The following is a 57,671-nucleotide window of genomic DNA, read 5'->3' as shown; positions in this document are numbered from 1 at the left end:
CGCGTCCTCGACCTCGTCCAGCGCGGCCAGCACGTCGGGGGTGTCGAGCGGGGCGACGACGTCGGCCTCGCCGTCCCGCAGCGCGTCGACCGCGTCGAGCGGGTGCAGGTCGCTGCGGACCACCACGGTGTCGAACGCCGCCGGGCGCGGGCCGGTGTACTCGTCGTTGCGGACGAGCTCGACGCGGCCGTCGGGCACCACGTCGCTGATCTTGTACGGACCGGTCGTCACGGCGCGCGACGGGTCGTCGGCGAGCAGGGTCGCGTCGAACGACGTGCGCCACGCGGCCGACACCGACCGCAGCGCGACGGGGTCGGCCGACGTGATGGCCGTCGTCACCGCGGCCGCAGCCTCCGCGGGGTCGTCGATGTCGAGCGCGGCGGCACCGACGACGTGCGCGGGCACGCCGACGTCCAGGGCCGTCTGCCAGTCGGCGACGGGAGAGGCGTACGTGAGCGTGACGGTCGCACCGTCGACCACGGGTACTTGCTCGACGTGCACGAGCGCGGGCGACGTCGCCGCGAACGCGACCCCGGCGTCGAGCGCGTCCCTGTTCGTGATCTCACCCTCGTCGTCGAGCTCGGGGACCACGGTGTCGAGCTGACCGCTGCGGGCCGCCCACTCCAGCAGCAGGTCCGCGGGCGTGACGGCCGTGCCGTCGGACCACGTCGCGTCCTCGCCGATCGTGTAGCGCACAGTCAGCGGCGCGTCCGACACCTTCTCGATCGTGCCGAACGCGGGGTCGGGCACGGCCGTGCCGTCCTCGTCGAGCGCCACGAACCCCGCCTGCGCGAGGCTCCGGACGAGCGTGCTGCCCGGGCTGCGCCCCTCCACGGTGCCCCCGTTGAGGGAGAGGAACGGTGCGCTCACCGCCACCACGACGGTGCCGGCGCGCTCCGGGTCGGGCTCGGGTCCGGTGCATGCCGTGAGCGTGAGGACCAGTCCCCCGACCGCCGCGACCGCGGTCGCCCCCTGCCTGAACGCCCTGCGCACCGCGCCTCCCGATCGTCGCGCCGGCCGGCGTGCTCGCCGGCCGGACAAAGGTTCCGGGCGGCCATGACCGGCCCCCGACCTCGGGGTATATCGGTCATCGCCGCCCGGAACTGAACTCTGCCGGACGAATCGGGTGCAGCGCCCGTGCCACGCGGGCACGGGCGGGACGATCAGCCGCCGGGCCGCTGCTTCGCGCGCACGTCGTAGTCCTTGACCTGCTCCTCGGCCGCGTCGCTCTCGGCGACGGCGTCCTGGTGCCCGATCTCGGAGTCACGCGCCGCGAGCTCCGCGGCCGCCTCCTCGAGCAGACGGTCGCGCACCTCGCGGCGCAGCTTCTGCTCCGCGGGGTTCGGCACCGGCACCGCGGCGAGCAGGCGCTTGGTGTAGTCCTGCTGCGGGTTGCGCAGGATCGTGTCGCGCTCCCCCACCTCGACGAGCTTGCCCTTGTTCATCACCGCGATGCGCGACGACAGGATCTCGACGACCGCCAGGTCGTGGCTGATGAACAGGCACGCGAAGCCGTACTCACGCTGCAGCTCCTGGAACAGGTCCAGGACGCGCGCCTGCACCGACACGTCGAGCGCGGACGTCGGCTCGTCGGCGATGAGCAGCTTCGGGCTCAGCGCGAGCGCACGGGCGATGCCGACACGCTGACGCTGACCGCCGGACAGCTCGTGCGGGTACCGGTTGCGCATGCCGCGCGGCAGGTGCACCTGGTCGAGCAGGTCCTCGACGCGCCGGCTCAGCTCGGCTCCCTGCGCGATCTTGTGCAGCTTGAGCGGCTCGCCGATGGACTCGCCGATCGGCAGGCGCGGATTCAGCGACGAGCCTGGGTCCTGGAACACGATCGACACGTCCTGGCGGACTGCGCGCAGGGCCTTCGGCCGGATTCCGGCAAGCTCGACGCCGTTGACGCTCAGCGATCCGCCGGCCACCGGCAGCAGACCGACGGCCGCACGACCGACGGTCGTCTTGCCCGAGCCGGACTCGCCGACGAGCCCGACGACCTCGCCGCGTGCGATCGTCAGGTCGACCCCGTCGATGGCCCGGAACGCCGGCACGCGGCCGCGCGACGGGTACTCGATGATCAGGTCCTTCGCGACGAGCGCGTCGCCCGTACCGGTGCTGGTCGCCGGCGCTGTCACCGGGGCCGTAGTGGCGGCCGGACGGTCCGCGACGACGGGCGCGTCCGTGACGGCCGCGCCGTCCGCCGGTGCGTCCTGCTCGACCTGCGACCCCAGGTGGGGCACGGCCTCGAGCAGCTGGATCGTGTACGGGTGCTTCGGGCGGTTGAAGATCTCGTCGGCCGAGCCGTGCTCGACGACCTTGCCGTTCTTCATCACCATGACGCGGTCGGCCAGGTCGGCGACCACGCCCATGTCGTGCGTGATGAGGACGATGCCGGAGTCGATGCGCGTGCGCAGGTCGCGCATGAGCTTGAGGATCTCGGCCTGCACCGTGACGTCGAGGGCCGTGGTCGGCTCGTCGGCGATGAGCAGCTTGGGGTCGCACGCGAGCGCCTGCGCGATCATCGCGCGCTGCCGCTGACCGCCCGAGAGCTGGTGCGGGTACTTGTCGACCGCCGCCTCCGGGTTGGGCAGGTCGACGAGCCGCAGCAGCTGGATCGCGCGGGCGCGCGCCTCCTTCGGGCCGATGTCGAAGTGCACGCGGAGCGTCTCGATGATCTGGAACCCGACCGTGTACACGGGGTTCAGGGCGGTCATCGGCTCCTGGAAGATGACCGCGACCTCCTTGCCGCGCACCGAGCTGAGCTGCTTGTGGGTCAGACCCAGCAGCTCGCGGCCGCCGAGCTTCGCCGAGCCGGCCGACCGGCCGTTGGGCGGGAGGAGCCCGATCAGCGACATCGACGACTGCGTCTTGCCCGAGCCGGACTCACCGACGATCGCGAGGACCTCGCCGGGACGCACGTCGTACGTCACGTCGATCGCGGCGGGGTACCAGGCGCCGTCGACGAAGAACTCGACCGTCAGGTCGCGCACCTCGAGGATGGGGGCCTTCGTCTGCGGGTCGGCGCCTGCCGGCTCCAGGGTCTGCGTGCTCACGGCTGAGGGGTTCCTTCCGTCCGTGCCGGGGTCCTGGCCCCGGGAGCGGGTCGTCCGTCCTGGTCTGCGACGATGGCCGCATGTCGTCGGACGTCGTGGTGTTCCGGCCGGGTTTCGGCCGCGGGCTGTCGGTGGTGGTGTGGGTCGGCTGCGCGTTCGTCGCGGTCAGCGGCCTGGCGCGCTCGCCCGGGACCACCTGGCAGTGGCTCCCGCTGCTCGCGCTCGCCGCGCTGCTCGTGTGGGGCGCCTACTGGAACCCGGCGGTGATCGTGACGCCCGCGGGCGTCGAGCTGCGCAACGTGCTGCGCACCGTCGAGCTGCCCTGGCCGACCATCCAGCTCGTGGACGTGAAGTACGCGCTCACGCTCGAGACCGCGTGGGGCGCGTACTCCGCGTGGGCCGCACCGGCCCCGAGCCGCACGCGTGCACGCACGGCCGGGCCCGACGACATGGCGCACCTGCCCCCGAGCACCTACGGCTCCGGCGGGACGGTGCGCCCCGGCGACCTCATGTCCTCGGACTCCGGGCAGGCCGCCGCGCTCGTCCGCTCCCGCTGGGAGCAGGTCCGCGACGCCGGCCTGCTGGACGACCCGCGCCTCGAGCGCAGCCGCCCGGTGGTCCGCGTGCACGTGGCCTTCATCGCGACCGCGGTGTTCCTCGCCGCACTGTCCGTGCTGACGCTCGCGCTCTGAGGCGTCGGGGCGACGCCCTGAGCAGCCGCTCATGGGATCAGGCCTTCGCCGACGCGGCCGCACGAGCCGCGGCGTGCTCACGACGGCGGTCGGCACGCGCGAGCGCCCGACGGGTCGGGATGCGCCGCTGCCGCGGGTCGAACGCGTCTCGCAGACCGTCACCGATGAAGTTGATCGTCAGCGCGATCGTCACGATGAACAGGCCCGGCCACCAGAACAGCCACGGACGCGTCGCGAAGGCGGTCTGGTACTCGCTGATGAGCTGGCCCAGCGAGACCTCGGGGCTCGTGATGCCGAAGCCGAGGTAGCTGAGCGCGGTCTCCAGCAGGATGGCGGCGGCCATGAGCAGCGTCGCGTTGACGATGATCACGCCGATCGCGTTCGGCAGGATGTGCTTGAACATGATGCGGCCGTTGCTGGCTCCCGCGACGCGCGCGGCGTCGACGAACTCCCGCTCGCGCAGCGACAGGAACTCGCCACGCACGAGCCGCGCCATGCCGGTCCACGAGATGACCGCCAGCGCGAACGCGAGCGCCCACGGGCTCGCCCCGCCGACCCACTTGCCGAGGATCGCGCCGATCATGATCACGGGGATCGTGATGAACATGTCGGTCACGCGCATGAGCACGTTGTCGGTGCGGCCGCGGAAGAAGCCGGCCGTCGAGCCCACGATGATGCCGATGAGCGTCGAGACGATGCCGAGCACGAACATGACCGTGAGCGACTGCTGCGTGCCGCGCATGACGACCGCGAAGCCGTCCTTGCCGATGTTGTCCTGGCCGAACGGGTGCTCACCGAACGTGAAGCCGCCGTCGTGGAACCCCATGGTCGGGGCGCCGCCCGCGTTGGTGATCGGGTTGAGCTCCTTGTAGCCGTACTTCCACCAGCCGGGGATGGGACCCCAGCCGATCGACGTCGTCACGAGGAGGATGACGAAGAGCAGCACGAACGCCGAGACCATGGCACCGCGGTGCCGGAGGAACCGCCGCATGACGATGCGGCCCTGCGAGAGTCCCTCGACCTCCTTGAGCTCGATGGCGTTCTCGTTCTGCTCCACGGCCTCGGCCGGGTCGTGGTGCGCCTCGGCGGGCTGGAGAGGGGGCTGGAGCGTCATGCGTTCACCCTGATCCGGGGGTCGAGGGCCGCGTACACGAAGTCCACGACGATGTTGGCGATGACGAGCAGCGCGGCCGTCACGATGAAGTACCCCATGACCACGTTCGCGTCCGCCGTCTGCAGACCCTTGATGAACATGGTGCCCATGCCGCTCCACGCGAAGATCCGCTCGGTGATGATCGCGCCACCGAACAGGGCCGCGATGTCGAGGGGCACGACGGTCGCGAGCGGGATGAGGGAGTTGCGGAACCCGTGGCGGACCGTGACGACGCGCTCGGGCAGGCCCTTGGCGCGCGCGGTCCGGATGTAGTCGTGGTTCATGACCTCGAGCAGGCTGGCCCGCGAGTACCGCGTGTAGGCCGCGAACGAGATGAGGATGAGCGCGATCGTCGGCAGCAGCAGGTGCGTGAACTTGTCGAGCACCTCGACCCAGAAGTCGCCCTGCAGGCCCGGCGTCTGCGACCCGATGGTCGCGATCGGACGGCCGTTGATGCGGGTCGAGTTCGAGTACGTGTACCAGACGGCCATGACGCGGTCGACGAAGATCAGCACGCCGACGCCGACCGCGGTGATCGCCGCCGCCCGGGCCGAGACGATGCGGTCCGGCCCGCCGAACAGGTAGCCGATGAGGATGCCGGAGCCGACCGCCACGACGGCGAGCCCGATGATGAGCGGCCAGCTCGCGTTCACGAACGCGTACTGCAGCGGGTAGTAGAGCGCGACGCCGAGGGCGACCGTGGTGAGCGCCGAGTACAGCGCACGCCGGTTCTTCAGGCCCGCACCGAGCGCGACGACGGCGTAGGCGATGCCGACGCCGATCGCGCCGATGACCACGGGGCCGAGGCTCGGGTCGAGCAGCCAGCCGGTCTCGGAGATGAACACGAGCACGGCGGCCGTCGCCGCCCCGGCGACGCCGAACGTGATGAGCCGCCTTCGCAGCGGTCCGCCGATGATCGCCGACCAGACGACGCCGGCGATCAGTGCGAGGAGCACGGTCGTCCCGGTCTTCACCACGGGGTCGGCGAGGAAGTCGTTGAAGCCGATGGCGCCCCACTGCTTGAGCAGCACGGCGACCCAGAAGCTGGGGAGCGAGTAGAGGACGAACGAGCCGAACGTCACCGAGTAGTCGAACCCGGTGTACTGCCGCAGCGCGGACACGATGCCGACGACCACGCCGAGGCCGATCGCCAGGAACGTCGCCGAGGCGACGAGCTGCACCGTCGAGTAGACCGCGCCCTGCAGCATCGAGGTGACCTGGGCGCCCGTGACCCAGCTGGTGCCCAGGTCGCAGTTCCCGACGACGCAGCCGGCGGCGCCGCGCAGCCACTGCAGCCAGCGCAGGGCCGGCGGGGTGTCGAGGTTGAGCGCCGCGATGCGGGCCTCGATCAGCTGCTGCTTGTTCGGCGCGGTGCTCGTGCGCAGGTCCTCGAGCGGGTCGATCGCGTACGCCAGCAGCATGTACACGATGAACGTCGCGCCGACGAGGACGATGAGCGACGACAGGAACCGGCGACCGAGGAACGTCGCCATGGGGGCGCCGCGGCGCTGTCGTCTGACCGGAGCGGGAGCGACGTCCGACGCGGATCGCGCGTCGGTCTCGGCTGCTGCGCTGCCGGAGGTGGTGGTGGTGGCCATCAGGGGGTCCTTGACCTGGAGACGGGGCTCGTGCCGACGAATTCTACGCGCGCGAGGTGGGCACGCCGGTCGGCACCCGTCGCGGCGGGTTTTCCGGAGCCACGCCAGCGGGGGCACCACGGTCGGGTTGACCGCCGTGGTGCCCCCGCTGAGCGTGGGTGTCACACGGTGTGGATCAGAGCGTCAGCTCTCGGCGGGGGCCGGCGTCTCCGTCGGGCCCTCGAGGGTGTCGTCCGCGCTGATCTCCCAGTCCCAGTAGTTCCAGAAGATGGTCGGCGACAGCGCGATCGTCGACACGCCCTTCAGAACGTCGCGGTGGGCGACGACACCGGGGAACTGGAAGATGTTGACACCGAACGCGTCATCGTTCATCTGCTTCTCGATGTTGATGATGAGCTCGGTCTCCTTGTCCGCGTCCGTGTTGGTCGACATGTCCTTGTACCAGCCGTCGACCTTCTCGTTGGAGTACCCACCGAAGTTGTTCAGACCGTCGGTGATGTAGTTCGCCTCGGAGTTCAGGGCGTACGTGTTGGTCGACTGCCAGCCGAACAGCGACGCGTCGTAGGTGCCGTTGCCGAGCTTGGAGCCCCAGGCGTCGTCACCGTTGTCGAGCACGTTGAAGCCCGCCTGCGCGGCCGAGGCCGAGATCAGCTGGAACTCGTTGGCACGACGGACGTTCGACTTGCCGTACAGGAAGCGGACGTCGACCGGGGTCGTGACACCGGCCTGCGCGAGGAGCGCCTTGGCACCGTCGATGTCGACGTTCGTCCACGCGTCGGAGCCGTTGGCCTTGATGACCTCGTCGTAGTTCGCGGCACCCGGGACGACGGTGAACGAGTCACGCGTCTTGGCGTCCGGGTTGAGCGGCTTGATGAGCTTGTCGATGATCTCCTGGCGCGGGATCGTCTTGAGGAACGCCTGGCGGACCAGCTTGGCCTTCTCGGCGTCGCCGCCGTAGGTGGCCGGGTCGAACGGACCGCCGTTGTTGAAGGTCAGGTCGACGTGCTCGAACGTGCCCTCGTCGCCCGTCGTGTACGAGACGCCCTGGATGCCGTCGAGCGTCTTGAGGACGTCCACCGAGGACTGCGGCGCGATGAGGTCGACCTCACCGTTCTGCAGGGCGGTGACGGACGCGAGCGGGTCCTCCGTGTAGCGGATGGTGACCGACTCGACCTTGGGCTTCGGGCCCCAGCTGTAGTCCTTGTTGGCGGACAGCGTCAGGTACTGGTTCTCGACGTAGTCCGTGATGACGTACGCGCCGTAGGAGAGGTACTTCTCCTTCTCGGCGGGGAGCTTGGTGAAGTTGAAGTCGTTGTTGAAGGACTTCGAGAGCTTCGCCAGAGCCGCCTTGTCGTCGTTCTTGAACGCGTCCTCGACGGCCTTCTTGCCCTCCTTCGGGTCGTCGATGCCGAGCGCGAGCTTGGCCAGCGCGTGGGCGGCGATCGGCGACGCCTGGAAGGAGACCTCCCAGTCGGAGCGGGGCTCGGTGTAGCTCAGCGTGACGGAACGGCCGTCGTCACCGATCTCCGGGAAGTCGGTGATGAGGTTCATGGCCGGCGACGAGCCGTCGAAGTACACCGCGGCGGCGTCCTTCGCGTCGATCGAGCCGTCGTCGCCGTACTCGACGTCGTCACCGGTGACGGTGTCGAACTGGTCGTTCTGCGAGCCCCAGTAGAGGATCAGGTCCGCGGCGTCGACGGCCGTGCCGTCGGACCACTTGACGCCCTCGTTGATCGTGTACTTGACCTTGAACGGGTCCTCGCTGACGACCTCGTACTTGCCGAAGTCCTCGTTCTTCGCGAGCTTCAGGTCGCCGTCGTAGTAGTTGAAGAACGAGTTCATCAGGTACAGAACGTTCGCGTTCGTCGTCGCGTTGCCGTTCGACGTGAGGTTGTTGGTCGAGCGGAAGGGCTCGTTCCAACCGACGTTGACCGCGGTGTCTTCCTCGATGGTGGAGCCCGCCGGACCGGAGCATGCGCCCAGCACGAGCGCGCCGGCCGCGACCACCGCGGCGGCGGCGCTGATTCGCCTGATCTTCAATGTTCCTCCTGGGAAGGGGTGGACGGTGCCTCCGGTCCGGCTACAGCACTGCTCGCCGGTATGTCACGTAGATACACGTCCGCCGTGAGTTGCGCACACGCTAGTCAAGCAGGGTCGGACATATCGGGCACGGTGACCCCGAACGGCGGATCGTTACCTGATTGATACTGGCCGGTACCGTCCAACATGCGAGACACGGTCCTGCGGAAACATCCCGGAAACGTGCCGGATCTGGCCTCCGAGCAGGCAGATCGGACATCTCGACCCTCCGCGCACCCCCTATGTGCTATGCACGGCACCTTTGTGTCTGCTATGGGCGCCCGTCAGCGCCGCGGACCGGCACCCGCGGCCGTGCCGCACACTCGTGGGCGTGGACATCACCGCCGCCCTGCGCCGAGCGGGCCGCACCCGCTGGTTCGCGCGCCTCGGCCGCGCCGTCTCCCGGCTCGACCGGCGCATCCAGAAGGCCACCGCCGGGCGGTGGAGCGTGCTCGGCCGGCCCACGCTCCCCCACCTCATCCTCACGACCACCGGCCGGCGCTCCGGCGAGCCGCGCGACGCCGCGCTCCTGTACGCGCGCGACGGCGAGCGCTGGGTCGTGATCGGCTCGAACTGGGGTCAGCAGCACCACCCCGCCTGGACCGGCAACCTGCTCGCCGAGCCCCGCGCCGCCGTCACCGTCGGCGGTCGGCGCACCGACGTGGTCGCACACCTCGCCGAGGGCGACGAGCGCGCGCGGCTCCTGGACTCGCTGCGCTCGATCTGGCCCGGGTACGACGACTACGACGCACGCACCGTCCGCGAGCTCCGGGTGTTCGTCCTCACGCCCGTCGCCTAGTGCGGTCTCAGGTCCTGCGGCGGCGGGCAGCGACGAGCGCTCCCAGGCCGAGCGCGACGAGCGCCCCGGCGAGCAGGAGCGCCGGCGCCGTCTCCGCACCCGTCGCGGACAGCACCAGGCCGCCGGCCGCCGTCGGCGCACCGGGGTCGTCGGGGCCCGCGGGAGGCGCCGTCGGATCGGGCGTCGGCCCGGGCGTCGGCGGGACGGGCGGCACCGCGACGTTCGTCACCGTGCACTCGACGTCCCGCTCGCCCTCGACGAGCAACAGGTCGCCGAGCACGGTCGCGCCCGTGCAGGCCCACCCTTCTGACCGGTACCCCGCCGGCCCGCCCGACTCCGCGAGCGCGTACGTGCCCGGCACGACGAACGCCCGCGTGACGGCCACCGAGCCGCTGGCACCGCTGACCGGGCCGGTGTCACCGAGGGCGGTGAGCGTCCAGTCCTCCGGAGCGGCAGTGCCGCCCTCGACGGCCTTGGTCAGCGTGAGCGTCGAGCCGACCCACCGGTTGACGGCCGTGCAGGTCACCTCCTCGTTCGCCACGACGGCCACCCGGTCGCCGGCCGTGACCGGATGCCCCTCTCCGCAGTCCCACCGCTCGCGGACGTACCCCCGCTCGGCGACCGCCGTCTGCGCGATCTCGTGCAGCTCGACGGACCCCGGCCCGACGACCCCGACGACGCCGCCGCGGCCCGAGACGCCGCCGAAGCCGCCGATCGGCGGCGAGCCGACGAGCGTCCAGTCGGTCGCGACCGACGGTCCGCCGAGCACCTGCTTGGTCAGCCGGAGCTGCGCACCCGTCCACCGGTTCGTCGCCGTGCACGTCACGTCGTCGCCGAGGTCGAGCGTCACGCCACCGCCGACCACCGGCACCGGGGCGCCGATGTCGTCGACGCACGTCCACCCGTCGAGCGCGTAGCGGGGCAGGCCGATCTCGAGCAGCGAGTACGTGCCCGCCCGCACCGGAACGTCCGTGACCGCCGGGCCGCCCGTGGTCCCCACGAGAAGGTCCGGGCCGACGCCGAGCAGCACGAACGCACCCGGCGCCGCCTCGCCGCCGCCGGAGTTGTCGACGACCTTGCGCAGCGTGAGGCGCGGCGCGACCGCCGTGTTCACGACCGTGCACGTGACGTCGTCCGTCCACGGCGAGCCGTCGAGGTTCGTCGCGGGGATCGTCACGGAGTCGCCCACCACCGGCGTGGTGCCCGGGCCGCTGACGCACACCCACGCCGACGCGTCGTAGTCGGGCGTCGAGGCCGGCGACTCGCTGAGCGCGTACGTGCCGGGCGGGACGGCCACGAGCGTGACGGCGTCGGTGCCGGTGACCCCGCTGACCTGCACCGGCCCGTCCGCGGTGAGCTGCCAGGACGTGGGGCCGAGCGTGCCGCCCGCGGTGCTGTCGACGACCTTGCGCAGCGTGAGGTGCGGCTCGGTCGCGGTGTTCGTCACGGTGCACACGACGTCGTCGCCCGTGCCGACGCTCACGACCGCGCCCGCGACGGGTGCGGCGCCGCAGTCCCACGGCGAGGCCGTGAACCCGGCGACCTGCTCCTCCGTCAGCGTGTAGTCGCCCGCGGGGACCGGGATGCGCGTCACCGCGGCCTCGCCCGTGCGGCCGGTGCGCGTGACGCCGTCCGGACCGGTGGCGGACAGGTCCCAGGCGCTCGGGTCGGTCGAGCTGCCGACGACCTCCTTGACGAGCGTCAGGTAGCCGCCGGTCCACGTGTTGGTGACCGTGCACGTCACGTCCGCGGGCGTGGAGATCGTCACGACGTCGTCGACCGCCACGACGCCGTCGCACGTCCAGGGGCCTGCGGCATACCCGGGTACCGGGTCCTCGCCCAGCGACCACGTCTGCCCCGTGGCGACCCGCACGTGCGTGACGAGGGGCGAGCCCGACGGACCGGCCATGACCACGCCCTGGTCGCTCACCGCCCGCAGGAAGAAGTCGCCGGGGGCCGCCGTGCCGCCGCCGGTGTTGTCGACCTGCTTGACGAGCGTGAGGCTCGCCGTCTCGATCGTGTTGACGATCGTGCAGGTGATGTCGGCGCCGGCCGCGACCGTCACCGAGGCGGGTCCGTCGCCGCCTGACGTGCACGACCAGGGGGACGCCGAGTAGTTCGTCGGACCCTGCTCCGCGAGCGCGTACGTGCCGGCGGGGACCGCCACGTGCGTCACCTCCGGGCTGCCCGTGGCACCCGCGACCGTCCCGCCGGCGCCCGTCGCGCTCAGCGTCCACGCCTGCGGCACGACCGAGCCGCCGAGCGCGACCTTGACGAGCGTGAGGTAGCCGCCCGTGTAGGTGTTCGTCACGCGGCACGTGACGTCGCCGTCGCTGTCGGCGAGGGTGAGCGTCGCGCCCGTGACGGTTCCCGCCGTACAGCTCCACGCACCCGCGCTGTACGCGCTCGACGCCGGCGCCGACAGCGGCAGCTCGCTGAGCGCGTACGTGCCCGACGGCACCGGCACCTGCGTCACCGTCGGCGAGCCCGACGGGCCCTGCACGGTCTGCGGTCCGGCCGCCGTCAGCTGGAAGTCCGCAGGGGTCGCCGGGCCGCCCGCGACGTCCTTGACGAGCGTCAGCAGGTGCGGCGTGGCCACCTCGCGGGTGTTCGTGATCGTGCAGACGACGTCCTGGCCCAGCGCCACGACGACCGACGAGCCCGACACCTGCTGACCGCCCGTGCACACCCAGTCGCTCGGGGTGTAGCCGTTCGGACCGCTCGACTCGGACAGCTGGTACTGACCGATCCGCACGGCGACGCGCACACCGTCGGTGCCCTTGACGTTCGTCGGGCCGTTCGCGAACAGGTTCCACGCGGTCGGGCTCGACGGGCCGCCCACCACGACCTTCCGCAGCGTGAGGAAGGCCTGCTGCGCGTCGTTGCGGACCGTGCACGTGACGTTGCCGCCCGCGGGGACCGTGATGGTCGGCGTCGGCGTCGTGAACGTGCCCGCACCTCCGCAGTCCCAGCTCACGAACGCGTAGCCGGGCACGCCGTCGGACTCGCTGATCGTGTAGTCGCCGGCCGGCACCTCGAGCGACTGCACGCCGTTCAGCCCGTTGCCGGAGAACGTGTAGGTGGGGTCCTCGGTGTTGACGGCGTGCATCGTCCACAGCTCGCGACGGCCCTCGCTCGCGCCCGTGTCGAGGTTCTCGATCCGCTTGAACAACGAGAGCCGGCCGGTGACCGACGGGTCGACCTGCGCGGCGACGGGCGGCGCACCTGCCGCGAGCAGCGCCAGAGCGGTCAGCGCGATCGCGAGCGTCCGCGGTCGAGGCAGCATCGCGACCCCCCAGTGCGAGCGGCGTCGCCCCGCCGGGACCGGCCGGCGACCCACCGCCATTCGACGACGACGCCGGCGCCGGCCGCAACCGCTGGGCGGCCCGGCCGTCAGGCGGCCCGGGCCACGTCGCGACGAGGTGCGCCCCCTGGCGTGCGGGTCGACCATGACGGCAGGGGCAGGGAAGCACGACGTCGAGCCAGGAGCGCACCCCCCGCCTCGCGTCGTCGCAAGGGGGCATCATGAACGGGCTCGTGCTGAGAAGTGCCATCGTCGCCGGCCTCGGCGGACTCCTCTTCGGGTTCGACACCGCCGTCATCTCCGGGACGACCGAGGACCTGGAACGGGTCTACGACATCGGCGGGTTCATGCTCGGGTTCACCGTGGCGACCGCCCTCATCGGCACCATCGTGGGTGCCCTCGCTGCCAGCAGGCCCGCCGACAGGTACGGCCGCCGCAAGGTGCTGTTCCTCATCGGCATCCTGTACTTCGTCGGCGCGCTCGGCAGCGGCCTCGCGACGGACCTGTGGGTCTTCATGCTGTTCCGGTTCCTCGGCGGAATCGGCGTCGGCGTCGCGTCCGTCGTCGCTCCGATCTACACCGCCGAGATCGCCCCGCCGAGGTACCGCGGCCGGCTCGTGGGGCTCGTGCAGTTCAACATCGTGCTCGGGATCCTGCTCGCCTACCTGTCGAACTTCATCATCGAGAACACGCTGTCCCAGGACATCGCGTGGCGGTGGATGTTCATGGTCATGGCGTTCCCGGCCGTCCTCTTCTTCCTGCTCCTGTTCACCGTCCCCGAGACGCCGCGCTGGCTGTTCTCGGTGGGGCGGCGCGACGAGGCCGTCTCCGTCGTCAACCGCACGACCGGCTCGCCCGAGGACGCCCGGTTCGAGATCGGCGAGATCGAGGAGGCGCTCGCGAAGCTGCACGGCGCGAAGCGCGTCCCGTTCTTCGTCGGCCAGAACCGGCGGGTCATCCTGCTGGCCTTCGCGATCGCCGCGTTCAACCAGCTCTCCGGCATCAACGCGATCCTCTACTACGCGCCCGACATCTTCCGGATGGCAGGCGCGGGCGACAACGCGGCCTCCCTGCAGAGCGTCGTCGTCGGGCTCGTGAACCTCGTCGCCACCATGGCCGCGCTCACCGTGATCGACCGCATCGGACGCCGCCGGCTCATGTTCGTCGGGTCCATCGGGTACCTCGTCAGCCTCGGCGCGCTCGCGATCGTGTTCTTCGCGTTCGACGGCGAGTTCTCCGGGTTCTCCAGCGTGCTCGTGCTCGCCGGGCTCGTCGTGTTCATCGCGTCCCACGCCTTCGGGCAGGGGTCGGTGATCTGGGTGTTCATCTCCGAGATCTTCCCCAACCGCATCCGCGCCCGCGGGCAGTCCCTCGGCTCGCTGACCCACTGGGTGTTCGCTGCCGCCGTGTCGTGGACGTTCCCCGGGATCGCGTCCGCGCTGGGCGGAGGGACCGCGTTCGCGCTGTTCTTCGTCTGCATGGTCGGGCAGCTGCTGTGGGTCATCTTCGTGATGCCCGAGACGAAGGGCGTGCCGCTCGAGGAGATGGAGAAGAACCTGGGGATCGAGCTCAGCGAGGAGGACATCGCCGGCGCCGGGTCAGGCCCGCGGGGGCACTGACCTGCGTCAGTACTCGCCCTTGATCACGAAGAACGACCCGCGGATCGTCCCGGCGAGCTTCGACTTCTGGCGCGCGAACTTGAACCGGTCGGCGAGCTCGGCCGGGACGTCCATGCCGTCGGACAGCTTGAACCCGACGGCCCTCTTCCCGCCGTCGTCGAGCGTCCAGAGCACGTTGATCGCCAGGCCCGACTCGTAGAACACGTACGTCCAGCGGATGCCGTCGACCTCGAACTGCGTCGCTTCCAGGGGGCGCGAGGCGATGACGAGGTCGCGCTCCTCCTGCAGGATGCGGTGCACGTACGCGACGTCGTCCTGCGCCTGCGACGCCGGCTCGACCGTGAAGACGTGGTCGTACTTGTTCTTGAAGTAGCGGGCCTCGTTCGCCCGCAGGCCGGCGAGGGCCTCGGCGACCGGGGACGACTCCAGGCCCTCGGTGGAGACGTTCTCGAAATCTACGACGTACGCCACGTGCTCTCCTTCGGTCGGTTCACCTGGTCAGCGATTGAACCGCGTTCCGCACGGACCAGCGAGATCCCACGCCCGCGAGCCGGCGTGGTCCACGCCTTCGTTGCCCCGCGCTCCGGGCGGTGGGAATCTGCGTTCATGCCGGACCCGGGGCCAGCGCGGCGCAGCGGCCTCTACCTGTCGGTGCTGGAAGGCATCGGCCCTGCTGGCCGAACCCAGCGGGCACGGGACGTCGTCGCGGGGGTCACCCTCGCCGCCCTGGCGATCCCCGAGGTCATGGGGTACACCCGGATCTCGGGCACCCCCGTGGTGAGCGGGCTCTACACGATCCTCCTGCCCGCCGTCGCGTTCGCGCTCCTGGGATCCTCACGGCACCTCGTCGTGGGTGGCGACTCGGCGACCGCGGCGATGCTGTACGCCGGAATCGCGTCCCTCGGGATCGCGGAGCTGGCGCCCGGCAGCGACGAGTGGCTGGCGCTCGCGGGCATCGCCGCCCTGATCACCGGGGGTCTGCTGCTGCTCGCCCGCGTGGCTCGGCTCGGATTCGTGGCCGAGTTCATCTCCAGGACCGTGCTCGTCGGCTTCCTCACGGGCGTCGGCATCCAGGTGGCCCTCTCGCAGCTGCCGGGCATGCTCGGCGTGCCGTCCCCCGACGTCGCACCCGACCGGGCGAGCGGCACCGTCATCGCCTTCTGGAGGACGCTCGACGAGCTCAGCCAGGTGCAGGCGGCCACCCTCGCGGTCGCGGTCGCGGTGATCCTGGTCCTCGTGGTCTTCGAGCGGTGGGTCACGCGGGTGCCCGGCGGGCTCGTCGCCGTCGTCGGGGCCATCGTGGCGAGCTGGGCGCTCGACCTCGGCTCTCGGGGCGTCGCCGTGCTGGGACCGGTGCCCGGCGGCTTCCCGCCGCTCGGTCTCCCGTCGGGCGTCGGGTGGGACGAGGCGAGGGCGCTGTTCCCCGTGTGCGGGTCGATGCTGCTCGTCATCCTCGCGCAGAGCGCCGCTACCTCACGGGCCTACGCCGTCCGCTACCGCGAGAGGTTCGACGAGAACACCGACCTCGTCGGCCTCGGCATCGCGAACATCGCCGCAGCGTTCAGCAGCGCGTTCGTGGTCAACGGGAGCCCCACGAAGACGGAGATGGCGGACGCTGCCAAGGGCCGCAGCCAGATCGCGATGCTCGCGATGGCCGCCACGACCGCGGTCGTGCTGCTCTTCCTGACCGAGCCCCTGCAGTACCTCCCCGACGCCGCCCTCTCGGCGGTCGTGTTCGTGATCGGCCTCAAGCTCGTGGACGTCCGCGGCATGCGCGCGATCGCGCGGGTGCGCCGCGGCGAGTTCTACCTCGCCGCCGCGACAGCCGCCGTCGTCGTCGGTGTCGGTGTCGAGCAGGGCATCGTGGTGGCGATCGTGCTGTCGCTGCTCATGCACGTCCGGCGCCACTACATGCCGCACGACCTGGTGCTGACGCTCGACGGCGGCGGGCGGCCCCGCGCCGTGCCCGCCACCCCCGGCGTGGTCAGCGCTCCCGGCCTCGTCGTCTACCGCTTCGGCGTCGGCCTGTTCTACGCCAACGCGAGCCGGTTCACCGAGGAGGTCCTCGGCCTCGTCGAGACCGCCGAGCCTCCCCGCTGGTTCGTGCTGCTCGCCGAGGCGATCGACGACGTCGATTACACCGGTGGGAAGACGCTGCTCGAGGTCGCCGACCAGCTCGCGGGACGGGGCGTCGTGCTCGCCGTGGCCGAGGCCGGCGACGCCGTCGTCCGGGAGCTCGAGCAGTTCGGCGTGGTGGCCGCCATCGGGCGCCAGCACCTGTACCCGACCCTCGACGACGCGCTCACCGCGTTCCGGGCCGACGAGACCGGACGGACGGCGAGCTGACCGCTGCCGCGCGGCGGGCGGGGCCTGGGACGTATGTCCGGGGTGTGGCCCGGATCACGCTGCGAGCATCGGCGTGCAAAGTCCAGACCACATCTGATTCACGGGAGCCTCCGGTGGAGAAGAGACTTGGTGTGGTGTCGATCATCGTGGATCGGTCGGTCGCCCCCGTCGAGAACGTCAATGACCTGCTCACGCAGTTCGGCGACGGAATCATCGGTCGGCTCGGACTTCCCCATCCGGCACGCGGTGTCAACGTCATCACCGTCGTCGTCGACACCTCCGTCGAGCGCGTGTCCGCGCTCACGGGCAAGTTGGGCAACCTCCCCGGGGTCCAGGTGCGGTCTCTCATGGCCAAGACCGTCCCAGGAGGCCCCGTTGCCCCTCCGCCAGACAGCTGAGCTGCGCGCACTCGAGCCGACGCCCGTCCCCTCGGTCCGGTCGCGGTGCGCGGACCTCATCGACACGCTGGCCGACGGCTGCCGCCTCGGACGCGACGGTCTCGTCACCCTGATCACGTCCGCGACGGCGGCGGACCAGGAGCACGCGCGCCGCCGCGCGGTCGCCGTCGCGCACGAGCACTTCGGGAACCGGGTGTTCGTCCGCGGCCTGATCGAGTTCTCCAACCACTGCCGCCAGGACTGCCTGTACTGCGGCATCCGCAAGGGCAATCGCGCGGTCGAGCGCTACCGGCTCGACGCCGAGCAGATCCTCCGCTGCTGCGCGCAGGGCTACTCCCTCGGCTACCGCACGTTCGTGCTGCAGAGCGGCGAGGACGCCTGGTACACGACGGACGTCGTCGTCGACATCGTGTCCCGGATCCGCGCGGCGTACCCGGACTGCGCGATCACCCTGTCGATCGGTGAGCGTGGCCGCGAGGCCTACCAGCGGTTCCTCGACGCCGGGGCGGACCGGTTCCTGCTCCGCCACGAGACCGCGACGGCCGACCACTACGCGCAGCTGCACCCGCCGAGCCAGCAGCTCGCCACCCGGCTGCGATGCCTGGCCGACCTCAAGGAGATCGGGTTCCAGACGGGTGCCGGCTTCATGGTCGGCTCGCCGTTCCAGACGCCCGAGCACCTCGCCGCGGACCTGGCGCTGCTCGCCGAGCTCCGCCCCCACATGGTCGGCATCGGGCCGTTCCTCCCCCACCGGAGCACGCCGTTCGGCGACCGGTCGGCCGGGTCGGTCGACCTCACGCTGTTCCTGCTGAGCCTCGTCCGGCTCATGCTCCCGACCGTCCTGCTGCCCTCGACGACCGCACTGGGGACCGCCCGCCCGGGGGCCCGCGAGCAGGGCATTCAGGCGGGCGCGAACGTCCTGATGCTCAACCTGAGCCCGCAGGACCAACGTGCCAAGTACCTGCTGTACGACGGCAAGTCAGTGTCCGGAGAGGTGGCCGAGATGACGCACGCGGTCCAGCGCTCGCTCGAGCGGATCGGCTACACGATGGTCGTCGACCGCGGCGACCACCCGGAGGTGGCACGGTGAGCCTGCTCGACACGCCGCGGGCGAACCGCCTGCACATCGGCATCTACGGCAAGCGCAACGTCGGCAAGTCGTCGCTGGTCAACGCGATCACGGGTCAGTCGATCTCCGTGGTCTCCGACGTCGCCGGCACGACGACCGACCCGGTGTACAAGGCGATGGAGCTGCACCCCGTCGGACCGGTCGTGTTCATCGACACCGCGGGCCTCGACGACACCGGCGACCTGGGTGGTCTGCGCGTCGGCAAGACGCGCGAGGCCGCGCAGAAGACGGACCTCGCGATCGTCGTGTTCGCCGACGAGCCCGACGTCGAGGCCGAGTGGGTCGCCGACCTCGGCCGGCGCGGCGTCCCCGTGGTGGCCGTGGTCAACAAGGCCGACGAGCTCGCCGACCCCGACGCCGTGCGCACGGCGGTCAAGGAGCGGTTGCGCCTCGACGCGGTGCTCGTCAGTGCGCGCACCGGGCACAACGTCGACGCGGTCCGCGAGGCGATCGTGGCCGCGCTGCCCGACGACGAGCCGGCGAGCATCACCGGCGCCCTCGCGCAGCCGGGCGACCTCGTCCTGCTCGTCATGCCCCAGGACATCCAGGCGCCCAAGGGCCGGCTGATCCTGCCCCAGGTCCAGACGCTGCGCGACCTGCTGGACAAGAAGTGCCTGGTGATGAGCTGCACGACCGACAAGCTCGCCGAGACGCTCGCGGCGCTGGCCCGCCCGCCGAAGCTCATCATCACCGACTCGCAGGTCTTCCCGATCGTGCACGCGGCGAAGCCCGCCGAGAGCCTCCTCACGTCGTTCTCGGTCCTGTTCGCGAGCTACAAGGGCGACATCAGGGCCTTCGTCGACGGCGCGCGCGGGATCGACGCGCTGACCCCGACGTCGCGCGTCCTCATCGCCGAGTCGTGCACGCATGCGCCTCTCGAGGAGGACATCGGCCGGGTCAAGATCCCGGCGCTGCTGCGCAAGCGGTTCGGGCAGACGCTCCACGTCGACATGCTCAGCGGTCCCGGCCTGCTGGAGGACCTCGGCTCGTACGACCTGGTCATCCACTGCGGCGGCTGCATGTTCAACCGCAGGCACGTGCTCTCGCGCATCGACGAGGCGCGCGAGCAGGGCGTTCCCATCACGAACTACGGGATCACCATCGCGCACCTGTCCGGGATCCTGGACTCGATCGCGCTGCCGGACCCGCGATGACGCAGACCGCCGATGCGGCGCCTGCGCCCGTCGGGGCGCCCCCACCGGAGGCCCACGACGTCGCCGCACCCACGTCGGGCCGCGCGCTTCGGCGGCCGGTTGCCCGGACCGTCGTCCGGGCGCTGGTCAGGGCGCTGGTCGGGGCGCGGTACGGCGTCGTGGTCACGGTCGCGGTCGTGGGGCTGTGGTGGCTGGTCTGCGCGCTGCGGCTGCGCAGTGCCTACGTCCTGCCGTCGCCCGGCCGGGTGTGGTCGAGCGCGGTGGCGATGACGGCATCCGGCGAGCTCGCCGAGCACGTCCTCGCCAGCGTCGGCCGCGTGCTGGCCGGGTTCGCGATCGCGTTCACCGTGGCGTCCGCCGTGGGGGTCCTGGCCCTGCTGCGGCCCCGGATGTACGCCTACCTGAGCCCGGCCCTCAACTTCCTCAGGAACGTGCCGCCGCTCGCCCTCATCCCGCTGCTGATCCTGTGGTTCGGGATCGGCGAGACCCCCAAGCTCGTCGTCATCGTCCTCACCGCCTTCGTCCCCATGTCCATGAGCATCACCAAGGGCCTGCGATCGTGCGGCCAGGAGCTGCTCGACGTCGGCACGTCGCTCCACTTCTCCCGGGGCCGCACCTTCGCGCTCATCGAGCTGCCGCACGCCCTGCCGGACGTGCTCGTCGGCATGCGCATCAGCCTGGGCTACGCCTGGCGAGCACTGGTCGGTGCGGAGATGTTCGCGGCCGCCTCCGGCCTCGGCTACCTCATCGTCGACGCCGGGCACATGTCACGCGCCGACAGGGTCATCGTCGGCGTCGTCGCGATCGGCCTCGTCGGCGTCGCGGCCGACCGGCTCTTCGCGCTCGTCGTGCGACGCACGCTCCGCTGGGGGATCGATGACAGCTGGCGCTGAGATCGCGAACCTGCACAAGAGCTACGGGTTGCGGGGCCGCGCCGTCCCCGTCCTGACCGGCCTGGACTTCGTCCAGCGCGACGGGATCACGGTCGTGCTCGGCCCCAGCGGGTGCGGCAAGACCACGCTGCTGCGGATCGTCGCCGGGATGGAGGCGCCCGACGACGGCGTCGTTCGCGTCCGCGGCGACGGCAGGACCGGGATGGTGTTCCAGGAGCCCCGCCTCATGCCGTGGCTCAGCGCTGCGCAGAACGTGGCCTTCGGCCAACGGCGACGTCGCTGCGAGAGTGCGGGGCTCCTGGCCCTCGTGGGGCTGGCGGGCTTCGAGGACGCCCTGCCCCACCAGCTCTCGGGCGGCATGCGGCACCGGGTCGCGCTCGCCCGGGCGCTCGCGAACGGCCCGTCGCTCGTCCTGGCGGACGAGCCGTTCGCCGCGCTCGACCAGGACACCCGCGAGGACATGCAGGACCTGCTGCTCGACGTGCAGCGCACGACCGGCATGAACGTGCTGCTCGTGACGCACAGCCTCGACGAGGCCCTCTACCTGGGCGATCGCATCGTCGTCCTCGACGGCGGCCGTATCGCGGCCGACCACTCGTCGCCCCGGAACGCGGGGCCCCGCACACGCGAGCCGGACCGCAGGCTCGCAGAACTCATCCGCGCCACGCTGCAGAGGAAGCACTCATGACGAAGAAGACGCCGAAGCTCGCCGTCGCGCTCGCGCTCGCCGGCGCCTTGCTGGCGGGCTGCAGCGCGGCCGGCCCCGACCGGGCGTCCGGCACCGACCCTGTGGCTCCGAGCGCCGCGGCCACGAGCGCCGCGCCGGAGATCGACAAGGTGGCCGTGACCTACGTGACGGCGCCGCTCAACGTGCCGTCGATCGTCGAGCGGAAGGCGGGCATCTTCGCCGACGCGTTCTCGGCCTCCGGGATCGACGTGACCTACTCGGAGCTCACGACCGGCCCCGAGCAGACCGCCGCGCTCGCGTCCGGTGACATCCAGTTCCTCTTCGGCGTCGGTGCGACGTCCGTCATCCTGGCGGCCGCGAACGGCGCCGACATCGCCGTCGTCGACACCTACAGCCGCTCACCCGAGGCCTTCCAGCTCGTCGCCGGGCCGAACGGTCCGACGTCCCCGGCGGAGCTCAAGGGCAAGACCGTGGCCGGCCCGAAGGGCACGATCCTGCACCAGCTGTTGCTGGCCTACCTCGCCAGCGGCGGTCTCACGGCGGAGGACGTCACCTTCGTCGACATGCCGATCCCGGACGCTCATGCCGCGCTCGCCGGCGGCAGCGTCGACGCCGCGCTCCTGGCCGGCCCCGCCGCGTACCAGGCGGTCGCCGAGGGCAACCGGACCGTGACCGACGGGACCGGGCTCGTCGGCGCGACGATCGTCGTCGCGACCAGCCGGACGTTCGCCACCGAGCACCCCACCGTCGTCAGCGCGTTCGTCGCGGCGCACCACGCCGTGCTCGACTACATGGCGGAGCGCCCGGACGACGCGCTGGCGATGGCGGCCGACGAGACAGGCCTGAGCCTGGGCGCGGTCCGCGGGATGTTCCAGCAGTACGACTTCAGCCCGACAGTGACCGCCGCGGACGTCGCCTCCCTGAAGGCCACGGAGGAGTTCATGCTGGCGAACGGGATGATCGAGCACCGTGTCGACATCCCCGGCCTCATCCTCGCCGAGGGGTAGCGGGAGCGGCGCGCCGCTCGACGTGATGTCCTGGCCGGCACGGCGGAGGTCAGACGTTGAAGCGGAACTCCACCACGTCGCCGTCGGCCATCACGTAGTCCTTGCCCTCGATCCGGGCCTTCCCGGCGGCACGCGCGGCAGCGACGGACCCGGCGGCGACGAGGTCGTCGAACGAGATGACCTCGGCCTTGATGAACCCCTTCTGGAAGTCCGTGTGGATCACGCCGGCGGCCTGCGGGGCCGTCCAGCCCTGGTGGATCGTCCAGGCGCGGGCCTCCTTGGGGCCGGCCGTGAGGTACGACTGCAGGCCGAGCGTGTGGAACCCGACGCGGGCGAGCTGGTCGAGACCCGCCTCCTCCTGGCCGTTCTCCGCGAGCATCTCCTTCGCCTCGTCGGGCTCGAGCTCGACGAGCTCGGACTCGAACTTGGCGTCGAGGAAGATCGCGTCGGCGGGGGCGACGAGCGCGCGCAGCTCGTCCTGCATCGCGGTGTCGGCGAGGCCGGCGTCGTCGGTGTTGAAGACGTAGATGAAGGGCTTGCTCGTCATGAGCTGGAGCTGGTCGACGTACTCGGGGTCGAGACCCGCCGCGGCAGCGCCGGCGAACAGCGTCTGGCCCTTCTCGAGGACGGCCTGGGCGCCCTGCGCCGCGGCGAGCAGCGCCGGGTCGGCCTTCTTGCCCTTGACCTCCTTCTCGAGACGCGGCACCGCCTTCTCGAGGGTCTGCAGGTCGGCGAGGATCAGCTCGGTCGAGATGATCTCGATGTCGTCCTTCGGGTTCACGGCGCCCGAGACGTGCACGACGTCCGGGTCGGCGAACGCGCGCGTGACCTGGCAGATCGCGTCGGCCTCACGAATGTTCGCGAGGAACTTGTTGCCGAGGCCCTCACCCTCGCTCGCGCCCTTGACGATGCCCGCGATGTCCACGAACGACACGGTCGCGGGCAGGATCCGCTCCGAACCGAACAGGTCGGCGAGCACCTGCAGGCGCGGGTCGGGCAGCGGGACGACGCCGACGTTGGGCTCGATCGTCGCGAACGGATAGTTCGCCGCGAGGACCTGCGCACGGGTCAGGGCGTTGAAGAGGGTGGACTTGCCGACGTTGGGCAGGCCGACGATGCCGATGGTGAGAGCCACGGGCGGAAAGTCTACGGCGAGCCCGGGGCCGGCCGAGCGCGAGGTCCCTACGGGAACGAGACGAGGCGGCTGAGCAGGCGGGTCTGGTTGCGCTCCAGGGCACGGCCGCCGATCCGCAGACCCTGCGCGAGGACCGTCGCGCCGAGCCCGAGCCCGACGAGCACGGTGAGCCAGCCGAGCAGCGCCGACCCCTGCCGCACCGCGACCACGGCGAGCACGATCGTCGGCAGCGTGAGACCGAACGTGACGCCCCACCCCGCGAGCTGCGACGTCATCGCCGCCGTGGACCCGCCCTGGCGGGACCCGAACGGGTTCTCCCCGACCTTCTGCACGGGCATGACGACGAGTGCCGAGGCGACGCTCGCGACGCCGAGTGACGTGAGGAACGCCCCGAGGGACAGCCCGAGCACGGTCGGCAGGTCGGCACCGTGCCCGGTCGCGACCGTCGGCACGACCGCGAACACGAGCACCGCCGGGAGACCGAGCAGCGACACCGCGAGCACCCGGCCGAGCCGGTCGGTCCACCCGCGCAGCGGTGCGGCGACGTGCGTCCAGAAGGCCGTGCCGTCGAACGAGACGTCCTGCGAGATGCTCCAGCCCAGGAAGAACGCGGTGATCGGCCCGACGAACAGCAGCAGCTGGCTGTCGGGGGCGACGACCCACAGGATGAGCGGGAACACCGGGATGAACACGATCGACATCGCGTAGCGCGGGTCGCGGACCCAGTACGTGAGGCAGCGGGCGGTGACCGCGCCGAGCGGTGTCGCGGGGAGCCGGCCGAACCAGCCCAGCCCGCGCGCCCTCGTCGACGCCTCCTCGTGCGGCGGGTTCACCGCGGCGTGCGCGAGCGCCTTGTCCCAGACAGCCGCGAGGACCAGCACCGTGGCGAGCGCGACGGCGAGCCGCGCGAGCGCCCCGAGCGGGTCGCCGTCGGTGACCGCCGCCGGGACCGCCCAGGCGGCGCCCAGCGGCGTCCAGCCGAGCACGAGCACCGCGCGGTCGAGCGCACCCGGCCCGACGTCGATCCGGTGCGCCTGACTCAGCAGCGGGCCGAGCAGGATGAACGGCAGCACGACGAGCGCCGCGAGGACCTCCCGGAACCGCCGCTTGGCGAGCAGGGCGGACATCAGCGTCGTGGTCGTGCGGCTCGCGACGATGCACGTGAGCACACCGACGACCGAGCCGACGACACCGGCGACGAGCGCGAGCGGGTCACGCCACCAGACGGCGCCCATGGCGAGCGCCACCACCGCGGTCACCGCTCCGGGCACGCCGACCAGGGCGCCGATCGCGAGGCCCGTCACGAGGGCGCGCCGCGGGATGGGGAACAGCACGAACCTGGCCGGGTCCACGGTCGCGTCGACGCCGAACGCGATCAGCGGCACGAGCGCCCACGCGAGCACCAGCGCGGACCCGAGCAGCACGGTGATCGTCGGCAGCAGGTCCGGGCGGGTCGCGCTCGCGGTGACGAGCCCCGCGACCCCCAGCACGAGCACGACGAGCCCGTAGAGCGCCGCGACGACGAGCCCCACGATCTGCCACGCGCTGCGCCGCAGGCCGTTGCGCAGCAGCGTCAGCTTCAGTCGGACGAGGTGCGCAACCACGCGAGCCCCTCCCCGCCGACGCGTCCGCCGACGAGCTCGACGAACCGGTCCTCCAGGCTGACGTCGCCGCGCACCTCGTCGACCGTGCCCGCCGCGAGCACGTGCCCGCCCGCGATCACGGCGACGTGGTCGCACATGCGCTGGACCAGGTCCATGACGTGCGACGACACGATCACGGTGCCGCCGCTCGCGACGTACGACGCGAGGATGTCCCGGATGTTCGCCGCGGACACGGGGTCGACCGCCTCGAACGGCTCGTCGAGCACCAGCAGACGCGGGGCGTGCACGAGCGCGCACGCGAGCGCGACCTTCTTCGTCATGCCCGCCGAGTAGTCGACGACGAGCGTCTTCGCGTCCGCCGCGAGGTCGAGCGCGCCGAGCAGGTCGGCCGTGCGGGCCGCGGTCGTGTCGCGGTCCAGGCCGTGCAGCAGGCCCGCGTACGTGATGAGCTGCGCACCCGTGAGCCGGTCGAACAGCTTCACACCGTCGGGGAGCACGCCGAGGGTGGCCTTGACGCCGACGGGGTCCGCCCACAGGTCGCGGCCGTGCACCAGGACCGTGCCGAAGTCGGGCTGCAGCAGCCCGGTCGCCATCGACAGCGTCGTCGTCTTCCCCGCGCCGTTCGGCCCGACGAGCCCGTAGAACGACCCGGCCGGCACCGACAGGTCGATGCCGGCGACCGCGATCTTCTGGCCGAACCGCCGCCACAGCCCCTGCAGCAGCAGGGCGGGCGGCGCCGTGACGGGCGCTGTGGAGGGGGCGTCCTCGGGCGGCATCCGGCCAGCATAGGACCCGCCCCGTGCCTGGTCAGGCCCCCGTCCGGGTGCGCCGGCCGGGCGGCTGTCGGTGGTGCCTGAGAGGGTGCGGGCCATGGACACAGGGATGCTGGTCGGCCTCGCGCTCGGCCTCGTCGTGGGCGGTGTCGTCGCGTGGCTCCTCGCGTCGTCGCGGTCCGCGGCAGGGGTCGCCGACCGGCTGCGCGCCGCCGAGGTGGACGCCGCGCGCGCCCGTGCGGCGCTCGACGCCGAGCGGGCGGCGACCGCCGAGCGGCTCGACGCCGCGCGGGCCGACTCCGAGCGGCTCGCGGAGCAGTTCCGGGCCCTGGCCGCAGACGCGCTCGCGACGAGCACCGACCAGTTCCTCGCCCTCGCGCACCAGCGGTTCGCCGCCGACCACCAGACGCAGGTCGGCGAGCTCGCGCAGCGCGAGCAGGCCGTACGGGCGATGGTCGAGCCCCTCGCGCGCACCCTCGAGCACGTCCGGGCCGAGCTGTCGACCGCCGAGAAGGCACGCGCCGAGGGCCACGCCGCGCTCGGTGAGCAGGTGCGGGCGATGCGCGCCGCGTCCGACCAGCTCCGCGGCGAGACGTCGCAGCTCGTCACCGCGCTGCGGTCCTCGCAGGTGCGCGGGCGGTGGGGCGAGGTCCAGCTCCGGCGCGTTGTCGAGGCCGCGGGCATGCTCGCGCACGTCGACTTCGTGGAGCAGGAGCAGGTGCGCACCGACGACGGCCTCCTGCGGCCCGACATGGTCGTGCGCCTGGCGGGCGGCAAGCAGATCGTGGTCGACTCCAAGGTCGCGTTCCTCGGGTTCCTCGACGCGGTGCAGACGACCGACGAGGCCGTGCGGGCCGACCGGCTCGCCGCGCACGCCCGGCACGTCCGCAAGCACGTCGACGACCTCGCGGCGAAGCGCTACTGGGACCAGTTCGCGCCCGCGCCCGAGCTCGTCGTGATGTTCGTGCCTGCCGAGTCGTTCCTGCACGCCGCCGCCGAGCAGGACCCGGGGCTCATCGAGTACGCGTTCGAGCACAACGTCGTGATCGCGACACCCGTGACGCTGCTGACCCTGCTGCGCACGGTCGCCTACGCCTGGCGGCAGGACGCCCTCGCCGACAACGCCCAGGCCGTCCTCTCGCTCGGCAAGGAGCTGCACGGCCGGCTCGCGACCATGGGAGCGCACCTCGCCCGCCTCGGCCGCGCGATCGACTCCGCCGCGGGGGCCTACAACCAGACGGTGTCGTCGCTCGAGACCCGCGTGCTCGTGAGCGCCCGGCGGTTCGCGACGCTCGACGTGGTCGACGGCGACCTGCCGACGCCCGCGCCCGTGAACCCGCAGCTGTCCGTCGTGACGGCGCCCGAGCTGGTCGCGTCGGCCGAGGAGCAGGTCGTCACGCTCGACCGCGCGATGCTGGACCGTGACACGCTCGACCGGCTCGCGCTCGGTCCCGAGGGGGCGGACCGCGACGAGCAGTCGCTCCGCGACGCCGTCCGACCGGCCACGACCGACGAGGGCGGCGCGACCGCGACGACAGCCTGAACGCCGCCAGGCGGGCTGGACGGCCGACGGCCCGAACGCCGCCACGTGGGCTGGACGTCCGACGGCCTGAACGCCGTCAGGCGGGCTGGACGTCCAGGGACCGGCGGCCCTCGCGACGCGGCGTGGTCGCCGGGTTGCCGGCGGCCTTGAGGTCGGCGCGGAGCTCGCGGGGCAGCGAGAACATGAGGTCCTCGGTCGCGGTACGCACCTCCTCGACCTGGCCGAACCCGTGCCCGGCGAGCGCGTCGAGCACGTCACGGACGAGGATCTCCGGCACGGACGCCCCGGACGTGACGCCGACGGTCGTCGCGCCGACGAGCCACGCCGGGTCGATCTCCTGGGCGGTGTCGATCCGGTACGACGAGCGCGCACCGGCCTCGAGCGCCACCTCGACGAGCCGCACCGAGTTCGACGAGTTCGCCGAGCCGACGGTGATGACCACGTCGCACTCGGGCGCGAGCTTCTTCACGGCGACCTGCCGGTTCTGCGTCGCGTAGCAGATGTCGTCGCTCGGCGGGTCCTGCAGGTGCGGGAACTTCTGGCGCAGGCGGCGGACCGTCTCCATGGTCTCGTCGACCGACAGCGTGGTCTGCGAGATCCACACGACACGCTCGGGGTCGCGGACCTCGATGTGCTCGACGGCGTCGGGCGAGTTCACGACCTGGATGTGATCCGGCGCCTCACCCTGCGTGCCCTCGACCTCCTCGTGGCCGTCGTGGCCGATGAGCAGGATGTCGAAGTCGTCGGCCGCGAACCGCACGGCCTCCTTGTGCACCTTGGTGACGAGCGGGCAGGTCGCGTCGATCGTCTGCAGCGACCGGGCCGCGGCCGCGGCGTGGACGGCAGGCGAGACTCCGTGCGCGGAGAACACGACGCGGGCACCCTCGGGGACCTCGTCCGTGTCGTCGACGAACACGGCGCCGCGGGCGGCGAGCGTCTCCACGACGAACTTGTTGTGCACGATCTCCTTGCGGACGTACACCGGCGCGCCGTAGTGCTCGAGCGCCTTCTCGACGGCCACGACGGCGCGGTCGACGCCCGCGCAGTAGCCGCGGGGCGCCGCGAGCAGCACGCGCTTGGCGCGGTCGGGGGTGGCGGTCGCGGCAGCGGCGGCGCGGGGCTCGCCGGCTGCGTCGGTCGGCGCGACGGGCGCGCCGGTGTTCGAGGACGTCACGTCGTGAGTCTACGGTCGCCGCAGCCCGCGACCCGGCCCGTGCCCCCGGCGGGCGGTGCACCTGCACGCGTCCTGCACGCGGAGCACACGGCCGCACGCTGTCGGTGTCATGGGGCAGGCTTGGCCGGGTGAGCATCGAACCCGCCGCTGCGTCGGACCGGCTGGACCGTCCGGACACGCCCGACGGCACCGTGCGGGCGTCCGCGGGGCCGCTGCCGCTCAAGGCGGGCGACACCACCCCCGAGCGCCCCTGGCCGGTGCGCCATCTCGCGCCGAAGATCGCGGACTACATCGCCCGGATGCCCCCGGTGTGGGTCGAGGGTCAGGTGCTCAACCTCAAGCGCTGGAACACCCTGTACTTCCTCACGCTGCGGGACACCGACCTCGACATGTCGCTGTCGGTGACCGCCCCGGCGCGGGCGATCGCGCCGATCGCGGACCGGCTGGCCGACGGCTCGCACCTCGTGGTCCACGCCCGGCCGCAGTTCCACGCGAAGAAGGGCGACCTGACGTTCGCGGCGGACGACCTTCGGCTCGTCGGTCTCGGCGAGCTGCTGGCCCGGATCGAGCACCTCAAGGGTGTGCTCGGCGCGGAGGGCCTGTTCGACGCCGACCGCAAGCGTCCGCTGCCGTTCCTGCCCGCGGTCGTCGGGCTCGTGTGCGCGCAGCAGGGCGACGCCGAGCACGACGTCGTCTCCAACGCGCGCGCCCGCTGGCCCGCGGTGCAGTTCGAGATCCGCCGGGTCACCGTGCAGGGCCCGCGCGCGGTGCCCGAGGTGCGCGCCGCGATCGCCGAGCTCGACGCGGACCCGCGCGTCGAGGTCATCGTCGTCGCGCGCGGCGGCGGCTCGTTCGAGGACCTGCTGCCGTTCAGCAACGAGACGTTGGTCCGCGCGGCCGCCGCGTGCCGGACACCGCTGGTGAGCGCGATCGGGCACCATCTCGACTCGCCCCTGCTCGACCTGGTCGCGGACCTGCGCGCCTCGACGCCGACCGACGCCGCGAAGCGCATCGTGCCGGACGTCTCCGAGGAGCGTGCCCGGCTCGTGCAGGCACGCACGCGCGCCCGCGCCGCGATCACGCACCGGCTCACGCGTGAGCAGGCGGGGCTGGACCACTGGCGCAGCCGGCCCGCGCTCGCCCAGCCGGCGACGCTGGTCGACGCGCACGAGACGCGGCTGCACACGCTGCGGGACACCGCCCGGCGCGCGCTGCACACCGGGCTCGTCCACGGCTTCGCGGAGATCGCCGGTCTGCGGGCGCAGGTCCGGGCGCTGTCGCCCGCGGCGACGCTCGAGCGTGGGTACGCGGTCGTGCAGCGCACCGACGGGCACGTGGTCCGCGACCCCGCGGACGTGGAGTCGGGCGACGCGCTGCGGATCCGGGTCGCGGCCGGCGAGCTCGCCGCGACCGTCGCCGGGGAGCCGACGGACTGAGCCAGACGGCGTCACCGGGACCGGTCGGCCGACTCCGACCTGCGAACCGCACCCGCCGGTCGCTCGCGCCGCCGGCCGTTCGCGCCCGCCGGCCCGCTGCCGCCCGTGGGGCGGACCGGTGCGACCGTGTCGTCGGCGGCTGGTTGACTGGCCCTGTGCCGAAGACGACGACGGACCCCCGATCCGCCCCCGCACCCGACGACGCAGCCGCCGGCTCGGTCCACGCGGACGTGAGCGGCCTGACGTACGAGCAGGCGCGCGACGAGCTCGTGACCGTCGTCAGCCGTCTGGAGGCGGGCGCGGAGTCGCTCGAGGACTCGCTCGCCCTGTGGGAGCGCGGCGAGGCCCTCGCGGCCCGCTGCCAGGAGTGGCTCGACGGTGCTCGGGAGCGTCTCGCGGCCGTGCGTGAGCCCGCCGGCGGGTCGGCGCGAGGAGTCAGCCAGGCGGGCGTGCAGGACGAGGAGGAGACCCGATGAGCACGGACGGACGCGCACTGGTCGTCGGCGAGGCCCTCATCGACGTCGTCGAACGGTTCGACGGCTCGCGCGGCGAGCACCCGGGTGGCAGCCCGGCCAACGTGGCGCTCGGCCTCGGTCGGCTCGGCCGGCACGCGGACCTCCTGACGTGGCTCGGCAACGACGTCGAGGGCGACACGATCCGCCGCCACCTGGAGGCGTCGGGCGTGCACGTGCTCACGGGCAACCGGTCGGCCGCGCGGACACCGACGGCCACGGCCCACGTCGACGCAGCGGGTGTCGCGACCTACGAGTTCGACCTCGAGTGGGACCTGCCGGACTCGTGGGACGAGGACCCGGGCGACCCGCTGGTCGTGCACACGGGCTCGATCGCCGCCGTCCTGCAGCCCGGCGGTGCCGCGGTCGCCCGCACGCTCGCCCGGTACCGGGAGACGTCGACGATCACGTACGACCCGAACCTGCGGCCCGCGCTCATGGGGTCGCCGGAGCACGCTCTCCCCCACGTCGACGCGCTCGTGCGGCTGGCGGACGTCGTCAAGGTCAGCGACGAGGACCTGGCGTGGCTGCACCCGGGCGTCGCGCCCGCCGAGATCGCCGAGCAGTGGAGCCGGTCAGGCCCGTCGCTCGTCGTCGTCACGCACGGCGGCGAGGGGGCGTTCGCGAGCACGGCCGCCGGGGCGCGGCTCCACGTGCCGGCGCCGGCGGTGACGGTCGCGGACACGGTCGGGGCGGGCGACTCGTTCATGGGCGGCCTGATCGACGGGCTGTGGAGCGCGGGCCTGCTCGGCGGCGACCGTCGTGGGGCGCTCGCGGACATCGACGCGGCCACGGTCGAGGCGGTCCTGGCCCGGTGCGTGCGCATCGCGGCGATCACGGTGTCGCGCCCGGGCGCGAACCCGCCGACGTCGGCCGAGCTCGACGCCTGACGCGGGGAGCACCGCTCAGGCGCTCGCCGACGCCGCCTCCCGCTTCTTGGCCCGCTCGATGGACGCCTTGCGGTCCTTCTCGTTCTGCGCGTCGATCTCGCGCGCCGCGTCGGCGTCGTAGGTGAGGTTCTCGCCGGACTCGGGGTCGAACACGAGCATCTTGGCCGGGTCGAACCACAGGGGTGCGTCGTCGCCGTCGCGCACCCGGGAGTCGGACGCGAGCGCGACGACGAGCTGGGTGCGCAGACCTTCGCCGTCGAGGTCGCGGTCGAGCTCCTCGAGCTTGCCGGCGACCTCGGGCCGCGTCTCGAACGGCACGTACGCGTACAGGTCGGAGCCGAGCCACTCGGTGACGTCGACGGAGGCGGTGAACGGGACGCCACCGGCACGACCCTGCTGCTGGATGACGGCGTGGTCCTCGAAGTGCTCGGGCCGGATGCCGACGATGACGAGCGTGCGGTCACCGAGCCGCCGGCGCAGGTCGTCGGTGAGCGGCACCTCGGCGAACGGCAGCTTCATGACGTCGCCCTGCACCTCGCCGGGCACGAAGTTCATGGGCGGCGAGCCGATGAACCCGGCCACGAACAGGTTGACCGGGTGCTCGTAGAGGGCGCGCGGCGACGCGACCTGCTGCAGGTCGCCCTTGCGGAGCACCGCGACACGGTCGCCGAGCGTCATGGCCTCGGTCTGGTCGTGCGTGACGTACACGGTCGTGGTGCCGAGCCGGCGCTGCATGCGGCTGATCTCGGTGCGCATCTGGCCGCGCAGCTTGGCGTCGAGGTTCGACAGCGGCTCGTCGAACAGGAACGCGTCGGCCTCACGGACGATCGCGCGGCCCATCGCGACGCGCTGCCGCTGCCCGCCGGACAGGTTCGCGGGCTTGCGCTGCAGGTGGTCCTGCAGCTCGAGCGTCTCCGCCGCGTACGTCACCTTCCGGCGGATCTCGTCCTCGCTGTACTTGCCCTTCTGGAGCCGCAGCGGGAACGCGATGTTCTCGAACACGGTGAGGTGCGGGTACAGGGCGTAGTTCTGGAACACCATCGCGAGCTTGCGGTCGCGCGGGGCGCGCTCGTTGACGCGCTTGCCGGCGATCTGCAGCTCGCCGTCGGTGATGTCCTCCAGGCCGACGATCATCCGCAGCAACGTCGACTTCCCGCACCCTGACGGTCCGACGAGGATGACGAACTCGCCGTCGGCGATGTCGAGGCTCACGCCCTTCACCGCGAGGAACCCGTCCGGGTACCTCTTGACGATGTCGGTCAGCGTGATCGCAGCCATGGATCCTCCTTCGGGGTCAGCCCTTGACGGCGCCCTGCGTCAGGCCGGAGACGATCTGCCGCTGGAACAGCAGCACCAGGATCACGACGGGGATCGTGACGATGACCGCCGCGGCGGAGATGGCACCCGTGGGCTCCTCGAACTGCGAGGCGCCGGTGAAGAACGCCAACGCGGCGGGCACCGGGCGCGCGCGGCTCGTCGAGGTGAGCGAGATGCCGTAGACGAAGTCGTTCCAGGCGATGAAGAACGCGATGAGCGCCGTGGTGAACACGCCGGGGGCCGCGAGCGGGACGATCGCCTTGCGGAACGCCTGCCAGGTGGTGGCGCCGTCGACCTGCGCGGCCTGCTCGAGCTCCCACGGGATCTGCCGGAAGAACGCCGCGAGGGTCCAGATGGAGATCGGCAGCGTGAGCGACAGGTACGGAATGATCAGGCCGAGCCACGTGTCGTACAGGCCGATCTGCCGCCACAGGTTGAACAGCGGCGTGACGATGGAGATGACGGGGAAGATCGAGACCCCGAGCGCGGTGGTGAGGATGAGCCGCTTGCCACGGAAGTCGAGCCGGGCGATCGCGTACGCGGCGAGCGTCGCGAGGACGACGGCGATGGCGGTCGCGATGAGCGAGATGCCGATCGAGTTGCGCAGCGACGGGACGAACAGGTCCCGCGCGGACCCGTCGGGCCCGAGGATCTGCGTGTAGTTGTCCCACGTCCAGTGCACCGGCAGGAACGTGCCGAGGTTGAGCTCGCCGGGCAGCTTGAACGACGTCGCGAAGATCGACGCCACCGGGAACAGCGTGTACGTGAAGACGACGATGACGATGACGGCCCAGCCGATCTTGAGCCGGGTGGACATGCCGCGCATCAGCTCTCCCCCCTCGCACCGGCCAGGTCGACCTTGAAGAGCTTGATCGCGATGAAGCAGATCCCGATGACGCAGAGGAACAGCAGCACGGAGATGGCGGAACCGAGGCCGATCTCGAGGCGCCCGATGGACGTGCGGTAGGCCAGCAGGGACAGGACCGTGGTGCCGTTCGCGCCGTTGGTCATGATGAAGACGTTGTCGAAGATGCGGAACGCGTCGAGCGCCCGGAACAGGACGGCGACCATGATCGCGGCCTTCATGTTCGGCAGGGTCACCCGCCGCAGGCGCTGGCCCCACGTCGCGCCGTCGACCTCGGCCGCCTCGTCGAGCTCACCCGGCACCTGCGCGAGGCCGGCGAGCAGCAGCAGCGAGATGAACGGCGTGGTCTTCCAGATCTCGGACGCCATGATGACGAACAGGCTCGTGCCCTGGTGCGCGAACCAGTTGAGGTCCTGCGAGATGCCGGGCACCCAGTCGAACCAGCTGTTCACGAAGCCCGACGTGATGTCGAACATGTAGAACCACGCGAACGCCGAGACGACCGTGATGATCCCGTACGGCACGAGGATCACGGTGCGGAGCACGCCGCGCAGGCTCTTGATGGCCCGGTGCATGAGCAGCGCGAGGATGAACCCGAGCACGACCTCGACGAGCACGGTGACGACCGTGATGAACAGCGTCACGCCGAGCGCCTGCCAGAACACCGGGTCGGTGAGCACGACCACGTAGTTGTTGAGCCCGATGAACGCCTTGTCGTCCGGCGCGGTGAGCCGGTAGCGGTACAGCGAGTCGAAGAAGGCCTGCAGGATCGGGTAGACCGTCACGGCCAGCATGACGACGAACGCCGGTCCGGCGAGCCACCACCCGAGCCGCCGTTCGGCCTTGGTCCGGTCGCTCAGCACGACCTTGGTCTTGGGCTCCTTCGCGACGTCCTTCGCGATGGGAGCCGTCTGCGCCGTCATGACGCCTCCCCCCTCACAGCAGCGCCTCGCCGTGCAGCACGGCGGTGATGAAGTCGGTGGACCGTTGCGGCGTCGTGTCCGGGTTGACGGACGACGGCGGGTGCCACGTCTCCTGCAGGCCCGTCGACACCTCGTTGTAGTACGGCGTCTGCGGGCGGGGCGCAGCCTGCTCGAGCGACTGCCGGATGACGTCGGCCATCGGGAACGCCTTGTGCACGGCCGGGTCGTTGTACGACTCCGTGTTGGACGGCGGGTTGCCGTTCGCGACGAAGTAGTACGCCTGGTTCTCCGGCGTGACGATGCACTGCGCGGCGTCGAACGCGAGGTCCGTGTGCTTGCTGAACGCGCCGATCCCGAGGTTGATCCCGCCGTAGGGCGGTGCCGACGGCTGCGCGGCGTCCGTCTGCGGGTACAGGGCCCACCCGAAGTCGTCGACCAGCGACTGCGGGAGCGTGCCCTGCTCGACGGACGCGTTCGTGGCGGACCAGACGAACGGCCAGTTCACCATGAACGAGCCCTTGTCCCCCTGGAACACGGTGAGCGAGACGCCCTCGTCCTCGGTCGGCAGCGACGGCCCCGCGATGTTCTCGCGGCCGATGGTCCCGATGATGTCGGCGGCGGCCTTGCCGGCCGGGGTGTCGAGGCCGAGCTTGAGCTCGTCCGCCGGCGCCTGGGGGTTCTCGAGGATCTGCCCGCCGGCGCCCTCGATGAGCGCGTTGATCCAGACGGTGAGCGACTCGGCCTTCGCGCCCTGCACGCTGAGGAACTTGTCCTGGGACTTGGCCGCGTCCATGATCTGCTGCCACGTCACGGGCCCAGCGGCGGGGTCGATACCGGCGGCCTGTGCGACGGACTTGCGGTACCAGAGCAGCTGGGTGTTCGCCCAGAACGGGACGGTGACGAGCTTGCCGTTCCACGTCGCGCCCGCGAGCGCACCGGCCACGACGTTCTGCGAGACCTTGGCGGCGACGTCGTCGGGGATCGGCGCGAGGAATCCGGGCTCGGACAGCTCGGGGATGAACGGCGGGTCGAGGCTCATGATGTCGATCGACGAGTCGCTGGCCGCGAGCCGACGGGCGAGCTGCTCGCGCTGCGACGCGGCGTCGCGCGGCAGGATCGACACCTCGATGCTGTAGGCGCCGCCCGACTGGTCGGTGCAGCGCTTGGCGATCTCCGCCTGGCCGCCGTCGTCGGGGTTGATGAACCACGTGAGCACCGGCGGGCCCGACTCCGCCGAGCACGCGGCGAGCGGCAGCAGCGCGGCCAGCGCCGTGCCCAGTGCCAGAGCTCTCGTCCGCCGTCGCACCGTCTCCCCCAATGCGCGAGACACCCTCGTCCGCAGGTGCCGTCCGATTCGGACGTATCACCTGGTCCCTGGGTACACCCGTCCAGGAACGCGCGCCACCCCAGCAACCGCCCGGAACGTGGTCCGGCCTGCACGGACGGCGTGTCGGGTGCGACCATGGCCGACGTGCCGAACACCCTGACTCCCGCCCAAGCCTGGTCCGCCCTCCGGGAAGGGAACGACCGGTTCGTCCGCGGCGAGATGCAGCATCCGTCCCAGGGCGTCGACCGGCGCGCCGAGCTGTCGGCCGGGCAGGCCCCGTTCGCGGTGCTGTTCGGCTGCTCGGACTCCCGCGTCGCCGCCGAGATCATCTTCGACCAGGGCCTGGGCGACCTGTTCGTCGTCCGGACCGCCGGTCACGTGCTCGACACGACGGTGATCGGGTCGATCGAGTACGGCGTCGAGGTCCTGGGTGCGCCACTCGTCGTGGTGCTCGGCCACGACTCGTGCGGCGCGGTCGCCGCCGCGACGGCCGCGCTCAACCACGGCGACCTGCCCCGTGGGTTCGTGCGGGCCGTCGTCGACCGGGTCATCCCGAGCATCGTCAACCTGGCGGGCGGCGCGACCGAGCCCGTCGACCCGGCCGAGCTGGGGCACGAGCACGTCAAGCACACCGTGCGGATGCTGCAGGGCTACTCGGTGTCGCTCGCCGAGGCCGTCGCCGAGGGGCGCTGCGCGATCATCGGCCTGGAGTACACGCTGGCCGACGGCAAGGTGCACCTGTCGGAGACCATCGGCGACCTGTGACGCCCGCGCGGCTGCGCGTCACCGGCTGCTCCGGGGCGGGCACGTCGACGCTCGCCCACGCGGCGGAGGCAGGGCGGCCTCAGAGCCAGGAGTCCTCCGGCCCCGGCCGGGCACCCGGCTCGTCGTCGTGCGCGGTGGCCCGCTCGCGCCAGTACTGCGACCCGTCCTGCCGCCGGCCGACGAGCCCGGCCTCCACGAGGTCGCGCCGCAGCCGCACCGGGTCCGGGCTGACGGTGGTGAGCCGCTCGGTGAGGTCCGACTCCGACGCGGCCTCCCCCGGCGCGATCAGCCGCGACGCGAGGTGCTCGAGCACGAGCAGCCGGTCGTCCTGACGTCGCGGGGTGCGGACCAGCCGGCCGTGCTCGAGGAACCGCTCGGCGGGGCAGGCGTCGGTCGGTGTGACGTCGTCCATACCGCCATCGTGACGCGTGGGAACGGTCCACGCCGTGCGGCAGGATGAACGCATGACTTCTGACACCGTCCCGGGGGCGACGCAGCCCGACGTGACCGCGGCCGACGCGACCCAGTACCGCATCGAGCACGACACCATGGGCGAGGTCCGCGTCCCGGTGGACGCCCTGTACCGGGCGCAGACGCAGCGGGCCGTCGAGAACTTCCCGATCTCGGGCACGCGCCTCGAGCGCAGCCACATCGAGGCGCTCGCCCGCATCAAGAAGGCCGCCGCCCGCGCGAACGCGGAGCTGGGCGTGCTCGACGCGGACGTCGCGGATGCGATCGTCGCGGCCGCCGACGAGGTCGCCGGGGGCGCGCACGACGGCGACTTCCCGATCGACGTCTACCAGACGGGGTCGGGCACGAGCTCGAACATGAACACGAACGAGGTCGTCGCGACGCTCGCGTCCCGCCGGCTCGGCCGCGACGTGCACCCGAACGACCACGTCAACGCCTCGCAGTCGTCGAACGACGTGTTCCCGACGTCGGTGCACGTGGCCGCGACGGCCGGTGTCGTGCGCGACCTGGTGCCGGCCCTGGAGCACCTCGCCGAGGCGCTCGAGGTCAAGGCCGACGCGTGGAAGACCGTCGTGAAGTCGGGCCGCACGCACCTCATGGACGCGACGCCCGTGACGCTCGGCCAGGAGTTCGGCGGGTACGCGGCCGCGATCCGGTACGGCGTCGAGCGCCTGCAGGCCGCGCTGCCCCGTGCCGCCGAGGTGCCGCTGGGCGGCACGGCCGTCGGCACCGGCATCAACACCCCCGCCGGGTTCCCGCAGCGCGTCATCGCGCTGCTCGTCGAGGACACGGGCCTGCCGCTGACCGAGGCGCGCGACCACTTCGAGGCGCAGAGCTCGCGCGACGGGCTCGTGGAGCTGTCGGGTGCGCTGCGCACGATCGCGGTGAGCCTGACCAAGATCTGCAACGACCTGCGCTGGATGGGCTCGGGTCCCAACACCGGTCTCGGCGAGATCGCGATCCCCGACCTGCAGCCCGGGTCGTCGATCATGCCCGGCAAGGTCAACCCGGTGATCCCCGAGGCGGTGCTCATGGTGGCCGCACGGGTCGTCGGCAACGACGCGACCGTCGCCTGGGCCGGTGCGTCGGGCAGCTTCGAGCTGAACGTGCAGATCCCCGTGATCGCCGCGGGCGTGCTGGAGTCCGTGCGGCTGCTCGCCAACGCGAGCCGGCTGCTCGCCGACAAGACCGTCGCCGGTCTCGTCGCGAACGAGGACCGCGCGCGGGCGTTCGCCGAGTCGTCGCCGTCGATCGTCACGCCCCTCAACCGGGTCATCGGGTACGAGGCCGCCGCGAAGATCGCCAAGCACGCCGTCAAGCAGGGCGTCACGATCCGGCAGGCCGTCGTCGACCTCGGCTACGTGGAGCGCGGCGAGGTCACCGAGGAGCAGCTCGACGCGGCCCTGGACGTGCTGAGCATGACGCGACCGCCGCAGGCCTGACGCGCGCAGGAAGGCCCGGCGACCCCGAGGGGTTGCCGGGCCTTCGTCGTCCCGGGGCGACGTACCAGGAGCCGTGTCAGTGGCCGACGGCCGCCGCGGCCTGCTCCGGGGTCGGTGCCCCCTGGTGGTGCGGCTTGACGCCCTTCATCGCGAGCGCGGACACCAGGCCGATCGCCAGGACGGCCACGGTGAGCAGCAGCGTCTGGCTCACGGCGGTCGACAGCCCGGTGTGCACGGCGTCGAGCGCGGCCTGCTGGATCTGCGCCGCGACGTCGGCCGGGACGCCCTCGGGCGTCGGGAACCCGCCCGCGCCACCGCCCGCGAGCGCGCCCTGGTCGACGTGCGCGAACGCGTCGAGGAACGGCTGGCGCGCCTGCTCGGGCAGCTGCGTCGCGGCGTCCTGCGCGGCGTTCGGGATCTCGATGCCGAGCCGTGAGGTGAGGATCGCGACGATCGCGGCCGAGCCGATGACGCCGCCGATCTGCCGGTTGGTGTTGAACGCGCCCGCGCCCGCACCCGCGTTGCGGTGGTCGAGCCCGGACGTCGCCAGGTTGGCGAGCGGCGAGAACAGGCAGCCGGTGCCGATGCCGAAGAAGCACATCGTGACGACGAGCTTCCAGACCTCGACGTCGGGGGTCGCGAGCACGGACAGCATCCAGACGACCCCGACGAGGATCGCGAAGCCGAGCGCGACGATCCACTTGCCCGGGACGCGGTCGGACGCGCGGCCCGCGAACGGCGCGACGACGCCGGACAGGAGCGAGCCGCCGAGCCCGACGAGCGCCGACTGCAGCGGGGTCATGCCCAGGGCGACCTGCAGGAAGATCGTGAACGGGAAGAAGATGCCGGTCATCGCGAACGTCACGGCCGCACCGGCGACGTTGGACAGCGAGAAGTTGCGGCTGTGGAACAGGCGCAGCGGCATGAGCGCGTCGTCCCCGCGGTGCCGCTGCCACAGCACGAACGCCACCAGGACCAGCAGTCCTGCCGCGATGACGCCCCACACGGTGATCGGGCCGCGGATGGTGCCCCAGTCGTACGTCGAGCCCTCCTGCAGCCCGAAGACGAACAGGAACATGCCGACGACCGAGAGGGCCACGCCGAGGCCGTCGAACGAGCGGTTCGCCGTCGGCAGCTTCGGGAGGTTGCGCAGCGCGAACACGAGCGCGACGACGCCGACGGGGATGTTGACGTAGAAGATCCACTCCCAGCCGATCGGCACGAGGATGCCGCCGAGCACCGGGCCGGTGATCGTCGCGACACCGGCGACGGCGCCCCACAGGCCCATCGCCGCGCCGCGCTTCTGCGGCGGGAAGACGCGCGTGATCATCGACATGGTCTGCGGCGTCATGAGCGCACCGCCGACGCCCTGCACGGCGCGCGCGACGATGAGCAGCTCGACCGTGCCGGACAGGCCGCACCACAGCGACGCGAGCGTGAAGATCACGAGGCCCGCGATGAAGACCGGCCGGGGCCCGAACTTGTCACCCATGCGCCCCGTGACGAGGAGCAGCACGGCGAACGTGAGCAGGTACGCGCTGTTGACCCAGCCGACCGCCGTGACGTCCGCGTCGAGGTCCTTCATGAGCGTGGGGACGGCGACGTTCACGATCGTGGTGTCGAGCATGATCATGAAGAAGCCGAGGCACAGCGGGGGCAGGACGCTCCACGGGCTGCGCCCGTGCAGGTCGACGAGCGCCCGTGGCTGCTCGGTGGTGGTCATGGGTCCTCCGGGGACGAAGCGGTGCGATGGGGATGTGAGATGCCGGTCAGGACAGGGCAGGCTCGGACGGGCAGACGCCGGCCGACTGCTGGGCGCGGTGCCGGGCCGCGCGGCGGGCCTCGACGAACTCGGCCGGGATGGGCTCGTCCCACGACAGCGTGCCGTCGCGGAGCTCGGTGAGCACGCGCTCGAGCCAGGTGACCTCGACGCGCATGACGTCGAGGTCGTGCTCGACGTCGAGCAGGTAGCGCCGGGGCAAACCCTCGGCGCGGATGGTCTCGTACGCCGAGCCGAGGTCCGTCAGGCGGGCTCGTTCGCGGTCGAGGCGGCGCTGGAGCTGCTGCTCGACGACGTCCCGCGGCAGGTCGGTCGCCTCGGCGAGGCCGACGGAGAACAGCGGGTACGCGGGGTGGTCGTCGCCGAGGAAGCTCGTGAGCCGGCGGGCGAACGCCGTCCGGCCCTGGTCGGTGAGGCGGTAGGTGGTGCGCTCGGGCCGGTTGCCGCTGCGGTCGGTGCCGACCACCTCGACGAGCCCCTCGCGCTCGAGGCGTTCGACCCCGTGGTAGACGGCGCCGAGCGTGATGCGGACGAGCCTCTCCTCGCCGCGCTCCACGAGGGTCTGGTGCAGCTGGTACGGGTGCATGGGCTGCTCGTGCAGGGTCGCCAGCAGCAGCACGGCGACCGCCGACAGCTCACCCATGGCCACGATCCACACCTCCGGTCTGATTATTCCGGCTGGAATATACGCCCCGGGCAGTCCGCCTGTCGAGACCGGTCCGTCCGGCGATAACGGTTTCGTCTCGCTCTGCGGCCCATCTGCGGAATCGCTCCCACACCACCTGGACGCTCACCTAGCATCGCCAGAGCCGCCACTCGCCGGTCGCACCCCCGGACACCTCCGGCCCGCCAGGCCGACCGTCCACCGGGCACGCCTGCGCTCGCCCGCGGCGCCCGACGACGACGCCGAGGAGACCCTGTGGGCTGGACGCTGCGCCTGCTGCGCCACCGCGCCGCCGCACAGAGCACGCTGCTCGTCGCCGTGCTCGCCGTCGCCGTCGTCGGCGCGACGCTGCTCGGGACGTTCGCGCTGCTCCTGCACGCGAGCGAGCACCGGGCGCTCGACGCCGCGCTCGACCAGACGCCGCCGTCCCGTACGTCGGTGGACGTCGCGCTCCACCTCGACGGCGAGGACCCGCGCACCGCGGTGGCCACCGCCGACGGGTTCCTGGACGACCTCCTGGGCGACGTCCCCGCGCAGCGGGACCGCTGGCTGGCGTCCCCGGTCTACCGGCTGCCCGGGCTCGCGAACCCCGCCCCGATGGCGTACCTCGCGTCCGGGCCGGAGGTCCCCGCGCACGCCGACCTCGTCGCCGGGCGGTGGCCCGACCGGGCGACGGACGCCGACGGCCGTGTCGAGGTGTCCGTCCCCCAGGTGGCCGCCCAGGCCTACGGGTGGTCGGTCGGGAGCGTGATCCGCCTCGGCGGCACCACCGCGGAGACGCCGCCGACCGTGGTCGTCGTCGGCGTGCACACGCTCACCGGCCCCGCGAGCCTCTGGTACCGCGACACGCTGCAGGGAGCGGAGCACGACCCCAGCTACCCCGTGCCGGGCAGCTTCGGGTCGGTCCGCACCGACGCCTGGGGACCGATGGTCGTGGTCCCCGACGTGCTCCTCGAGCCGCGCGGCCTCGGCAGCGCGCACGTCGTCGCGACACCGCACCTGAGCGACGCACCCGCCGGGGCGCTCGCCGGCCTGCGCACACGGCTCGTCGACGCCAGGCCGGCCCTCATCGAGGCCATGGGCAGCACCGTCACCGGGACGCGCTTCTCGAGCCTGCTCGACGCGACCGTCGACACCGCCGCGGGCGGCCTCGCCGTGACGCGCATCAGCCTCGTGATCGTCGGCCTCATGCTCGTCGTGCTCGCCGTCACCGTCCTGCTGCTCGCGGCCCGGCTCCTCGCCGAGCGCCGCGCGGCCGAGCAGACGCTCATGGCGTCCCGTGGCGCGTCCGGCCGGCAGATCCTGCGCCTGGCCGTGCTCGAGGCCGCCGGGGTCGCGCTCGTCACCGCCCTGGTCGCGCCGTGGCTCGCGGGCGCCGTGTACCAGGTCGTCACCCGCAGCGACGTCCTGCGCCGGGCGGGTCTGCACGACGACCTCGGTCACCCAGCCGTCCTGTGGGTCACGTGCGCCGTCGCGTCGGTGCTGCTCGCCGGGGTCCTGGTCGCTCCGCTGCTGCGGCGCCGCGGCAGCGTCGTCGACGCCGAGCAGCAGCTCGTCCGGCAGGACCGGCGCGGCACGCTCGCCCGGTCGGGGGCCGACGTCGCCGTCGTGGTGCTGGCCGGGCTCGGCGTGTGGCAGCTGCGCAGCTATCGCTCGCCCGTCCTGACCAGCACGGACCCCGAGCAGCTCGGCCGGGTCGACGTCGTGCTCGTCACCGCCCCCGCCCTGCTGCTGCTGGCGGGCGCCCTGCTCGCGCTGCGGCTGCTGCCCGTCCTTGCCGCGCTCGGGGAGCGCATCGCGGCGCACAGCCGCTCGCTCGTCGCGCCGCTCGCCGCGTGGGAGGTGGGCCGCCGGCCGAGCCGGGCCGCCGGCGCGGTCCTGCTGCTCACGCTCGCCGTCGCGGTCGGCTCGTTCTCGCAGGCGTTCCTCGCCACCTGGCGCACGTCGCAGCACGACCAGGCCGACCTGGTGGTCGGCACCGACGTGCGGCTCGAGCACCTCGACGGCGCCCCGTACCAGCAGGCCGCCGCGGTGACCGCCCTCGCCGACGTCGGTGCGGTCTCGCCCGTCCTCGAACGCTCGGTCGACCTGGGCTCCACCGACGACCGCGACTCGACCACCCACACCGTCGGGCTGCTGGCGGTCGACACCACGCACGCGGCGGACGTGCTGCGCGGCCGGGCGACACCGGACTGGCAGACGCTCGTGGCACCTCTCGTCCCCGAGGCGCCCGTCACCGGGATCGCGCTGCCGGGCACCGTCGCCTCGATCGACGTCCGGCTGCGGACCGACGCATTCCCGGCGTCCGTCGCCGGGTCGCTGCGGATGACGCTCGTGCTGCAGGACGCGCACGGCACGCGGACGCCGATCGAGCTGCGACCCGTCGACGTCCAAGGCGCCGACAAGGTCGCTACCGTGACGCTGCCCGAGCCGGCGGCGGGGCTGCAGCTCGTCGCGGTCGTGTCCGCCTTCGCGCCCGGGGAGTCGGAGGACTCGGGGTCCGGACCGGTGCCCGACTCCCCGACGGGCCGCGTCATCGTCACGCTGTCCGACCTGCACGTGCACCCGGCGCCGGTCGGCGGCTCCGACGACGAGCCCGCCCCGGTCGCCGTCCCGCTGACGGGCGGCCCGACCTGGGCCGGCCGGGCCGTCTCCGACGCGCAGTTCTCCCCGGCCACCACGCGCGTGCAGGAGTCCGCCGACGGCCTGAAGGTCTCGACGTCCGCCGACGTGCTGCAGCTGATGTTCGGCCAGGTCGCGTTCACCGTCGCGACCTTCGACCAGGACCGTCCCGTCCCGGTGCTGGCCACGGACACGCTGCTGAACGCGCTCGGCATCGCGGTCGGCGACGAGCTCACCCTCGACCTCGACGGCGGTACGGTCCACGCCCGCATCGAGCGGGAGGTGCCGTACCTGCCCGGGCAGCCCACCGGCGAGGGTCTGCTCGCCGACCGCGACACCCTCACACGCGCGGCGATCCTCGCCTCGCAGCCCGCGCCGCTGCTCGACGGCTGGTGGCTCGAGGCGCCCGACGAGCGGGTGGCTTCGGTCGTCGACGCCGCGACCGAGCAGGACCTCGGCGAGGCGTCGAGCCGGGTGGCCGCCAGGACGCTCGCGACCGAGGGACCGCTGCGCGTCGGCGTCCAGGCCGCGCTCGCGATCGTGACCGCGGCCGCCGTGGCGCTCGCGGTCGCCGGGTTCGCCATGAGCGCGACGGTGTCGGTGCGTACCCGCCGGCTCGAGCTCGCCCGTCTGCAGGCGCTCGGCGCCTCCCGGTCCGGCCTCGTGCGCGCGGTGCTCCTCGAGCACGGCATCCTCGGGGTGCTGGGCCTGGTGGCGGGGCTCGCGCTCGGCGCCTTGCTCGCCACCGTCGTCGGACCCCTCGTGACCGTCTCGGCCGCCGGGGCTCGGCCCGTGCCCTCGGTCGTCGTCGTGTGGCCGTGGCCCACCCAGCTGGCGCTCGTGGCCGTGCTCCTCGTGCTCGCCGGGACCGCGGTCGCCGTCACCACGTCGGCGCTGCTGCGTCGCGCGTCCGGCGCCCTTCTGCGTCTGGGAGACGAACGATGACCTCCACCGTCGGCCGCTCGCCCGCACCCGCGGCGTCCACCCGAGGCCGCGGCGCACGCCTGGGCACCTCCGTGCGCGCGACCGGTGGGGCGGCGTTCCTCGTCGCGCGGCGCCGCGCCCGCCAGGACGCCGGTCTGCTCGCCCTGGCCGCCGCGCTCCTCGCGGTCACGGTGCTGTTCTCGCTCGCCGTCCCGCGCCTCACGTCGAACGCGGCCGACGACGGGGTCCGCGAGGCCGTCGCGCTCGCCGGGCCTGCGGCCGACCTCACGGCCGAGCTGGGCCCCGTCGCCCGGAGCGCCGACGGTCGCCAGGACGACGCCGCACAGCTCGAGGCCAACGCCGCGTCCGACATGCGGCTGCGGCTGCCGGCGCCCCTGCGAGCGCGCACCGAGGCACCCGTGACGTCGGTGGCGACCCGGCTCACCGTCACCGAGATCGGCGCCGGTCGCTACGGCGCACGCCTGGTGCACGTGGGCACGACCGGCGGCGCGGGCGAGGCCGACCTGGTGACCTGGCTCTCCGGGGCTGCGCCGGACGCTCCGCCTGCCGGTGTCACGGGCGTGCTCGAGGTCGGCGTCTCCGAACCAGTCGCCACGCGGACCGGACTCGCGGTCGGGGACCGTTTCGAGGTGGCCGGCGCGACGAGCGGCGGCGTGCAGGCCGTGGTCACCGGCGTGTTCGCCCCGGTCGACCCGGGCGCGCCGGTGTGGGACGGCCAGGACGACGTCCTCGGGCCGCTGCCCGTCACGCCCTCCTCGCCGCTGGACGCCCGGGTCGGGTTCCTGGTGACCGACGAGTCGCTGCCCGACCTGCTGCTCGGCGTCTCCGTCCGCCGCCTCACGACGACCTACCGGTTCCCGGTGGTCGCCGACCGGTTCGACGCCCCGTCCACCCACGCCGTCGAGACGGCGCTGGCCCGCCTGTCCGCCGCGCCCGGCATGCTCACCGGCAGCGACGGCCGGACCCCGACCTTCCGCAGCACGCTCGAACCGGTGCTGCACGCGGTCGACGGCCGCCTCGCCGCGTCGCGCGCCCAGGTGTCGCTCCTGCTCGTCGGCCTCGCCACCGCCGGGGGGCTCGCGCTCGTGCTCGCCGCGCGGCTGCTCGTCCTGCGCCGCGAGCCGTTGTTGCTCGCCGAGCGCGCGCGGGGTGCGTCGGTCGCGTCGGTCGCGGTCCGGGCGCTCGCCGAGAGCGTGCCGCTCACCGCGGTCGCCGCCGCGGTCGGCGTCTCGGCTGCGCAGGCCCTCGTGCCCCAGGGCCGCGGCTCGTGGGCCGTCGCGACGCTCGTGGTGCTCGCTGCCGCACTCGCTCCCGCCGTCTGGTCCGCCCTGCTCGTGTCGCGCGCGTGGACCGGCAAGCGGCTCCCCGCGAACCGGGCGGACCGCGAGCGGCTCCTCGGCCGACGCCGCGCGCGCCGCGTCGTCGTCGAGCTCGCGCTCGTGGCCGTCGCCGCGGCCGCCCTGGTGTCCGTGCGCGGCCGCGGCCTCACACAGGCACGCACGGGCGACGTCGACCCGCTGCTCGCCGCGACCCCGGTGCTGCTCGCGGCGGCTGCCACGGTCGTCGCCGTGCGGCTCCTGCCTCCGCTGCTGCGCGGGATGTCACGGGCGGCCGCCCATCGTCGCGGCCTGGTGCCCGTCGTCGCGACCGCGCGCGCGGCACGCACCGCCGGGACCGCGGTGCCGCTGCTCACGCTCACGGTGTCGCTCGCGCTCGTGGTGTTCTGCGCGACGACGGCGGTGACCGTCCGCGGCGGCCAGTCGCTCGCGGCGGACGTCACGGTCGGCGCGCAGGTCCGGCTGGACGGCCCGCTCACGCCCGCGGACGTCCACGCGCTGCGCGCTGCACCCGGCGTGACGGCCGTGGCCGGCGCGGTCGAGCTGGGCCGTCGCACCCTCGGCGAGGACGCCGCGCTGTCCGTCCGGCTCGTCGCGGTCGACGCCGCGGACCTCGCCCGGGCCCGCGCCGCGCACGGGCTGCCGGTCCCGGACGGCCTGGCGACGCTCGGCGAGGGCGACGTCGTGCGCGTGCTCGCGACACCCCGCGCCGCCGCGGTCGCGTCGATGGTGACGGCGCAGGTCCGGGTCGTGGACCAGACCGTGCCGATCGACGTGGTCGGCACCATCGACCAGTTCCCGACCGTGCCCGGCGCGCTGCGCCCGACGGACGACGGCACGCCCGCCGCCGAACCCGTCGACCCGGACGAGGACCTCACCGTCCTCGCGGACTGGAGCCGCCTCGCGGCCACGTCGAGCGAGCCCCTGTCCGTCCAGACGATCTGGGTGGACGGCCCGGGAGCGGCGGCCGCCGTGCACGCCGCCGGCTACGACGTCACGACGGGGGTGACCGTCACCGAGCTGGACCGCTGGCTCACCGAGTGGCGCAGCTCGCCGTTCAACGCCGGGCTGCTCGCGCTGCTCGTCGCGACCGGCCTGGCACTGGCCGGGTACGCGGTCGTCGCGCTCGTGCTCACGGTCGTGGGGACGGCGCGGGAGCGCGCACGGACGGTCTCGGCGCTGCGCACGCAGGGCCTCGACGCCCGGACCGCGCGCGCCCTGACGTTCGGCGAGCTGGCGCCGCTGGCGGTGGCCGCCGTGGTCGCGGGGAGCGTCATCGGCGTCGGCGTGCCCTGGCTGCTGACCGGGGCGCTCGGGCTCGACGCGCTCGCGGGTGCGCCGGGTGCGGCACGGCTCCGGGTCGACTGGCTGCCGGTCGCGGGAGCCGCGCTCGTGGTGCTCGTCGCGCTCGTCGTGGCAGTGCTCGTGGAGTCGGCGGTGCGGCGCCGGGACCGGCTGGGTGAGGTGCTGAGGGTGGGCGAACGATGACGGGGAGGACGCGATGACCGTGACGGAGAGCCTCGGTGCGCTGGAGGAGCGGGCGCGCCGGCAGACGGGCACGTTCGGCGACGGTGCGCTGATCGTGTGCGACTCGCTCGTGCGGATCTACCAGTCGGAGGGCGTCGAGGTGCAGGCCCTGCAGGGCCTGGACCTGCTCGTGCAGTCCGGCGAGCTCGTCGCGATCGTCGGCGCGTCCGGGTCCGGCAAGTCGACGCTGCTCGCGGTGCTGTCCGGCCTTGACGTCCCGACGGCCGGCCGCGTGCGCGTGGGGCCGTGGGACCTCATGTCGATGACCGCGAAGCAGCGGGTCGACTACCGGCGCTCGATGGTCGGCTTCGTCTGGCAGCAGACGGCCCGCAACATCGTGCCGTACCTGACGTCGACCGAGAACGTGGCCTTCCCGATGGCGCTCGCGGGCATGAAGCGCCGCGCACGGGAGAAGCGCGCGGCCGACCTGCTCGACGTGCTCGGCGTCGGGTACTGCGCCGACCGGCGGCCCGCGCAGATGTCCGGCGGCGAGCAGCAGCGCGTCGCGATCGCCGTGGCGCTCGCCAACTCCCCCGAGGTGCTGTTCGCGGACGAGCCGACCGGCGAGCTCGACACCGCGACGTCGCACGACGTGCTCGAGGGCCTGCGCACCGTCAACCGCGAGCTCGGCACCACGGTCGTCGTCGTGACGCACGACGCGGGCGTCAGCGAGCACGTGCAGCGCACCGTGGCCATCCGCGACGGCCGCACGAGCTCCGAGGTGCTGCGCCGCACGCACACCGCGGAGGACGGGACGCAGAGCGTGGTCGCCGAGGAGTATGCGGTGCTCGACCGCGCCGGCCGCGTGCAGCTGCCGCGCGAGTACCGGCAGACGCTGGACCTCGTGGGACGGGTGCGGCTCGCGCTGGAGTCGTCGCACGTGTCCGTCTGGCCGGACCGCCCGATGCCGCAGCGTCCGCCCTCCGGCCACGGCGAGCACGGTCCGCACGGGCGCGCGCACGGCGAGCCCCCGACGCGCACCGGCCGGCACGCCGCGGTCCCCGCACCCACCACGGCGCCCACTACGACGCCTGGCACGACGTCCAGCACCACCGACGAGGAGGCGCCCCGATGACGAGCCCCACGACGGCCCCCGTGGTCACCGCGACCGCAGCGGGTGACGCGCTCGTCCGGGTCGAGCACGTGACCCGCACGTACGGCTCGGGCGCGACCGCCGTCCACGCGCTGCGCGACGTGTCGTTCACGATCGCCCCCGGCGAGCTCGTCGCGCTGGTCGGCCGGTCCGGGTCCGGCAAGACGACCCTCCTCAACGCGATCGGCGGCCTCGACAAGCCGGACGAGGGCCGGGTCGTCGTCGACGGGCGCGAGGTCTCCTCGCTCGACGAGCGCGGGCTCGTGGAGCTGCGGCGCGACGTCGTGTCGTTCGTGTTCCAGACGTTCGGCCTGGTCCCGGTGCTGTCGGCGGCCGAGAACGTCGGCGTCCCGCTCCGGCTCCGCCGCCTCCCGACGGCCGACCGTGAGGCCCGTGTCGCCCTGCTGCTCGACCTCGTCGGGCTCGGCGACCACGCGCAGCAGCGACCCGGCGAGATGTCGGGCGGTCAGCAGCAGCGCGTCGCGATCGCCCGCGCGCTCGCCAACTCACCCCGCCTGCTGGTCGCGGACGAGCCGACGGGCCAGCTCGACACCGAGACCGGCACCGCGGTCATGGCGCTGCTGCGTGCGGTCGTCGAGGCGGAGGGCATGACGGCGATCGTCTCGACGCACGACCCGCTCATGCTCGCGCTCGCGGACCGCGTGATCCGGCTCGCGGACGGTCAGCTGGTCGAGGCCTGAGACGTCGCTGCCTCGGACGTCGCACGCCTCAGACGTCGCACGCCTGAGACGACGCAGGGCCCCCGCGCCGAGACGCGAGGGCCCTGCGAGCGCGGCGGGAGTCAGACCTCGATGCCCTCCAGCAGCTCGGTGACGAGCGCGGCGACGGGCGACCGCTCCGACCGCGTGAGCGTCACGTGCGCGAACAGCGGGTGCCCCTTGAGCGCCTCGATGACCGCCGCGACGCCGTCGTGCCGGCCGACGCGCAGGTTGTCGCGCTGCGCGACGTCGTGCGTGAGGACCACGCGCGACGACTGCCCGATGCGGGACAGCACGGTGAGCAGCACGTTGCGCTCGAGCGACTGAGCCTCGTCGACGATGACGAACGCGTCGTGCAGCGACCGCCCACGGATGTGCGTGAGCGGGAGCACCTCGAGGATGTCCCGGTCGAGCACCTCCTCGACGACCTCCTTGCTGACGAGCGCGCCGAGCGTGTCGAACACGGCCTGCGCCCAGGGGTTCATCTTCTCGGCCTCGCTGCCAGGCAGGTAGCCGAGGTCCTGGCCGCCGACCGCGTACAGCGGCCGGAACACCATGACCTTGCGGTGCTGCCGCCGCTCGAGCACGGCCTCCAGCCCGGCGCACAGCGCGAGCGCCGACTTGCCGGTGCCGGCGCGGCCGCCGAGCGACACGATCCCGACCTCCTCGTCGAGCAGCAGGTCGATCGCGATCCGCTGCTCGGCGCTGCGGCCGTGCACGCCGAACACGTCCTGGTCGCCCCGCACGAGCTGGATGTGCTTGTCGGCCGTGACCCGGCCCAGCGCGGACCCGCGCGGGCTGTGCAGCACGAGGCCCGTGTGGCACGGCAGGTCGGTCGGGTCGCCCGCGCCGCCCGCCAACTGGTACCCGGGGTCGACGTCCGCGAGCGCGATCGACTCGTGCTCCCACAGGTCCGACATCTGCTGCTCGGTGAGGTCGAGCGCGTCCATCCCGGTCCACCCGGAGTCGACCGCGAGCTCGGCACGGTACTCCTCGGCCCGCAGGCCCACCGCGGACGCCTTGACGCGCATCGGCAGGTCCTTGGACACGACGGTGACGTCGCGCCCCTCGGCCGCGAGGTTCGCCGCGACGGCCAGGATGCGGGTGTCGTTGTCGCCGAGGCGGAAGCCCGCCGGCAGCACGGACGGGTCGGTGTGGTTGAGCTCGACGCGCAGGGTCCCGCCCAGGTCGCCGATCGGGAGCGCCGCGTCGAGGCGTCCGTGCTTGAGGCGCAGGTCGTCGAGCATCCGCAGGGCGGACCGCGCGAAGTACCCGAGCTCGGCGTGGTGCCGCTTGCCCTCGAGCTCGGTGATCACGACGACGGGCAGGACCACGTCGTGCTCGGCGAACCGCAGGATGGCCTTGGGGTCGGACAGGAGCACGGACGTGTCGAGGACGTAGGTGATGCGTCCGTCGGCGGTGCTGGGGTCGTCGCTGGGGACGGCGTCCGTGACGTGCTGTGCCTTGCTGACCACGGCAGGCTCCCTCCGGCGCTAGCTGCGCCGTTCAGGGCGCCTCACGTCGGCAGTCCGCGCAGGCGGGCCGGGGGATCCGACGATCGGCGACGGGACGGGGGCGGTCGGCCCCTCCGGTGCGAAGGGCCGGGTCCGGCCCTCCTCCCGGAGCGGATGCTCCATGGGCTGGCCTCCCGGGGACGGCGGTCGCCGTCCTCTAGGCGGAACGTAACCCCGGCCTCCGACATGCCCGCGCAGACACGCGCACTCGTCACGGGACGTTCACCTGGGTGATGCGGCAGGGTCGCCCGGCCGCTCGGCGTGTCGTCGGCGAGTCGGGCCCGGGCCGTCTCAGCGACCGAGACGACGCTCGCGCGCGGCGTACGCGCGGCACGCGCGCAGGAAGTCGACGCGCCGGAAGTCGGGCCAGTACGCCTCGCAGAAGTAGAACTCGGAGTGCGCGCTCTGCCACAGCAGGAACCCGCCGAGCCGCTGCTCGCCGGAGGTGCGGATCACGAGGTCGGGGTCGGGCTGGCCCTTGGTGTAGAGCCGCTCGGCGATGTGCTCCATGTCGAACGCCTCGGCGAGCTCGTCGAGGTCGGTGCCGGCCTCGGCGTGCTCCCGCAGGAACGACCGGACGGCGTCGGCGATCTCGCGGCGGCCGCCGTACCCGACGGCGACGTTGACGTGCAGCCCGACGACGTCCCGGGTCGCCTCCTGCGCGTCCCGCAGCGCGGCCGACGTGTGCTCCGGCAGCAGCTCGAGCGCGCCCATGGGCTGCAGGCGCCAGCGCCGGGTGGCGGCGAGCGAACGGACGGCCGACTCGATGATCGCGAGCAGCGGGTCGAGCTCCTCGGGGGCGCGCTCCAGGTTGTCAGTGGACAGCATCCACAGCGTGACGACCTCGACGCCGATGTCCTCGCTCCACTCGAGCAGGTCGGCGATCTTGTCGGCGCCGCGCTGGTGGCCGGTCGCGGTGGACTCGCCGATGCTGCGGGCCCACCGGCGGTTGCCGTCGAGGATGACCCCGACGTGGCGGGGCACCCGGTCCGCCGGGAGCGAGGCCGCCAGACGGCGCTCGTACAGCCCGTAGAGCGGGTGGGGCAGACGCACGCAGCGCTCCTCGTGACGTTCGGGGCGAGGTCCGGGAGGGGTCGGACGAGGTTCACCGTACCGGCCGTCACAGGACGCCGTGGGCGGGTCGGGAGGTTCGTCCCCCTCCCGCGCGGCACCGCCGTCGTCCGGCGAGCATCGTCACGCGCGGGCGGTCGACACCCAGGTTACGGTGCCGTAACCTACGGTTTCGTAAGTTACGCCCCTCCGACGAGACGAGCCCCTCTGTGACCGCCTCCTCCGCGCCCCGCCCGGCGTCGCCGTCCGGATCCTCGTCGCTGCGCGAGGATGTCACCGTGAGCGTCTCGCGAGCCGTCGAGCAGGTGGCCGAGTCCGTCAAGCCCCGGCTGCGGGGCTGGATCCACGCGGGCGTCGCGCCGCTGGTCCTCGCGGCGTCGGTCGTGCTCGTCGTGCTCTCTCCCACGCCCGCCGCCAAGTGGTCGACCGCGGTGTTCGGGCTCACCGCCGTGATGCTGTTCGGCACGAGCGCGATCTACCACCGGGGGACGTGGTCGCCGCGCGTGAGCGGCATCCTGCGCCGGCTCGACCACACCAACATCTTCCTCATCATCGCGGGCACGTACACGCCGCTCGCGGTGCTGCTGCTGCCCCCGCAGACGGCGAAGGTGCTGCTGATCGTCGTCTGGTCCGGTGCCCTGGTCGGGCTGCTGTCCCGGGTGTTCTGGCTCGGCGCGCCGCGCTGGCTGTACGTGCCGGTGTACGTCGCGCTCGGGTGGGTCGCGGTCTGGTTCCTGCCGGCGTTCTACCGCGGCAGCGGCCCCGAGGTCATCTGGCTCGTCGCCGCCGGCGGGCTCGCGTACACGCTCGGCGCGGTCGTCTACGGGCTCAAGCGCCCCAACCCGAGCCCGCGCTGGTTCGGGTTCCACGAGGTGTTCCACGCGCTCACCGTGCTGGCCTTCGCGTGCCACTACATCGCGGTGTCGATCGCGTCGTACGTGTACGCCTGACGGGCGCGGACGCGACCGTCAGTCCTTCGGGACCACCCGGTAGCGCCGGTTCGCGAGCGACGGGTTCCGCTCCCGCACGGCCGCGAGCGCCTCGGCGTCGAGGTCCACGGTCCGCAGCCCCGGTTCGTCGTCCAGCTCGAGGCCCACGACGCCGTCCGGCCCGACCACGATCGAGCGGCCGACCACACCCTTGCCGGCCTGACCGACCGCGACGACGGCCGACGTGTTCTCGATGGCGCGCGCGATCGCGAGCGTGCGCCAGTGCATGGCCTTGTGCTCGCCGTCGGCCCACGCCGCCGGGACGACGAGCGCGTCCGCGCCCGCGTCGACCAGCCGCCGCGCCGACTCCGGGAAGCGCAGGTCGTAGCAGGTGAGCACCCCGAACCGAACGCCGGCGACGTCGAGCACGACCGGTGGGGCGTCGGCGGGGCCCGCCTCCAGGCGGTCGGACTCGCGGTGGCCGAACGCGTCGTACAGGTGGACCTTGCGGTACACGCCGACCAGCTCGCCGGTGCCGTCGACCGCGACCACGGCGTTGACGGCCAGGTCGCCGGTGCCGGGCAGCACGGTCCCGGCGACGACCGCGACGCCCGTCGCCTCGGCACGCTCGCGCAGCAGGCGGACGAACGGTCCGGTCAGCGGCTCGGCGTAGGCCGCCCCGACGCCGTGCGGGTCGAACGCGGAGGTGTACTCGGGCAGCACGAGCAGGTCCGAGCGGCGGTGCGCGGCGACCGAGAACGCCTCGGCGACGAGCTGGCGGTTCGCCGCCCGGTCGTCGCTCACGGCGACCTGCCCGACGGTGATCCGGACGGCCGGGCGGACCGGCGGTTCGGGTCGGCTCATCGGTCGCCGTTCCCGCGCGGCCGGCCGTCGGGCCCGTAGTCGCGCAGCGTGGTGTCCACGTCGGCGTCGACCTCGGCGTCCGGCCCGGCTGCGCCCGCGTCGATCACGCCGCGGTCCTGGTGCGGCGCGTCGGCGTCGTCGTCGAGCCCGAGCTGCTTGGCGCGGCGGTCGACGACCCGCAGCTGCTTGGTCAGCGACAGGAACAGGCCGACGGCCGCGAGCGCCAACAGGAACGTCACGACGAACCCGATGAACCCGGGCGAGCCCTTGGCGGCGTCGGTGATCTCCACGCCCGACGGCGACGGGCTCGGCGCGGCGAGCGCGAGGCCCGCGAGCAGCACGCCGTTCATCGGGCCCGCTCGTCGGCGGGGCCCGTCGCGCGCACGCCCGCGAACAGGTCGGTCTCCGGGAGCGTGACGGGCACGCGCGACGACGCCAGCTCGTACTCCTCGGTGGGCCACTGCGCGAGCTCGACCTCGCGGGGCACCGCGAAGAAGAAGCCGTCCGGGTCGATCTGCGTCGCGTGCGCCCGCAGGGCGGCGTCGCGCTGCGGGAAGAACGCGCTGCACGGGATGTGCGTCGTGACCTCCCGCTCGGGGACCTCGCGGGCCTCACGCGAGTCGATCCAGTCGCCGAACGGCGACTCCCGGCCGGCGGCCACGAGGGCGTCGTGCACCGCCCGCATCCGGGCGAGCGAGAACCCGTGGTTGTAGTACAGCTTGAGCGGCGTCCACGGCTCGCCCCGGTCGGGGTAGCGGTCCGGGTCGCCCGCCGCGTCGAACGCCTCGGCGGACACCTTGTGGCACATCACGTGGTCGGGGTGCGGGTAGCCGCCCGTCGGGTCGTACGTGGTGATGACGTGCGGCTTGAAGTCGCGGATCACCTCGACGAGCGGCGCGGTGGCCTCCTCGAGCGGCACGAGCGCGAAGCAGCCCTCCGGGAGCGGCGGCAGCGGGTCGCCCTCGGGCAGGCCCGAGTCGACGAAGCCCAGCCAGTGCTGGCGGACGCCGAGCGCCTTGGCGGCCGCGGCCATCTCCTGGCGGCGGACCGCCCGCATGCCCTCCAGGCCGCCCTCGACCGTGCCGTAGGACGGGTTCAGCACGTCACCGCGCTCGCCGCCCGTGCACGTCACGACCAGCACGTCGACGCCGTCCGCGGCGTACATCGCGGTCGTCGCGGCACCCTTGCTCGACTCGTCGTCGGGGTGGGCGTGCACCGCCATCAGTCGCAGCCGCTCTTGCGTCACCTTCGAGCCCTCCCGTCGCGCGCCCACCTGAGCCTGGCCCTGGCACGGACCCGACGGTCCGGACCAGCGGTGGGACGAGAGACAATGATCGCGCACGCCCCGAGGTGCTCGCGCACCCGCCCGAGAGCAGCTCCGGTCCGAGGAGATCCGTGACCACCGCACCCGCGCCCGCACCCCAGCCGCCCGCCGGCCGCTACGGCCCCGCACCGACCGCACGGACGGGTGCGCGCCGGTGGGTCGGTTGGGCCGCCGTGGGCGTCCTGGCGGCCGCGGTGCTGGTCTGGGTCGCGGTCGGCGTGACCGACGAGCAGGTGACCTGGAAGGACGTCGGCTACCACGTGGACGGCGCGACCTCCACGGACGTCACGTTCGAGGTCACCAAGCCGACGGGCGACACCGTGTCGTGCCGGGTCCAGGCGCTGTCGCAGTCGTTCGCCGAGGTCGGTGTGCGGACCGTCGAGATCGGCCCCGCCGACACCGCGACGCAGCGCGTCACCGTCACCGTGCCGACCGCCGAGCTGGCCGTCAGCGGCACCGTCGCGTCGTGCGACCCGGTCGACGCGCCCGCCGTCGACGGCGACTGACGTCCTCCGGGTCCGCCCCAGGCCGTCACCCGTCCGACGCACCTCGACGCGCCTCGGTTGCTATCCTTGTCGTTTCACACGCCGCCCCGGTCCGGCGTGACCACAGGTCGACGCGACCGAGAAGGTTCGGCGAAGCAAGGCGAGAACCCCCGCAAGACGCCTCGGAATGCCCTGCCGCACTGTGGCGCCGCCCCGGGGCCGACCAGCCGGCACCGCCCGGCACCCACGCACGGAAGGGAGCGATCGTGACCGACACGACTGCGGCCACCTGGCTGACGCAGGAGGCCTACGACCGGCTCAGCACGGAGCTCGAGCGCCTCAAGGGTGAGGGCCGTACCGAGATCGCGCAGCGCATCGCGGCTGCGCGCGACGAGGGCGACCTCAAGGAGAACGGCGGCTACCACGCCGCGCGCGAGGAGCAGGCGAAGCAGGAGGCGCGCATCCGCGAGCTCGAGGCGAAGCTGCGCAACGTGCAGATCGGGACGCCGCCCGACGACGGCGTCGTCGAGCCCGGCATGGTCGTGACGGCCGTGGTCGCGGGCGACGAGATGGTGTTCCTGCTCGGCTCGCGCGAGATCGCGGGCAGCGCGGACATCGAGGTCTTCTCCCCGACGTCGCCGCTCGGTGCCGCGATCAGCGGCAAGACGGTGGGCGACTCCACCACGTACACGGCACCGAACGGGCGCGAGATCCCGGTCGAGATCGTCGCCGCCAAGCCCTTCGACGCCTGACCACGGCGTCGTCTGCGCGACGGCTGACCCCACCGACACCGACGCGGTGCCGCCCCGACCGGGGCGGCACCGCGTTGGTCGTCGGGGCTTGCTCACTCCCCCTGCAGCCGGTACCCCTCGGCCCGCAGGTGCTGGAGGACCTGCGCGCAGTGGTCGGGCCCCTTGGTCTCGACCTGCACCTCGACGCCGACCTCGTCGAGCGCCAGGTCGCCGCCGGTCCGCACGTGCGAGACGTCCATGACGTTGCCGCCCGACGACGCGATCTGCTGCAGGAGGGTCGCCAGCGCACCGGGGGTGTCGTCGATCCGGACGCGGATCTGCAGGAACCGCCCGGCCGACGCGAGCCCGTGCCGCACGACCCGCAGGAGCAGCTGCGGGTCGATGTTGCCGCCCGACAGCACGGCCACGACGGGCCCCTCGAAGTCGCGCGGCGCCGCCATGAGCGCGGCCACGGCCACCGCCCCGGCGGGCTCGACGAGCAGCTTCGCGCGCTCGGCGACCAGCAGGAGCGCCCGGGAGATGTCCTCCTCGGAGACGGTGCGCACGTCGATGTGCCGGGTGTCGAGCACCTCGAACGGCACGGTGCCGGGCACGCCGACCGCGATGCCGTCCGCCATGGTCCGCAGCTCGGGCGCTCGCAGCGGCTGGTGCGCCGCGAGCGACGCCGGGTAGGCCGCGGCCCCCGCCGCCTGCACGCCGACGACGCGCACGTCCGGTCGGGCCTCCGCGAGCGCCGCCACGACACCGGCCGCGAGGCCGCCGCCGCCCACGGGCACGAGCACGGTCCGGACGTCCGGGACCTGCTCGAGGACCTCGAGCCCGAGCGTGCCCTGGCCGGCGACGACGTCGACGTGGTCGAACGGGTGGATGAGCACCGCACCGGTGCGGTCGGCGTGCTCGCGCGCATGCACGAGCGCCTCGTCGACGCTGCGTCCCGCGAGCTCGACGTGCGCGCCGTAGTCGCGGGTCGCGGCGATCTTCGGCAGTGCCGCGTCGACCGGCATGAACACGACCGCGTCGAGCCCGAGCATGCGGGCCGCGAGCGCGACACCCTGCGCGTGGTTGCCCGCGCTCGCCGCGACGACACCGCGGGCACGCTCCTCGGCGGACAGCCGTGACATCCGCACGTACGCGCCGCGCAGCTTGAACGACCCGGCGCGTTGCAGGTTCTCGCACTTGAGCCACACGTCCGCGCCGACGAGCTGGGACAGGGCCCGGCTGACCTGCACGGGAGTACGGTCCGCGACCCCCTCGAGCAGGCGCGCGGCCTGCTCGACCTCCGCGAGCCCGATCACCGGTGGTCGCGCTCGGGCGTCGCGACGGCACCCGCGTCCCGGCCGGTGGCCTGCTCGCCGCCGAGCCCGGCACCGTCGTGCTCGTCGGCCTCGGCCTGCCGCTCGGACTCGCGCTCGACGACCTGGGCGATGGCCCGGTCGAGCACCGGGTGCCCGCGCCCGCGCACCGGGACGTGGTCGTCGCGGCCGAGCTGGGGGAACTTGTCGTGCCCGTGGAGGTACAGCACCACCGTGTTGAGCACCGCGGCGACGGGCACCGCGAACAGCGCGCCGATGATGCCGGCGGTGAACGACCCCGCGGCCACCGCGAGCAGCACCGCGACGGGGTGCAGCGACACGGCGTGGCCCATGAGGAACGGCTGCAGCACGTGCCCCTCGATCTGCTGCACGGCGATGACGACGGCCAGCATGATGAGCGCCGCGCCGGGCCCCTGCGCGACCAGCGCGACGAGGACGGCGATCGAGCCCGTGACGACCGCGCCGACGATCGGCACGAACGACCCGAGGAACACGAGGATCGCGAGCGGCAGCGCGAGCGGGACCCGCAGGATCGCTGCGCCGAGGCCGATGCCGATCGCGTCGACCGCCGCCACGAGGATCTGCGTGCGGGTGTAGGCGCCGAGCGTCACGAGACCGCGGCGACCCGCCTGGTGCACGT

The 57,671-nt window shown here is 72.9% G+C and carries 48 protein-coding genes (2 of these 48 cut by a window edge); 23 read left to right on the top strand and 25 right to left on the bottom strand.

Annotation, left to right across the window (positions count from 1 at the left end; genetic code table 11):
* Together J7523_RS02055 and J7523_RS02050 are read right to left on the bottom strand one after the other, a co-directional pair.
* Window positions 1–993 carry the 5' portion of an ABC transporter substrate-binding protein gene (locus J7523_RS02055; protein WP_291881585.1) on the bottom strand. The gene continues 828 nt to the left of window position 1, outside the view, so 993 of the gene's 1,821 nt are visible here — the first part of the coding sequence; it begins with the start codon at window positions 991–993; the stop codon falls past the left edge of the window.
* A 170-nt stretch (window positions 994–1,163) separates the two neighbouring features.
* On the bottom strand, window positions 1,164–3,056 hold the full coding sequence (locus J7523_RS02050; RefSeq protein ID WP_291881584.1) for an ABC transporter ATP-binding protein: 1,893 nt from the start codon (window positions 3,054–3,056) through the stop codon (window positions 1,164–1,166).
* Between the two features lie 80 nt (window positions 3,057–3,136).
* On the opposite strand from J7523_RS02050, the gene J7523_RS02045 reads away from it, so the two are divergent.
* Window positions 3,137–3,748 carry a PH domain-containing protein gene (locus J7523_RS02045; protein ID WP_291881583.1) on the top strand — a complete coding sequence of 204 codons (612 nt, stop codon included), beginning with the start codon at window positions 3,137–3,139 and terminating at the stop codon, window positions 3,746–3,748.
* Between the two features lie 37 nt (window positions 3,749–3,785).
* On the opposite strand, the gene J7523_RS02040 is transcribed toward J7523_RS02045, so the two are convergent.
* The 3 genes from J7523_RS02040 to J7523_RS02030 form a co-directional block, all read right to left on the bottom strand.
* Complete coding sequence (locus J7523_RS02040; RefSeq protein WP_291881581.1) at window positions 3,786–4,862, bottom strand: ABC transporter permease; 1,077 nt, start codon at window positions 4,860–4,862, stop codon at window positions 3,786–3,788.
* Window positions 4,859–6,499: an ABC transporter permease gene (locus tag J7523_RS02035; protein WP_363266331.1), complete on the bottom strand. Its 1,641-nt coding sequence runs from the start codon at window positions 6,497–6,499 to the stop codon at window positions 4,859–4,861. The genes J7523_RS02040 and J7523_RS02035 overlap by 4 nt, the downstream gene beginning before the upstream one ends.
* 183 nt (window positions 6,500–6,682) lie before the next feature.
* Window positions 6,683–8,539: an ABC transporter family substrate-binding protein gene (locus J7523_RS02030; RefSeq protein WP_291881579.1), complete on the bottom strand. Its 1,857-nt coding sequence runs from the start codon at window positions 8,537–8,539 to the stop codon at window positions 6,683–6,685.
* Between the two features lie 370 nt (window positions 8,540–8,909).
* Between J7523_RS02030 and J7523_RS02025 the strand changes: the two genes are divergently transcribed.
* The gene (locus J7523_RS02025) at window positions 8,910–9,377 is read left to right on the top strand and encodes a nitroreductase/quinone reductase family protein (protein WP_291881577.1); all 468 of its coding nucleotides are present in this window, start codon (window positions 8,910–8,912) and stop codon (window positions 9,375–9,377) included.
* Window positions 9,378–9,384: 7 nt separating this feature from the next.
* Here J7523_RS02025 and J7523_RS02020 read toward each other — a convergent pair whose 3' ends face one another.
* Window positions 9,385–12,663 carry an LPXTG cell wall anchor domain-containing protein gene (locus tag J7523_RS02020; RefSeq protein ID WP_291881576.1) on the bottom strand — a complete coding sequence of 1,093 codons (3,279 nt, stop codon included), beginning with the start codon at window positions 12,661–12,663 and terminating at the stop codon, window positions 9,385–9,387.
* Between the two features lie 239 nt (window positions 12,664–12,902).
* On the opposite strand from J7523_RS02020, the gene J7523_RS02015 reads away from it, so the two are divergent.
* Window positions 12,903–14,300 carry a sugar porter family MFS transporter gene (locus J7523_RS02015; RefSeq protein WP_291881575.1) on the top strand — a complete coding sequence of 466 codons (1,398 nt, stop codon included), beginning with the start codon at window positions 12,903–12,905 and terminating at the stop codon, window positions 14,298–14,300.
* A gap of 6 nt (window positions 14,301–14,306) precedes the next feature.
* Here the strand turns inward: J7523_RS02015 and J7523_RS02010 are convergent, their stop codons facing one another.
* Complete coding sequence (locus tag J7523_RS02010) at window positions 14,307–14,771, bottom strand: phage tail protein (protein ID WP_291881573.1); 465 nt, start codon at window positions 14,769–14,771, stop codon at window positions 14,307–14,309.
* Between the two features lie 135 nt (window positions 14,772–14,906).
* On the opposite strand from J7523_RS02010, the gene J7523_RS02005 reads away from it, so the two are divergent.
* The 7 genes from J7523_RS02005 to J7523_RS01975 all read left to right on the top strand — a co-directional run bounded on the left by J7523_RS02005 (window position 14,907) and on the right by J7523_RS01975 (window position 21,915).
* Entirely contained in the window at window positions 14,907–16,646 is a 1,740-nt protein-coding gene (locus tag J7523_RS02005; protein WP_291881571.1) for a SulP family inorganic anion transporter, read from the top strand.
* 113 nt (window positions 16,647–16,759) lie between these two features.
* The gene (locus J7523_RS02000; protein ID WP_291881570.1) at window positions 16,760–17,044 is read left to right on the top strand and encodes a TM1266 family iron-only hydrogenase system putative regulator; all 285 of its coding nucleotides are present in this window, start codon (window positions 16,760–16,762) and stop codon (window positions 17,042–17,044) included.
* Window positions 17,022–18,134, top strand: coding sequence for a [FeFe] hydrogenase H-cluster radical SAM maturase HydE (hydE, locus tag J7523_RS01995; protein ID WP_291881569.1), 1,113 nt, complete (start codon window positions 17,022–17,024; stop codon window positions 18,132–18,134). Before J7523_RS02000 ends, hydE begins: the two co-directional genes overlap by 23 nt.
* The gene (gene hydF, locus J7523_RS01990) at window positions 18,131–19,327 is read left to right on the top strand and encodes a [FeFe] hydrogenase H-cluster maturation GTPase HydF (RefSeq protein WP_291881568.1); all 1,197 of its coding nucleotides are present in this window, start codon (window positions 18,131–18,133) and stop codon (window positions 19,325–19,327) included. Before hydE ends, hydF begins: the two co-directional genes overlap by 4 nt.
* Window positions 19,324–20,220: an ABC transporter permease gene (locus J7523_RS01985; RefSeq protein ID WP_291881567.1), complete on the top strand. Its 897-nt coding sequence runs from the start codon at window positions 19,324–19,326 to the stop codon at window positions 20,218–20,220. Before hydF ends, J7523_RS01985 begins: the two co-directional genes overlap by 4 nt.
* Window positions 20,204–20,908, top strand: coding sequence for an ATP-binding cassette domain-containing protein (locus J7523_RS01980; RefSeq protein ID WP_291881566.1), 705 nt, complete (start codon window positions 20,204–20,206; stop codon window positions 20,906–20,908). Before J7523_RS01985 ends, J7523_RS01980 begins: the two co-directional genes overlap by 17 nt.
* Window positions 20,905–21,915, top strand: coding sequence for an NrtA/SsuA/CpmA family ABC transporter substrate-binding protein (locus J7523_RS01975; protein ID WP_291881565.1), 1,011 nt, complete (start codon window positions 20,905–20,907; stop codon window positions 21,913–21,915). The genes J7523_RS01980 and J7523_RS01975 overlap by 4 nt, the downstream gene beginning before the upstream one ends.
* 49 nt (window positions 21,916–21,964) lie before the next feature.
* Here J7523_RS01975 and ychF read toward each other — a convergent pair whose 3' ends face one another.
* Genes ychF through J7523_RS01960 form a run of 3 tightly spaced genes read right to left on the bottom strand, consistent with a single transcriptional unit; the run spans window position 21,965 to window position 25,430 of the window.
* Window positions 21,965–23,050, bottom strand: a complete 1,086-nt coding sequence (ychF, locus tag J7523_RS01970; protein ID WP_291881564.1) for a redox-regulated ATPase YchF — start codon at window positions 23,048–23,050, stop codon at window positions 21,965–21,967.
* A gap of 47 nt (window positions 23,051–23,097) precedes the next feature.
* On the bottom strand, window positions 23,098–24,654 hold the full coding sequence (locus J7523_RS01965; RefSeq protein ID WP_291881563.1) for a hypothetical protein: 1,557 nt from the start codon (window positions 24,652–24,654) through the stop codon (window positions 23,098–23,100).
* Entirely contained in the window at window positions 24,630–25,430 is an 801-nt protein-coding gene (locus tag J7523_RS01960; protein ID WP_291881562.1) for an ABC transporter ATP-binding protein, read from the bottom strand. Before J7523_RS01960 ends, J7523_RS01965 begins: the two co-directional genes overlap by 25 nt.
* Window positions 25,431–25,524: 94 nt before the next feature.
* Between J7523_RS01960 and J7523_RS01955 the strand changes: the two genes are divergently transcribed.
* Window positions 25,525–26,970 (top strand): DNA recombination protein RmuC, encoded by a 1,446-nt coding sequence (locus J7523_RS01955; protein ID WP_291881561.1) that lies wholly within the window; start codon window positions 25,525–25,527, stop codon window positions 26,968–26,970.
* A gap of 76 nt (window positions 26,971–27,046) precedes the next feature.
* Here the strand turns inward: J7523_RS01955 and J7523_RS01950 are convergent, their stop codons facing one another.
* Window positions 27,047–28,144: a 4-hydroxy-3-methylbut-2-enyl diphosphate reductase gene (locus J7523_RS01950; RefSeq protein ID WP_291881560.1), complete on the bottom strand. Its 1,098-nt coding sequence runs from the start codon at window positions 28,142–28,144 to the stop codon at window positions 27,047–27,049.
* 191 nt (window positions 28,145–28,335) lie between these two features.
* Between J7523_RS01950 and xseA the strand changes: the two genes are divergently transcribed.
* The 3 genes from xseA to J7523_RS01935 all read left to right on the top strand — a co-directional run bounded on the left by xseA (window position 28,336) and on the right by J7523_RS01935 (window position 30,982).
* Window positions 28,336–29,580 (top strand): exodeoxyribonuclease VII large subunit, encoded by a 1,245-nt coding sequence (gene xseA, locus J7523_RS01945; protein ID WP_291881665.1) that lies wholly within the window; start codon window positions 28,336–28,338, stop codon window positions 29,578–29,580.
* Window positions 29,581–29,810: 230 nt separating this feature from the next.
* Window positions 29,811–30,056 (top strand): exodeoxyribonuclease VII small subunit, encoded by a 246-nt coding sequence (locus J7523_RS01940; RefSeq protein ID WP_291881664.1) that lies wholly within the window; start codon window positions 29,811–29,813, stop codon window positions 30,054–30,056.
* On the top strand, window positions 30,053–30,982 hold the full coding sequence (locus tag J7523_RS01935) for a carbohydrate kinase (protein ID WP_291881558.1): 930 nt from the start codon (window positions 30,053–30,055) through the stop codon (window positions 30,980–30,982). The genes J7523_RS01940 and J7523_RS01935 overlap by 4 nt, the downstream gene beginning before the upstream one ends.
* Window positions 30,983–30,997: 15 nt before the next feature.
* On the opposite strand, the gene ugpC is transcribed toward J7523_RS01935, so the two are convergent.
* The 4 genes from ugpC to J7523_RS01915 are packed head-to-tail and all read right to left on the bottom strand — an operon-like array spanning window position 30,998 to window position 35,393.
* Window positions 30,998–32,260: a sn-glycerol-3-phosphate ABC transporter ATP-binding protein UgpC gene (gene ugpC / locus J7523_RS01930; RefSeq protein WP_291881556.1), complete on the bottom strand. Its 1,263-nt coding sequence runs from the start codon at window positions 32,258–32,260 to the stop codon at window positions 30,998–31,000.
* 16 nt (window positions 32,261–32,276) lie between these two features.
* On the bottom strand, window positions 32,277–33,125 hold the full coding sequence (locus tag J7523_RS01925) for a carbohydrate ABC transporter permease (protein WP_291881554.1): 849 nt from the start codon (window positions 33,123–33,125) through the stop codon (window positions 32,277–32,279).
* Window positions 33,125–34,087 carry a sugar ABC transporter permease gene (locus tag J7523_RS01920; protein WP_291881552.1) on the bottom strand — a complete coding sequence of 321 codons (963 nt, stop codon included), beginning with the start codon at window positions 34,085–34,087 and terminating at the stop codon, window positions 33,125–33,127. Before J7523_RS01920 ends, J7523_RS01925 begins: the two co-directional genes overlap by 1 nt.
* A gap of 13 nt (window positions 34,088–34,100) precedes the next feature.
* Window positions 34,101–35,393: an extracellular solute-binding protein gene (locus J7523_RS01915; protein WP_291881549.1), complete on the bottom strand. Its 1,293-nt coding sequence runs from the start codon at window positions 35,391–35,393 to the stop codon at window positions 34,101–34,103.
* A gap of 156 nt (window positions 35,394–35,549) precedes the next feature.
* Here J7523_RS01915 and J7523_RS01910 point away from each other — a divergent pair, with 156 nt between their 5' ends.
* Window positions 35,550–36,179 carry a carbonic anhydrase gene (locus J7523_RS01910; RefSeq protein WP_291881547.1) on the top strand — a complete coding sequence of 210 codons (630 nt, stop codon included), beginning with the start codon at window positions 35,550–35,552 and terminating at the stop codon, window positions 36,177–36,179.
* Between the two features lie 79 nt (window positions 36,180–36,258).
* Here J7523_RS01910 and J7523_RS01905 read toward each other — a convergent pair whose 3' ends face one another.
* Complete coding sequence (locus J7523_RS01905; protein WP_291881545.1) at window positions 36,259–36,591, bottom strand: DUF2087 domain-containing protein; 333 nt, start codon at window positions 36,589–36,591, stop codon at window positions 36,259–36,261.
* 52 nt (window positions 36,592–36,643) lie between these two features.
* Between J7523_RS01905 and J7523_RS01900 the strand changes: the two genes are divergently transcribed.
* Window positions 36,644–38,092, top strand: a complete 1,449-nt coding sequence (locus J7523_RS01900) for a class II fumarate hydratase (RefSeq protein WP_291881543.1) — start codon at window positions 36,644–36,646, stop codon at window positions 38,090–38,092.
* A gap of 76 nt (window positions 38,093–38,168) precedes the next feature.
* On the opposite strand, the gene J7523_RS01895 is transcribed toward J7523_RS01900, so the two are convergent.
* Together J7523_RS01895 and J7523_RS01890 are read right to left on the bottom strand one after the other, a co-directional pair.
* On the bottom strand, window positions 38,169–39,815 hold the full coding sequence (locus J7523_RS01895; RefSeq protein ID WP_291881541.1) for a DHA2 family efflux MFS transporter permease subunit: 1,647 nt from the start codon (window positions 39,813–39,815) through the stop codon (window positions 38,169–38,171).
* A gap of 46 nt (window positions 39,816–39,861) precedes the next feature.
* Window positions 39,862–40,515 carry a PadR family transcriptional regulator gene (locus J7523_RS01890; protein ID WP_291881662.1) on the bottom strand — a complete coding sequence of 218 codons (654 nt, stop codon included), beginning with the start codon at window positions 40,513–40,515 and terminating at the stop codon, window positions 39,862–39,864.
* Between the two features lie 276 nt (window positions 40,516–40,791).
* On the opposite strand from J7523_RS01890, the gene J7523_RS01885 reads away from it, so the two are divergent.
* The 4 genes from J7523_RS01885 to J7523_RS01870 are packed head-to-tail and all read left to right on the top strand — an operon-like array spanning window position 40,792 to window position 48,761.
* Window positions 40,792–44,103, top strand: coding sequence for an FtsX-like permease family protein (locus J7523_RS01885; RefSeq protein ID WP_291881539.1), 3,312 nt, complete (start codon window positions 40,792–40,794; stop codon window positions 44,101–44,103).
* A complete protein-coding gene (locus J7523_RS01880; RefSeq protein ID WP_291881537.1) occupies window positions 44,100–46,928 on the top strand; it encodes an FtsX-like permease family protein in 2,829 nt (942 codons plus the stop codon). The genes J7523_RS01885 and J7523_RS01880 overlap by 4 nt, the downstream gene beginning before the upstream one ends.
* Window positions 46,929–46,941: 13 nt before the next feature.
* A complete protein-coding gene (locus J7523_RS01875; protein WP_291881536.1) occupies window positions 46,942–48,042 on the top strand; it encodes an ABC transporter ATP-binding protein in 1,101 nt (366 codons plus the stop codon).
* Window positions 48,039–48,761, top strand: coding sequence for an ABC transporter ATP-binding protein (locus tag J7523_RS01870; protein WP_291881534.1), 723 nt, complete (start codon window positions 48,039–48,041; stop codon window positions 48,759–48,761). The genes J7523_RS01875 and J7523_RS01870 overlap by 4 nt, the downstream gene beginning before the upstream one ends.
* A gap of 101 nt (window positions 48,762–48,862) precedes the next feature.
* On the opposite strand, the gene J7523_RS01865 is transcribed toward J7523_RS01870, so the two are convergent.
* Both J7523_RS01865 and J7523_RS01860 read right to left on the bottom strand, forming a co-directional pair.
* Entirely contained in the window at window positions 48,863–50,185 is a 1,323-nt protein-coding gene (locus J7523_RS01865) for a PhoH family protein (protein ID WP_291881660.1), read from the bottom strand.
* A gap of 399 nt (window positions 50,186–50,584) precedes the next feature.
* Window positions 50,585–51,346, bottom strand: a complete 762-nt coding sequence (locus J7523_RS01860; protein ID WP_291881532.1) for an isoprenyl transferase — start codon at window positions 51,344–51,346, stop codon at window positions 50,585–50,587.
* 296 nt (window positions 51,347–51,642) lie between these two features.
* Here J7523_RS01860 and J7523_RS01855 point away from each other — a divergent pair, with 296 nt between their 5' ends.
* A complete protein-coding gene (locus J7523_RS01855) occupies window positions 51,643–52,314 on the top strand; it encodes a hemolysin III family protein (RefSeq protein WP_363266322.1) in 672 nt (223 codons plus the stop codon).
* 18 nt (window positions 52,315–52,332) lie between these two features.
* Here the strand turns inward: J7523_RS01855 and J7523_RS01850 are convergent, their stop codons facing one another.
* The 3 genes from J7523_RS01850 to mca are packed head-to-tail and all read right to left on the bottom strand — an operon-like array spanning window position 52,333 to window position 54,379.
* Window positions 52,333–53,157, bottom strand: a complete 825-nt coding sequence (locus J7523_RS01850; protein ID WP_291881530.1) for a carbon-nitrogen hydrolase family protein — start codon at window positions 53,155–53,157, stop codon at window positions 52,333–52,335.
* Entirely contained in the window at window positions 53,154–53,507 is a 354-nt protein-coding gene (locus tag J7523_RS01845; protein WP_291881528.1) for a hypothetical protein, read from the bottom strand. Before J7523_RS01845 ends, J7523_RS01850 begins: the two co-directional genes overlap by 4 nt.
* Window positions 53,504–54,379 carry a mycothiol conjugate amidase Mca gene (mca, locus tag J7523_RS01840; protein WP_291881527.1) on the bottom strand — a complete coding sequence of 292 codons (876 nt, stop codon included), beginning with the start codon at window positions 54,377–54,379 and terminating at the stop codon, window positions 53,504–53,506. The genes J7523_RS01845 and mca overlap by 4 nt, the downstream gene beginning before the upstream one ends.
* 173 nt (window positions 54,380–54,552) lie before the next feature.
* On the opposite strand from mca, the gene J7523_RS01835 reads away from it, so the two are divergent.
* Window positions 54,553–54,987, top strand: a complete 435-nt coding sequence (locus J7523_RS01835) for a DUF4307 domain-containing protein (RefSeq protein WP_291881526.1) — start codon at window positions 54,553–54,555, stop codon at window positions 54,985–54,987.
* 245 nt (window positions 54,988–55,232) lie between these two features.
* The gene (gene greA / locus J7523_RS01830) at window positions 55,233–55,718 is read left to right on the top strand and encodes a transcription elongation factor GreA (protein WP_291881525.1); all 486 of its coding nucleotides are present in this window, start codon (window positions 55,233–55,235) and stop codon (window positions 55,716–55,718) included.
* A 92-nt stretch (window positions 55,719–55,810) separates the two neighbouring features.
* Here the strand turns inward: greA and ilvA are convergent, their stop codons facing one another.
* Together ilvA and J7523_RS01820 are read right to left on the bottom strand one after the other, a co-directional pair.
* Window positions 55,811–57,013 (bottom strand): threonine ammonia-lyase, encoded by a 1,203-nt coding sequence (ilvA, locus tag J7523_RS01825; RefSeq protein ID WP_291881523.1) that lies wholly within the window; start codon window positions 57,011–57,013, stop codon window positions 55,811–55,813.
* Window positions 57,010–57,671 carry the 3' portion of an AI-2E family transporter gene (locus J7523_RS01820; RefSeq protein ID WP_291881657.1) on the bottom strand. 565 nt of this gene lie beyond the right edge of the window, so 662 of the gene's 1,227 nt are visible here — the last part of the coding sequence; its start codon lies beyond the right edge, outside the window; the stop codon is at window positions 57,010–57,012. Before J7523_RS01820 ends, ilvA begins: the two co-directional genes overlap by 4 nt.

This window comes from Cellulomonas sp. (assembly GCF_017744555.1).
Taxonomy (GTDB): domain Bacteria; phylum Actinomycetota; class Actinomycetes; order Actinomycetales; family Cellulomonadaceae; genus Cellulomonas.
Note: the sequence above shows the minus strand (reverse complement) of the source record. Positions and strands in the feature narration are given on the sequence as shown.

What these genes read in the sequence shown, in the direction of transcription:
- J7523_RS02045 (WP_291881583.1), top strand. Translation starts at nt 3,137, where the DNA reads ATGTCGTCGGACGTCGTGGTGTTCCGGCCGGGTTTCGGCCGCGGGCTG.
- J7523_RS02040 (WP_291881581.1), bottom strand. Translation starts at nt 4,862, where the DNA reads ATGACGCTCCAGCCCCCTCTCCAGCCCGCCGAGGCGCACCACGACCCG.
- J7523_RS02035 (WP_363266331.1), bottom strand. Translation starts at nt 6,499, where the DNA reads ATGGCCACCACCACCACCTCCGGCAGCGCAGCAGCCGAGACCGACGCG.
- J7523_RS02020 (WP_291881576.1), bottom strand. Translation starts at nt 12,663, where the DNA reads ATGCTGCCTCGACCGCGGACGCTCGCGATCGCGCTGACCGCTCTGGCG.
- J7523_RS02015 (WP_291881575.1), top strand. Translation starts at nt 12,903, where the DNA reads ATGAACGGGCTCGTGCTGAGAAGTGCCATCGTCGCCGGCCTCGGCGGA.
- J7523_RS02005 (WP_291881571.1), top strand. Translation starts at nt 14,907, where the DNA reads ATGCCGGACCCGGGGCCAGCGCGGCGCAGCGGCCTCTACCTGTCGGTG.
- J7523_RS01985 (WP_291881567.1), top strand. Translation starts at nt 19,324, where the DNA reads ATGACGCAGACCGCCGATGCGGCGCCTGCGCCCGTCGGGGCGCCCCCA.
- J7523_RS01980 (WP_291881566.1), top strand. Translation starts at nt 20,204, where the DNA reads ATGACAGCTGGCGCTGAGATCGCGAACCTGCACAAGAGCTACGGGTTG.
- J7523_RS01975 (WP_291881565.1), top strand. Translation starts at nt 20,905, where the DNA reads ATGACGAAGAAGACGCCGAAGCTCGCCGTCGCGCTCGCGCTCGCCGGC.
- J7523_RS01960 (WP_291881562.1), bottom strand. Translation starts at nt 25,430, where the DNA reads ATGCCGCCCGAGGACGCCCCCTCCACAGCGCCCGTCACGGCGCCGCCC.
- J7523_RS01955 (WP_291881561.1), top strand. Translation starts at nt 25,525, where the DNA reads ATGGACACAGGGATGCTGGTCGGCCTCGCGCTCGGCCTCGTCGTGGGC.
- J7523_RS01935 (WP_291881558.1), top strand. Translation starts at nt 30,053, where the DNA reads ATGAGCACGGACGGACGCGCACTGGTCGTCGGCGAGGCCCTCATCGAC.
- ugpC (WP_291881556.1), bottom strand. Translation starts at nt 32,260, where the DNA reads ATGGCTGCGATCACGCTGACCGACATCGTCAAGAGGTACCCGGACGGG.
- J7523_RS01925 (WP_291881554.1), bottom strand. Translation starts at nt 33,125, where the DNA reads ATGCGCGGCATGTCCACCCGGCTCAAGATCGGCTGGGCCGTCATCGTC.
- J7523_RS01920 (WP_291881552.1), bottom strand. Translation starts at nt 34,087, where the DNA reads ATGACGGCGCAGACGGCTCCCATCGCGAAGGACGTCGCGAAGGAGCCC.
- J7523_RS01910 (WP_291881547.1), top strand. Translation starts at nt 35,550, where the DNA reads ATGGCCGACGTGCCGAACACCCTGACTCCCGCCCAAGCCTGGTCCGCC.
- J7523_RS01905 (WP_291881545.1), bottom strand. Translation starts at nt 36,591, where the DNA reads ATGGACGACGTCACACCGACCGACGCCTGCCCCGCCGAGCGGTTCCTC.
- J7523_RS01900 (WP_291881543.1), top strand. Translation starts at nt 36,644, where the DNA reads ATGACTTCTGACACCGTCCCGGGGGCGACGCAGCCCGACGTGACCGCG.
- J7523_RS01895 (WP_291881541.1), bottom strand. Translation starts at nt 39,815, where the DNA reads ATGACCACCACCGAGCAGCCACGGGCGCTCGTCGACCTGCACGGGCGC.
- J7523_RS01890 (WP_291881662.1), bottom strand. Translation starts at nt 40,515, where the DNA reads ATGGGTGAGCTGTCGGCGGTCGCCGTGCTGCTGCTGGCGACCCTGCAC.
- J7523_RS01880 (WP_291881537.1), top strand. Translation starts at nt 44,100, where the DNA reads ATGACCTCCACCGTCGGCCGCTCGCCCGCACCCGCGGCGTCCACCCGA.
- J7523_RS01875 (WP_291881536.1), top strand. Translation starts at nt 46,942, where the DNA reads ATGACCGTGACGGAGAGCCTCGGTGCGCTGGAGGAGCGGGCGCGCCGG.
- J7523_RS01870 (WP_291881534.1), top strand. Translation starts at nt 48,039, where the DNA reads ATGACGAGCCCCACGACGGCCCCCGTGGTCACCGCGACCGCAGCGGGT.
- J7523_RS01850 (WP_291881530.1), bottom strand. Translation starts at nt 53,157, where the DNA reads ATGAGCCGACCCGAACCGCCGGTCCGCCCGGCCGTCCGGATCACCGTC.
- J7523_RS01845 (WP_291881528.1), bottom strand. Translation starts at nt 53,507, where the DNA reads ATGAACGGCGTGCTGCTCGCGGGCCTCGCGCTCGCCGCGCCGAGCCCG.
- mca (WP_291881527.1), bottom strand. Translation starts at nt 54,379, where the DNA reads ATGGCGGTGCACGCCCACCCCGACGACGAGTCGAGCAAGGGTGCCGCG.